The sequence below is a fragment of the Streptomyces sp. NPDC054796 genome, assembly GCF_053611545.1.
Window position 1 is genome coordinate 1 of sequence record NZ_JBSHAO010000044.1, and the last position, 56,657, is coordinate 56,657.

Consider the following 56,657-nt stretch of genomic DNA (forward strand, 5'->3'; position numbering starts at 1 on the left):
CTCCTCGGGCGGCGACAAGTGCGGGTCTCGTTGTCGGGTTTCCTCCGGCACTCGTCGCCACCACTTGCGGGGACACCCCACCACGTCCCCTCCCGGTCGCGGCCAACTAACGGTCGGTGCCCCCTGAGCTTGTTGCCATGCTGTGTGCCCGCACCTGGCGGTACGGGCCCAGCTCTGTCACGGGAATCCGACGGCGGCGGCCCACCACCCTTGTTGTGGGCAGGCGTTCCGCATGGCGAGCGGGCACCCCGTGAGGCGGTCAACCTTGACCCCGTGAAGGGGGAACCCTGCGTTTCAATTGGCGAGGAGTTTCAGGATGCGGGGCCAGCTGGATTCGCGGGCGTGTTGGTCCGCCTTGGCGGTGGAGGTGACCTGGCCGTCCTGGCCGCCCTCCTGGCCGGGCTGGCCGTAGGGGAACCAGTTCACGTGGTGGCCCGCGCCCTTGTAGGTGACCTGCTGGTGGGGTTCGCCCGAGGCGTTGTGCTGGGAGGCGATGTCGCGGGCCGAGGCGGCCGAGCCCCACATCTTGTCGTTGTCGCCCGCCACCGCGAGCACCGTGCCCCGCACCCGGTCCAGCGGAATCGGCCCGGCCGGGATCTTCTCCCCGTCGTCGAGCCACGCCGCATACGCGTCCGCGCCCGCCAGATAGGGCCCGTTGACCTTGGACGAGGGCGCGTACGCGATGACGTCCCGCACCAGTTCGGGACGTCGCTGCCCGAGCAACTGGGCGACCTCGCTGCCGCGCGAGTTGCCCATCACGGCCAGCTTGTCGGGGTCGGCGGAGGGCTGCTTGTTCAGCGTCTTCATGGCGCGGGTGAAGTAGTCGAGGTCGATCTTGTTGAGCGCGTCGGGGCGCCCCGAGTCCTCGCCGCAGCGGAAGTAGCAGAGGGACAGCGTCGGATGGCCGTGCGCGGCCAGCAGCGCCGCCGCGTATTCGCCCGCGTTGCCGCCCTCGGAGCCGCCGAAGACGAGCACGGGCGCCTTCCGCTTCTCGCCCTTGCCGCGCGCGGGCGAGTACAGCTCGCCGTCGACACCGTCCTCGTCGACGGTCAGCTTCCGGTGCTCGACGTCGCCGTGCAGCCACTGCCGGGTGAGCACCCTGGTGGCCAGCTTCTTGCCCTCGCCGCCGTTCTTGCCGCGCTCGGCGACGGTCAGCCGGACCTGGTAGCCGGACTGCTTGTCGGGGGTGGCGGGGTGGTAGGAGAACGCCTTGCCGCTGCCGATCATCTTCTTCACGGTGCCGTTCCGCGGCAGCATGCTGCTCAGCAGGCCCATGCTGTCCGCGCCCTCGTACGGCTTGCCGCCCTGCGGCGCCCGCTCGCCGAGGTCGAGTACGCCGTCGCCGTCGGCCGTATAGGCACCGCGTGCCGCCCAGGACGCGTCGCGCTGGTCCTTCGCGTCGGCGGCGACGGTGACCCGCTGGCCGGGTTCCAGCCCTGTGACCTTGATCTCCACGGCCTTGTCGGCCGTCGTGACGGGGTCGCTCACCTTGACCTGCACGCCGTCCCGCGACGTCTTCTTCTGGGGTGCCGAAGCACCGTCGCCGCCGGAGCACGCCGCCGCACCGGCGAGAACGGCCAGTGCCACGGGTGCCGCGACGGCTGCCCGTACGTTCCGCTTACGTCCCATCCGCCGCACCCTACGCATGCACCGGGTGCCACCGCGAACGACCCCCGGGTGGAAATCGAACCGATTTTCCGTCACTCTGGCCTCCATGCTGCCCGCAGAGCGTGACTTCTATCTGACGCAGAGCGTCCAGGACGAGCCCGGTGCCATGGCGGACAAGCTGGCGCAACTCCCCACGGGACCGGACGAACTGGCGCTGCTCGTGCGGCGGTTGCTCATGCATCGTGAGGAGACGGGCAGCTTCGGCTGCGCCCTCCCCGACTCGCGTCACCGTGCGGAGGAGGAGGCCCGCTGCGTCGACGGCATCCTGGAGATCGTGGCCGGGCTCGGCGGCGTACGGCCGACGGCCCCGCGCCGCCCCGCCGACCGTTTCGCGGGCACCTGCCGGGACTTCGCGCTCCTGCACTGCGCCCTGCTGCGGCACTCGGGTACGCCCGCGCGCGTGCGCTGCGGCTACGCCACCTACTTCGCGCCCGGCTTCCACGACGACCACTGGGTCACCGAGTACGCGCACCCGGAGCACGGCTGGACCCTCTGCGATCCGCAGGTGGTCCCGGACCGCGCGGAGAAGGGGTACGAGCTGGACTTTGACCCGCTGGACGTGCCCCGTGACCGCTTCCTCGTCGCGGGCGAGGCCTGGCGCCTGTGCCGTACGGGGGCGGCCGATCCGGCCACGTTCGGGGTCAGCGTCCTCGGGCTCACCGGACTGTGGACGGTGCGCGCCAACGTCGTACGGGATCTCGCGGCGCTCAACAGGGCCGAGGTGCTGCCCTGGGACACGTGGGGCGTGGGTGACAGCGAGCCCGCCTCCGCGCCCGACGACGAGGAGCTGACGGTGCTCGACGAGGCGGCCCGGATCATGGCCGATGGCGGCTTCGCCGATCTGCGCGAGCTGTACCTCACCACTCCGTCCCTGCGCGTCCCGCGCACCCTCACAGCGCACGCGGCCTTCGCGGGCGACGCGGGCCCCGGCTCCCGCGAGAACGCCGGAGCGTGACGGCCCGGCGCCCTGATTCTCCGATTCCCCGATCTCCTTCCCTGACGCCGTGTGCGGGTCATGTCCCGCTCGGCGACGGCGACTTGGGCACCGTGAAGCGCCGCACCCCGGGAACGGCGGCCGTCGCGAGACAGGCCGCCCCCACCAGCGCCGCCGAGGCCGCGAGCGGGGTGCCCGTGCCCCAGGCGTCGGCGGCGAGCGGGGCGAGGGCGTATCCGAGCGGCATGGCGCCCAGGGAGACGAGCCAGTCGTAGGACGTGACGCGGGCCAGGACGCGCTCGGGCACGGCGTTCTGCACCGTCGTGCGCCAGAGCGGGTTGAGGAAGCCGAGCCCGGCCATGGCCAGCGCGTACGCGCCCACCACCACGGGCGCCGGGGCCGGGACGGCGAAGAGCGCGAGCGGGAGGACGTAGAGCAGCCCGGCCAGGTTGGCTGCCAGCACCGGGCGGCGCGGGTGCGCACGGGCCGCGATCAGCGAGCCGACGAGCAGGCCGACGGCCCCCGCCTGGAGCACCGCGATCCAGACGCCCTCCCCGCCCAGCTCCTCGACGGCGAGCGCCGGGCCGAGGGTCATCAGCACGCTGGCGGTGAAGTTCCATATGGCGTGGACGACGAGGCTGCTCCAGTACCAGTCGCGTCCGCGCACCTCGGCCCAGCCCTCGGCCAGGTCGGCGCGCAGCGACCGCTTCGGCAGCGCCACCTGGCGCACGCGGACGAGCAGCAGCGTGACCGCACTGACGGCGAAGGTGGCCGCGTCCAGGAGGAACGCCCAGCCGGGGCCCGCTGCCCAGATGGTCAGCCCCGCCAGCGCGGGGCCGCCCAGCCGCGCGGCGCTCTCCGCCGTGCCCAGCAGCCCGTTGGCGCGCGCCCTGCCCTCCTTGGCGACGGTTCCGGTGATCAGCGGCGAGAGGGTGGGGACGGAGAAGGCCGAGGCCGCGCCGCCCGCCGCCTCGGCGCCCGCGATGAGGGCGAGCGAGGGGTCCCCGCCCAGTAACTGGACGCCGACGAAGAGCTGAGACGCGCAGCGCACCACGTCGGTGACGAGCGCGACCCGGCGGGCGCCGACCCGGTCGGCGACCACCCCGCCGAGCGGCAGCAGCACCAGCTTCGGCACCATCGCGCAGGCCAGGACGAGGGCGAGCGCGGACGCCGAACCCGTGGCGCGCAGCACGGCGAGGGCGAGCGCGGCCGGGATGACGGCGTCGCCGAGCAGGGTGAGGGAGCGGCCGAGGAAGAGCAGCCGGAAGTCGCGGGTGCGCAAAGGGTGTCGGGGGCGCTGGAGGCTCTGGGTGTGTTCGGGGTGCGGCATGGCCGGAATGTATTTCGGCACCGAAGTATTCGTCAACGAAGTATCACGGTGGGCGGACGTACGATCGGCGCATGGGTGCCACGCGCAAGCCGGACGACGACAGCCTTGACCGGAGGGAGACGGATCCCGCGGTGCGGGACTGGACGGACGGGCACATCGCGCGCTGGTCGCCCGTCCTCCCCCTCGACCCCGACATCGAGGGCGCGGCCACCCGCATGTACCGCTTCACCAAGCATCTGCGCCGCGTCAAGGAGCGCGGGCTCTCCGACTACGGGCTCCAGCAGTACGAGTACGACACGCTCCAGGCGCTCGCGGGCCGCGAGGGCCGGGCCACCCCCTCGGCGCTGGCCGCCGATCTCGACATGGCCCCCGCCTCCATCACGGGCCGCCTCGACGCGCTGGAACGGCGCGGCTATGTGCGCCGTACGCCCTCGTCCACGGACCGCCGCCGGGTCGACGTCGAGCTGACGGAGGAGGGGCGCGCCGCCTGGCTGGGTGCCATGGGCACCGTCGGGCACGAGGAGTACCGGCTGCTGGGCGCCCTCAGCGAGGAGGAACGGCGCACGCTGTCCGGTCTGCTGCGCCGCGTCATGTACGAGGCCGAGGCGGGCGGGGAGGGATGACGGCGGGCCGGGACGGGACGGACGGGCCCGGCGCGCGTCGCATCGCGCCGGAGCCCGGCGACGGGCGTGGCCGTCGCCGGGCTCTGTGGGGGGTGGGGCTGTGCGGCGGCAGTCGGCCTAACCCGGCTGCGTCGTCTGCGCCGTCTCGTAGAGGTTCTGCGCGTCGGCGCCGAAGTAGGGGCCGAACATCGTGCCGGGGAGGAACGTGTAGCCGAAGCTGTTGACGGAGGACTGGAGCCCCGTGCCCGCCGTCTCGTCGAACTCCGTGAACCACGGGCCGCCGCTGGAGCCGCCCGTCATGTCGCAGCCGAGGCCGTGGTCGTCCGAGAGCAGGAAGTCGCGGAAGGCCGTGCCGGAGCAGTAGATCAACTGCTCACCGTCGTACGGCGCCGCTGCGGGGAAGCCGAACGCGTACATGTCCTTGTTGTAGCCGGTGTTGAACGCCAGGCCCTGGGCGCCGACGACGTCGGTCAGCCGCTGCCCGTCCAGGGGTGCGACGACGGCCGCGCCCACGTCGTAGTTGATGTCCTCACTGGCCTCCCACTGCGGGGTGGTCAGCGTCTCGGCGGCCGTCCACTTGCCGTAGGGGGCCTGTCCGTCGTGGTAGCCGGGGACGAACACCCAGTCGGTGTGCCAGGCGCCGTCCAGCTTGACGCAGTGGCCCGCGGTGATCACCGTGCTGTCGTTCTCGCTGGTCACCGCGTTGCCCGAGCAGGAGGCCGTGCGGCCCTGGTAGGTGAAGAAGACGCGGCCCGAGGTCTGCTCCACCGCGCCGCCGCCCGTCCACGGGCCGCCGCCCTCGGGGAAGGCCAGGGGGCCTGCCGCGCGTCGCTCGGCGCGCTCGCCGGGGACCTTCAGCTCCGGGCCCCTGGGGACGGCCCTCTCCGGAGAGCCCGTACCCGTCCCGGAACCGGAGCCGCCGCCGGGCCCGAGCAGGTCCAGGGGCTCGGCCTCCCGCATCCGCTCCGGGGTCCAGAAGCGTGCCGTGTCCTCGCGCGCCGTGCTCCCGGAGCCGACGGGGCCCGCGCCGCCCGTCTCGGCGCCCGCCGGAACGGTCTGCACGACGAGCCCGAGCAGGGCGCCGACGGCGACCAGGGCCCCGGCTGCCGCACGGCGGTGATGTCCTGTGTGTCTCACGCGTACTCCTTCTGCGGTGGGGTGGCAGATGAGTGGTGCGAGGTGCACCGGGCAGGGCGTCGGTGTCGCCCGGCGCGTAGAGAGGGTGCCCTCAATTCGCGCGCCGCGAACGGGAGTTGACGCCTCACGGTGTGAACAGGGCGCGCATTGTGCGACGACGGAGACGGGTACGGGCCCGGACACGCGCGAGGCCCCTCCCGCGAAGGTGCGGGAGGGGCCTCGCCGGGCCTCGTCGAGAGGTGCGTGCCCAGCTCCGGCCGTCGGTCCGGCCGGGCGCGGGGCTCAGAAGCGCCGGGTGATCAGCGCCTTCTTGACCTCCTGGATCGCCTTGGTGACCTCGATGCCGCGCGGGCAGGCGTCCGTGCAGTTGAAGGTGGTGCGGCAGCGCCACACACCGTCACGGTCGTTGAGGATCTCCAGCCGCTGCTCCCCGGCCTCGTCGCGCGAGTCGAAGATGAAGCGGTGCGCGTTGACGATCGCCGCCGGGCCGAAGTACTGCCCGTCGTTCCAGAACACCGGGCACGAGGACGTGCACGCGGCGCACAGGATGCACTTGGTGGTGTCGTCGAAGCGCTCGCGGTCCTCGGCGGACTGGAGGCGCTCGCGCGTCGGCTCGTTCCCCGTGGTGACCAGGAACGGCATGACGTCCCGGTACGCCTGGAAGAACGGGTCCATGTCGACCACGAGGTCCTTGAGGACCGTGAGGCCCTTGATGGCCTCGATCGTGATCGGCTTCTCGGGGTTGATGTCCTTGATCAGCGTCTTGCACGCCAGCCGGTTACGGCCGTTGATGCGCATGGCGTCCGAACCGCAGATGCCGTGCGCGCAGGAGCGGCGGAACGTGAGCGTCCCGTCGATCTCCCACTTGATCTTGTGCAGGACGTCGAGGACACGGTCCTTCGGGTCCACGTCCACGGCGAAGTCTTCCCACCGGGACTCGTCCGAGACCTCCGAGTTGAACCGGCGGATCCGGAAGGTGACCGTGATCAGGTGCGAGGCGACGGCCTTGTCGTCCGCCTCGGCCTTGTCCATGACAGCGGTGCTCATCAGTACTTACGCTCCATCGGCTGGTAGCGGGTCTGCACGACCGGCTTGTAGTCCAGCCGGATCGACTCGGTGCCGTCGTCGCCCACCTCGCGGTACGCCATCGTGTGGCGCATGAAGTTGACGTCGTCACGGTTCGGGTAGTCCTCGCGGTAGTGACCGCCGCGGGACTCCTTGCGGGCCAGCGCGGACGTCGCCGTGACCTCGGCCAGATCGAGCAGGTTGCCCAGCTCAAGGGCCTCCAGCAGGTCGGTGTTGAACCGCTTGCCCTTGTCCTGGACGCTGATGTTGCGGTAGCGCTTGCGCAGCGCCGCGATCTCCTCGACCGCTTCCTTCAGCGTCTGCTCCGTGCGGAAGACCATGACGTTCTTGTCCATGCACTCCTGGAGCGCCTTGCGGATCTCGGTGACCCGCTCGTTGCCGGTCGCGTCCCGCAGGTTCTCGACCTCGCCCTCGACGAACGCCGTCGGGTTCTCCGGCAGCTCGACGAAGTCCGCCGTCGCCGCGTACTCGGCGGCCGCGATACCGGCCCGCCGCCCGAAGACGTTGATGTCCAGCAGCGAGTTGGTGCCCAGGCGGTTCGCGCCGTGCACGGACACGCAGGCGACCTCGCCCGCCGCGTACAGGCCCGGCACCACCGTGGTGTTGTCGAGCAGCGCCTCGCCCTGGACGTTCGTCGGGATGCCGCCCATCGCGTAGTGCGCGGTCGGCTGGATCGGCACCGGGTCGGTGTACGGCTCGATGCCCAGGTACGTCCGCGCGAACTCGGTGATGTCCGGGAGCTTGGCGTCGAGCTGCTCCGGCGGCAGGTGGGTGAGGTCCAGGTAGACGTGGTCGGCGTCGGGGCCGCAGCCGCGTCCCTCCCGGATCTCGGTGTAGATCGAGCGGGAGACGACATCGCGCGAGGCGAGGTCCTTCATGACCGGCGCGTACTTCTCCATGAAGCGCTCGCCGTCCTTGTTGCGGAGGATGCCGCCCTCACCGCGGGCGCCCTCCGTGAGCAGGATGCCCATCTTGTAGATGCCGGTCGGGTGGAACTGGAAGAACTCCATGTCCTCCAGCGGCAGCCCGCGCCGGAAGGCCGCCGCCTGCCCGTCACCGGTGAGGGTGTGGGCGTTGGAGGTGACCTTGAAGAACTTGCCGTTGCCGCCCGAGGCGAAGACGACCGCCTTGGCCTGGAAGACGTGGATCTCGCCGGTGGCCAGCTCGTACGCGACGACGCCCGCGGTCTTCTTGACCCCGTCGACATCGTTGAGCAGCAGGTCCAGGACGTAGAACTCGTTGTAGAACTCCACGCCCTCCTTCACGCAGTTCTGGTACAGCGTCTGAAGGATCATGTGCCCTGTGCGGTCGGCGGCGTAGCAGGACCGGCGCACCGGGGCCTCGCCGTGGTTGCGCGAGTGCCCGCCGAACCGCCGCTGGTCGATCTTGCCCTGCGGGGTGCGGTTGAAGGGCAGGCCCATCTTCTCCAGGTCGAGGACCGAGTCGATGGCCTCCTTCGCCAGGATCTCGGCGGCGTCCTGGTCGACCAGGTAGTCGCCGCCCTTGATCGTGTCGAAGGTGTGCCACTCCCAGTTGTCCTCCTCGACGTTGGCCAGGGCAGCGGCCATGCCGCCCTGCGCCGCGCCGGTGTGGGAGCGGGTCGGGTAGAGCTTCGTCAGCACGGCGGTGCGGCTGCGCTTGGTCGACTCGATGGCCGCGCGCATGCCCGCGCCGCCGGCGCCGACGATGACGGTGTCGTACTTGTGAATCTTCATGGGGGTTACCTCAGCCTCAGCCCGTTACGTCTGCCCGTTACGTCAGCCACGTCAGCGAATGTTCGGGTCGAAGGTGAAGATCACCAGCGTGCCCAGCAGGACGGTGAACACCGTGGCGGTGTACAGCAGCATCTTCAGCCAGAAGCGGGTGTTGTCCCGCTCCGCGTAGTCGTTGATGACGGTGCGCAGGCCGTTCGCGCCGTGCAGCATGGCGAGCCACAGCATGGCCAGGTCCCAGATCTGCCAGAACGGGGAGGCCCAGCGGCCCGCGACGAACGCGAAGCCGATCTTGCTGACGCCGCCGTCCAGCACGAGCTGGATCAGCAGGTGCCCGATGACCAGCACCACGAGCACGATCCCGGACAGCCGCATGAACAGCCATCCGTACATCTCGAAGTTGGTCTTCGACGCCTTGGGCGTCTTCGCGGTACGGGCGCGAGGGGGCTCGATGTAGGGAGCCGGGTTGTCCACGTCGTAGAGGCGGACACCCTCGGTGCCCTGGCCCTCTCCGGTGGCCTCGGCGGTGGCCTTGGCGTTGGCGGTCTCGGTCGACATCATGCATCAGCTCCCGAACAGCGAACGCAGCGTGTGCTGAAGGACGGGGTAGAAGGCGCCGACCATGAGGACGAGCCAGATCCCCATCACGGTCCACAGCATCTGCTTCTGGTACCTCGCGCCCTTCGACCAGAAGTCCACGGCGATGACCCGCAGGCCGTTGAGCGCGTGGAAGAGGATGGCGGCCACGAGGCCGTACTCCATCAGATTGACGAGCGGAGTCTTGTAGATCGCGACAGTGTCGTCGTACGCCTCTGGCGAGACGCGGACGAGCGCGGTGTCCAGGACGTGCACGAACAGGAAGAAGAAGATGAGGACGCCGGTGACTCGATGAGCCACCCATGACCACATTCCTTCCCGGCCGCGGTACAGCGTTCCAGCCGGCACGGAAAAACCCTCCGGGAGCGGATATCGGGGCCTGCCGGCTTCGGTGTCGGTCGGCCCGGCCGGGTACGGTCCACCGGCCGCGGCCATCGTAGCGACGCTTTGTCGGCACGCTGGTGCCGGGTGCGGTGGTGTGATCAATCAGGCACGGACGGCCCAGTCCGTGTGGCTCCCCTTCACGGGGTTGGAGGTGAAGGTCACACGGGGTTCTTCCCTCCTGCAAGGGTGCGCCTGCCCTGGTGCCTCTTGGGGGTTCGTTCGCGTGTTGGGGGCCGGTGGCACGGGTTGTGCCCACCCGTCCCGCCTTGCGGGACGTTTGCCCACAACATTTGGCGTGCCGTCGCCCTGCGGTGCGGGGCCGGGTGCGGGTGGGTGGCTTCGGCGCGGCGTGTGGTTGCGGTGCGTTGCGGCTGGCGCCGCGTGATTCCGGGTTCCCGTTGGGGTTGTGGGCGCGTGGGTGCGGGGTGTCCGGTGCCGCGGTGGGGTGTCTCCTCGGCGTGAAGGTCTCGCTTTCGGCTTTCGGCCGGTGACTTTCTCGACCTGCGGGGACACCCCACCGCGTCCCCGTCCCGCCGGTGGCCCACTGCCGCCCGACTGGGCTTCTCTCGTGCACACCCGCTCCCGGCTTCTGTCGTGACCGGGAGCGGCCTTCGGCCGAGGGTTGGCCACCGGGCGGGAGGTGGTGTGGCGGGGTGTCCCCGCAGGGCGAGCAAGTCACCGGCGGAAAGTCGAGGAACATACCTTTACGCCCGAGGAGACGCCCCGGCGCGGCGCCGTCCCCCACCACACACGGGCCCCATATCCACGGTCCGAGCCATGAATCACGCGGCGCCAGCCGCGTACTACCGGTCCATATGCCGCGCCGTAGCCACCGGCCAGGCAGCCGAACACGGCGCCAAGCCACATCGCCGCCCGCGCCGGGCAGGGGCACAAAAATTGGCGCGGGACCCTACAGTGCGCACCACACCGGCGAACCGTCCCGCGCAACACCCCCGTGAAATGTCGAACCGCACAGCGCAGCGACCGTCAGGCGAGGAGGTGGGTGAGGCGGGCGCGGGTGAGGGCGCGGAGTTCGTCCGCTGTCACGTCCCACTCCCGCTCCACCTCGTTCCCCAGCCGCACCCGCACCGAGGCCAGCGCCTGGTCCATCCGCTCCTCGGCCGCGTACCCGTCGAGGCACACGAGGAACGCGTGTCCGAACCTGCTCTCGTACGCCGCGTGCGCGGCGCGCAGGGCCATGTGCGCGGCCAGCGTCCCGGGCTGGTCGCTGAGCGGATGGTGCGCCGTCTCCTCGGCCAGCGCCTCGGCGAGGTCGGCGAAGGTGAGGTCGTAGCACGCCTCGTCGGAGGCGGCGAGCAGCGCCTCGTGGTCCGGGTACGGGCGGTGCGCCGCGACACGTGCCGCCCACCTGCGGCTGCCGCAGCAGCGCAGCAGCACCTCCTCCGCCTCGGCCGCGGGGACCGTGTTGAGCCATGCCAGCTTCGGCCCGGCGGACCGGGGCTCGTGCTCGCTTCGCTCGGGCGTCAGGCGCATGGCTCCTCGTAACGGGGCGGGACGGGGTGGTGCGGGGACACCATGGTCCACGCATCCGGGGTGGCTCGGATGTGACGTCGGATACAGCAGTGGTGGGAGATTGGCCGTCACCGTAGCGACGAGTGTGATCAACGGTCCGACGGATGCGCGAATTTCACCCGTACGGGACCGGATTGTCACGCATGACTGACGACGACAGGCAGGAAAGGGGCCATACCGTATCGGTATGGGACGTATGTGGCCAAAAAAGCTGGCTGTTTCGAGAGCGTCGAAGGCGCCGAGGGCGCCGAGGGCTTCGCGGGCTTCACGGGCCGTGCTCGGCGCGAGCGCCTGCGCCGTGCTCACGCTGAGCGCCTGCTCCGGCGGCGGTGACGAGCCGGGCGGCTCCGCGAGCAGTGCGGGGGACCATCGGACATCGTCGTCGTCGCCCACGTCCGACGCCCCCTCGCCCACGGCTCCCGCCAAGATCGGCCCGGCGCCCTCCGCCGTTCCGGCCGTGCGCGAGTGGAAGGCCGTGCGCGGCCCCGGCTGGGAGCCGGCCGACGGCACCCGGGTCGTGGCCCGCGACGAAACCGTCGCCGACGAGGCCAGGCTGCTGGCCGGTGAGATGAAGGTGCCCTACGGGAAGGGCTACGGCAAGGGCGGGGAGAAGGCCCGCACCGGGGACATCGAGCTGGGCCTGGACAAGGGCTCGGAGGCGAAGAAGGCCGGGCGCGAGGCGTATGTCCTCAACAGTCGCGACGGCAAGGTGACCATCACGGGCGCCTCGGACGCCGGGGTCTTCTACGGGACCCGCACGCTGCTCCAGACCGTCCGCGACAAGGGGCGTTTCTCGGACGGCGTGGTCAAGGACCGGCCCGACCGCGCCCAGCGCGGCTTCATGCTCGACATCGCCCGCAAGCACTTCGACGCGGAGTGGATCGAGCGGCGGATCAAGGAGATGGGCGACTTCAAGCTCAACCAGCTCCAGCTCCACCTCTCGGACGACCAGGCGTTCCGCGTCGAGAGCGAGTCCCACCCCGAGGTGGTCTCCGAGCCGCATCTGACCAAGGACCAGCTCCGCCGCATCATCGAGCTGGCCAAGGCCCGGCACATCGAGGTCGTCCCCGAGATCGACTCGCCGGGCCACCTCGGCGCGGTCATCAAGGCGCACCCTGGCCTCCAGCTCAAGAACGCCTCCGGCCAGGCGACCAGGGGCGCCGTGGACATCTCGGACCCGAAGGCGGCGAAGATCGTCGACGATCTGCTGCGCGAGTACGCCAAGCTCTTCCCCGGCACGTACGCGCACCTCGGCGGCGACGAGTACCGCGCCCTGACGGTGAAGGACCCGGCCGCCTCGTACCCCCGGCTGGCCTCGGCCGCGCGCAAGAAGTACGGACGCGACGCCGACGTCCAGGACCTGGCGACGGCCTGGCTGAACGACCGCGCCGACACCCTGCGCAAGGCGGGGAAGACCCCGCAGGTGTGGAACGACGGCATCCACAAGGGCGGCAGCGTGCACGCGGACAAGGACCGCCAGGTGACGTACTGGACGGGCAAGGAGATCGGCGCCCGCGAGCCCGTGGAGTACCTGAAGGAGGGCTGGAAGCTCGTCAACCTCAACGACGAGTACCTCTACTACGTCCTGGGCGAGCCGAACGACTTCACGTATCCGACGGGCGAGCGGATCTACGAGGAGTGGACGCCCGCCGTGCTGCGCGGCAAGAAGGCGGTGCCCTCGTCGCTGGCGGGCCCCGACCGGATTCTGGGCGGGCGCTTCGCCGTGTGGTGCGACATCGCCGACGCGCAGTCGACGGACCAGATCGCCAAGGCCGTCAAGGCGCCGCTGGCGGCGACGTCGCAGAAGCTGTGGAACCCGGAGAAGCCGAAGCTGAGCTGGGCGGAGTTCAAGGCGCTCTCGGAGCGGGTGGCTAGCTGACGGGTGTGACGGTGGGGGTCACCGTGGACGTGGAGGCGGGCGCGGCCGGGATCAGCCGGTACGCGCCCGCCTCGCGTCGCACGTGTCCCGCGGTCGGCGCCGCGAAGTGGCTGCCGAGCAGGAGCGTCGGCGTACCGGCGAGCGAGCCGAGCAGTTCGTTCCGGGTCCTGACGGCGACGTCGGGCGCGATGTCCACGCAGCTGCACAGCGCCGGGTGCGACATCTGGACCGGGTGGTGGATGCTGTCCCCTGTGATCAGCGCGCTCTCGCCCCGGCTGCTGAGGCGGACGGCCACCTGGCCCGGTGTGTGCCCCGGCGTGGGCAGCAGGCGGACGCCCGGGGCGATGTCCGTGCCCCCGCCCATGCCCCCGTCCGCGACGTCGACGAGGTCGAACAGGCCCGCTTCCCGTACCGGGTGCACCGAGTCGCGGAACATCTGGCGGCGCGCCTCCTCCATCTCGACACCGGCCCAGTAGTCCCATTCGGTACGGGTGGTGACGTAGCGCGCGTTCGGGAAGGTGGGCACCCAGTCGCCGCCTTCGGCCCGCGTGTTCCAACCGACGTGGTCGGCGTGGAGGTGGGTCAGGACGACGAGGTCCACGCTCTCCGGCGCGAAGCCCGTGGCGCGGAGCCGAGACGTGTAGTCGCTGTCCAGGTTGTGCCAGGCGGGGTTGGCGCGCCGCTTCCCGTTGCCGATGCCCGTGTCGACCAGCACGCGCATGCCGTCCGTCTCGAAGGCGAAGCTGTGGCTCGCAAGGCGCAGGACGCCCTGTTCGTCGGCGAAGTCGGGGTGCAGCCAGGGGGTTCCGGTCACGAGGTCGGCGGTCGCTTCCGGGAGCAGCCACGGGCCGGTCTGCGGGGGCAGGGCGACCTCGTCGACGCGGTGGACGGTGAGGTCGCCCACGGTCCAGGCGGGGGCGGGGGGTGTCGTGTGCATGGAGGGTTCCTCCTGGGTCGAGGTGGCTAAAAGCTATTGGTTTGCGTTAAGCCACCGTAGGCCCTACTGTCAGCTAAAGCAAACGATTAGCTTTTGGCTTGGAAGGGGCACCATGACCAGCGAACTCACTCCCCAGGAGGCGGCCCGAGTGGCGCTCCGGGCCGGGCTCCCCCTCGGGGGCGACCGCCACGAAGGGGTGGCCATGACGGCCAACCACATCCACTCCGTCATCACCACGCTGCGCGAGCTGGACTTCGGCGACATCGCGCCCGCGGCCTCCTACCGGGCCGGACACGGACAGGAGCACGCCGATGCGACCGTTTGAGCTGTCGCTCACCGAAGCGTCCAGGGCACTGCGCGCACGCGAGCTGTCCCCCGTCGAACTCACCGCGTCCGTGCTGGACCGCATCGGCGCGGTCGAAGAACGGCTCGGCGCCTACGTCACCGTCGCCGCCGACGCGGCACGCGCCGCCGCAGCCCGCGCCGAACGGGAGATCGCGCGGGGCGGCCCGCGCGGGCCGCTGCACGGGATCCCCATGGGGCTGAAGGACCTGATCGACGCCGAAGGGCTTCCCACTACGGCGAGTTCGGACGTCCGGGCCGGACATGTTGCGGAGCGCGACAGCGCGGTCGCCGAACGGCTCGCCGCCGCCGGTGCCGTCCTGCTGGGCAAGACGCACACGCACGAGTTCGCCTACGGCCTGACCACGCCGCAGACGCGCAACGCCTGGGACCACAGCCGGGTCGCGGGAGGGTCGAGCGGCGGTTCGGCGGTCGCCGTCGCCGCGGGCGGGGCCACCTTCGCCATGGGCACGGACACGGGCGGCTCCATCCGGGTCCCGGCGGCGCTGAACGGCGTGGTGGGCCTCAAGCCGACGTACGGCCTCGTCCCGCGCTCCGGCGTGACCTCGCTGTCCTGGTCCCTGGACCACGTGGGCCCGCTCACCCGCACCGTCGAGGACGCGGCACTGGTCCTCGCGGCGACGGCCGGTCACGACCCGCGCGACCCGGCGAGCGTCGTGCGGGCTCCCTCGGTGGACCTCGCCGACGGAGATGGCCTCGGCGGCCTCGACGACCTCAAGGGGCTGCGGGTCGGGGTGCCCCGCAACCACTACTTCGAGCGGGTCGCCCCCGAGGTGGAGGAAGCCGTACGCCGGGCGATCGGGCGGCTGGCGGAACTCGGGGCGACGCTCGTCGACGTCGAGATCCCGATGGCGCGCTACGTCCAGGCCGTGCAGTGGGGGCTGATGGTGCCCGAGGCCACCGCGTACCACGAGCGGTCGCTGCGGGCCGCCGCAGACCTGTACGCGCCGGACGTCCGCATCCTCCTGGAAGCAGGCGAACTCACCTCGGCGGGCGACTACCTCCGCGCGCAGCGGGCCCGCACCATGATGCGCGACGCCTGGGCGCGCATGTTCGACGGGATCGACGTCCTCGCCGCGCCGACGGTGCCGATGACCGCCGCGGCGGCGGGCCAGGAAACGGTCGAGTGGCCCGACGGCACGACCGAGGCCGTCTCCGACAGCTACGTCCGCCTCTCGGCCCCGGCCAACATCACCGGCGTACCGTCCCTCACCCTGCCGGTCGGCCACGACCGGGCCGGGCTGCCGATCGGCATGCAGCTCATGGCCCGCGCCTTCCACGACACGACGGCACTCCGGGTGGGCCGGGCCTACGAGAGGTCCTCCGTCGGCCTCGGGGCTCTGGCCCCGGTCGCGGCGTGACGGGCGCGGGCTGGTGGGTGGCGCAGCCCGCCCACCGGGCCGCACCGGGCCGCTAGACGCAATGGATTCGCATTAAGGTGGGCGCATGAGCCGCAAGTCCATGACTCGCCCCGGCGGGCGCAGCGCACGCGTGCAGGAAGCCGTCCACGCCGCGGTCCGTGAGCTTCTCGGCGAAGTGGGCCGTGACGCCCTCACCGTCCCCATGGTCGCGGCCCGCGCGGGCGTGACACCGTCCACCGTCTACCGCCGCTGGGGGGACCTTCAGGAACTCCTCTCCGACGTCGCGGTCGAGCGGTTGCGCCCTGAGACGGACCCCGCCGACCTCGGCAGCCTCCGGGACGACCTCGACGCCTGGGCGGAACAGTTCCTCGACGAGATGGCCTCCCCGTCCGGGCGCGCCTACATCAGGGACGCGCTCCTCGGAGACCCGGACGGCACCAACGCGGGCCAGTGCTCCGCCTACGCGGCCGAACAGATCGACACGGTGCTGGACCGCGCGGCCCGGCGCGGTGAGCGGGTGCCGGACACGGAGCTGATGCTGGACGACATCGTGGCCCCGATCATGTACCGCATCCTCTTCCGCCCCGACGGACTGGACGCCGCCTACGCCCGCGAACTGGTGGCCCACGCCCTGGACCGGCTCTGACCGGCGCCGCAGCGGCCCCACATCACGTTGGTGGGACGGTCCGAGTGACGAAGAGCCTGCTGGCCAAGCCGGACGACGTGGTCGGCCGGGACCGGGAGTGGGATCTGCTCGCGGAGTTCCTCACCGATCCGGACCCGGCGATGAGGCTCGGCATCGTGTCGGGGCGGTGGCGACACGGGAAGTCATGCCTTCTACGGGGTCTGTCCGAGCGGGTCGGCGGCCTGTACGTCACAGCGGTCAGGGAGGAGGGGCGGCTGCCCGCGATCCAGCGGTTCAGCGACGCGGTCGCGGCCCACACCGGCCTGCGGCCGGGGAGTCTGCGGCTGACCGACTGGCGTGAGGTCCTGTCCAGCGCCCTCGATGTGACCGCCCGCTCACCGCACCCGCTCCTGGTGATCGACGAGTTGCCGTACCTGCTCCAGCACTCGCCCGAAATTCCGGGGCTGCTGCAACAGCTCTACGACGAGCGCCAGCGGGGTGCCCGTCCCGGTGCCGGGCTCCCGCCGCGTCCATCAGCGCCGCCGTTGGCCTTCGGCCAGCACATTCAAGGTTCGTTCCAGGTTCTCCCAAACCCGGTGATACAGGGTTCGTTCTCCCCGATCGTCGCTCGACAGGCCGACGGGGAATCGCAAAGGAGCGAGCACATGAAGACGCGCATCGTGCAGGTTGGAGCCGGTATCCGCTTCGGCTTGGCGGCCCTGGCCCTGGCGCCGGTATCCGCTTCGGCGGAATCGGGCCCAGCGCCCTCGACAGAGGTCTCGGCGTTGCAGCCCTCAGGGGAGATCTCCCTGCTCCCCTCGGGGAATTCGGGAGAGATCAGCGTGGCCCCGGCGGACTTCCGGGGCGCTGACGTGAGCCCTTGCTGCTGATCCGCTGTGCCCGCGAGGGCGCGGGGAGCGGTCACACGAGCCGTCGGCGCCAGAGCGGCTGGCCTTGGCGCCGACGGACGGTGCGCGTCGGATGTCAGTAGCCGTAGATCATCTTGTAGGCGACCTCCGGCAGGAACTGCCCGGCTGTGGAGCCCGGTCCGACGCCGCAGTTGCCGTCGGATTCCCCAGGAGTCTTGATCCACAGCAGCATCTCGGCGCCGCCTCCCTGCTGGGTGGGCGTGCCGATCTTGCGGCCGCCGGGGTTGCACCATTCGCCGTTGGAGCCGTTGCCGTTGCGGCTGGTGTCCACGACGAACGGCTTGCTGTAACCGTGACGCTGGCCGAGCGCCTGGTTGACGCTGTTGGCGTAGGACACGTTCTCGGAGGTGCCGATGTAGTTCGAGACGTTGAGGGAGAAGCCCCTGGCGTTGCTGAGACCGGCGGCGTGGAGACGCTCGGCCATGGTCGCGGCACTGACCCAGCTGGGGTTGCCCGCGTCGAGATAGACCCAGGCGTTCGGCGCCGTGGACCGGAACTGCGCGAGGGCGCTGGAGAGCATGGTCTGCCGCTCGTTGATCTGTTGCGGGGTCATGCAGCTGTAGTCGCCGAGGGCGTCGGGTTCGAGCACGACGACGGCCGGACGGTTGCCGAGAGCACGGGCGAAGGCGTCGATCCACCTGTTGTACTCGGCCGGTGAGGCGGCTCCGCCGCCGGAGTGCCCGCCGCAGGCGTCGCGGCCGTACATGTTGTAGGCGACGAGGATCGGCAGCTTGTCGGCGGCCTGGGCGCCACCGGCATAGGAGTTGACGGCGGAGCCGATGTCGCCGCTCCAGGAGCCGAACCAGCGGGCCATGGGGGTGTTGGCGATGGAACCGCGGATCGCCGCGGCCCGCCCGTCGCCGGGGTTGGCGGCCGACCAGGCCGCGGGGCTGGAATTCGGGTCGACGTAGAAGCCACTGGTCATGGCGAGCGGGCTGGGCGCGGCCTGCGCGGAGGCGGAGGGCGACGAGGCCAGGAGCAGTGGCAGTGCTAAGAGCGCTGCCACTAACCCGCGTACGAGTGTGCGCATCGGTGAACCTCATTCGTGGAGGGAGGTGCCGCGGGGGTTTTCGTCCTGGGTCCGCGGCATGAGGGTGCGACGGCGCCGAGCTGCGGTGGGTGCTCCGGGCGCGGGTGGCGCGGCCGTTCCGAAGAATTTGGGAGCGCTCCCAAATCGCGGGAAGCGACTCACCGCTGGCTTAGTCAGAGTGTGTGCGCTGATGAGACCTGTCAAGGGTTGACGCGCGACCGCCCGCTACCCGGAGATGAGGGGCCGCTGAAGTCCGGAATCTGGAAGCGCTCCCAGTGTTCGACCGTCGATCTCTCCGAGCACTCGGGCTCCAGAAGGGGCCGAGGCCGGGGCAGCTCGGCTCAGGCACATCAGGCGTCTGGCCGGTTGGTCACGCATTGGTCACGGACGCCGCACATCGCCCCGGGCCAGAGCGGCCAAAATGCGAAGACGACCGGGGTCGCCACCCCCCACAGGAGAGACCCCGGCCGCCGTCGAGTACGGGCACACCACGCCAGGGTGGGCCCGTACTCTCCTCAGCGCCTCGGCCGCGCATTCTGTTACGCGGTGCCCTACCCGCTGGTCCGGCATGGACGAGGGCGCACACTTGGCCTTAGCGTGCTGCATCGCATCGACGTTGGTCGATGCACCGTAAGGACACCGGAGACACGGTGGGAGAAGCGCCCGACCAGGGGCGCGGCCAGATCCGTCGCGACATCGCGGAGTGGGGCGAGACACGAGCGTGCAGGGGGACGACGCGGAGCTGACCGCCGCCGTGCGCGCGGCACAGGAGGGCGACGAGGGCGCCTTCCGTACTGTGTACCGCGCGGTGCACCCGCGGCTGCTCGGCTATGTGCGGACGCTGGTCTCCGACCCGGACGCCGAGGACGTCGCGTCCGAGGCGTGGCTCCAGATAGCCAGGGACCTCTCCCGCTTCCGTGGCGACGCCGACCGCTTCCGCGGCTGGGCCGCGCGAATAGCCAGGAACCGCGCCCTGGACCACATCAGGATGCGGGGCCGCCGCCCCGCCGTCGGCGGGGACGAGAGCGAACTGGCCGTGCTGCCGGGCGGCGCCGACACGGCGGACGAGGCGCTGGAGGCGCTGGGCACGAACCGGACGATGGCCCTCATCTCCCGGTTGCCGCACGACCAGGCCGAGGCCGTGGTGCTGAGGGTGGTCGTGGGGCTGGACGCGAAGAGCGCGGCTGAGGTGCTGGGCAAGCGGCCCGGCGCGGTCCGTACGGCGGCGCACCGGGGCTTGCGGAAGCTCGCGGAATGGCTGGACGAGCCCTCCGAAGAACCCCAGGAGGGGCGGGGTGCGGCGCAGCGGGACATGGCGCGCGGTGTGACGCATAAAGCCTCGCGAACGCTGAGGGAAACGTGATGGCGGACGACCGGTACAAGTGGCTGGACGGAGAAGCCGCGGAGCGCCTGCTCCGTGGCATGCCGGTCGATGCGCGTAGCGCCGCGCGCGACGGAGCGGACATCGCGGGCGCTACCAGGACCGATCCGGCCTCGGCGCCCTCCGCCGAACCGGCCGACACGCTGGCGGCGGCGCTCGAAGCACTTGCCGCCGAATACGCGCCGTCCCCCGCGGCCCGGCCCGGCGAACTCCCCGGGGAGGCCGCGGCGCTGGACGCCTTCCGTTCCGCGTACGCCGGGGTGCTGCGCAGCGGCTCGGTCGGCGTGCCGGGCGCCGGGGACGGCGCCGACGGCGTCGGCGAAGGAAACGGAACCGGAGCCGGGAGCCCCGCCGCGCAGCCGCACGGCGCGCCGGGCCTGCCCGGTGGCGTCCCTGGCACCCCTGGCGCCGTGGGCGCGGCGGGCGTCGCGCCGCGCGGCAGACCCGGCAGGGGACGGGGCCGCATGGCGGCCCGCCGCACCCCGATGGGGGGCCTGGCGGGGAGACCACTGCGCGCCGGCTTCGCGGTGGCGGTGGCCGGATGCGCGCTGGGCGGGGTCGCGGTGGCGGCCGGAACGGGCGTGCTGCACATGCCGTTCGGCGACGGCGGAACCCCGGCGTCCAGCGTGTCGCCCCTGATCAGCCCGACGGGCTCCGACGGCGATGCGGCGCAGGGCGGCGAGAGCGCGGCGCCGGACGAGAGGCGGGGGCACGACCGGGACGCGGACGGCGGCCACGGTGACAAGGACCGCTCGGCCTCCCCGGGCGACGAGAGCGCGGACTCCGGCAGGAACGACGAGAGCGCGGGCCGCCACGGCTCGACGGACTCGGCGGGCCGTGAGGGCTCGCAGCGGGATCAGAAGTGGGACGGCCGGGGGCAGGGCTCCTCCGCCGACAAGAAGGCGATGGCCCGGGAACTGTGCGAGGCGTACAGCGGGAACAAGCTCCCGGCCGACGACCGCAGGACGCTGGAGCGCGCGGCCGGGGGCGCCGCGACGGTGCAGAAGTTCTGCGCGAAGTACGGGTTCGGCTCGGGCTCCAACAGCGGTTCGGGCAACTCGGGCAGCAACAGTTCGAGCAGTGGCTCGGGCAGCAGCGGTTCGAGCGGCGGCTCGAGCGGCGGCAACTCCGGCGGGGACTCCGAGGACGGCGGCTCCAGCGGTTCGGGGGGCTCGAGCGGCTCCGACGGCGACGAAGGTGACGGCTCAGGCGGGTCGGGCGGCTCCATGCCGAGCGCACCGGGCGACGACGGCTCCCTCGCGGGCCCGGACAACGGCGCGGACACCGGGAAGGAAGCGGGCTCGGAAGCGGGCTCGGGCGCCGACGAGGAAACCCCTGTGACGAGCACCACCCCCACCCCCTGAACAGGTGGTGTGACACTTTCGCGCGGCCCGGCGCAGTGAGAAGTGAGCCGACTGGTCATCGGCTGCGCGATATACCCGAGGTTCCCCCCGTACCTCAGGGTTCGCGCGAATGGCGCGGGCGGGACACGTTCCCCCGGTCCCGCCCGCGCCCCCTCTCCTTCACGCGCCCCGCCGTCACTTGTAGACGACGACCTTGTCGCCCTTGCGCACCTGCTCGAAGAGGGCCGCGATCTTCTTCTTGTCCCGGACGTTGACGCACCCGTGCGAGGCCCCGCCGTAACCGTTGGCCGCGAAGTCCGCCGAGTAGTGCACCGCTTGGCCGCCGCTGAAGAACATCGCGTACGGCATGGGCGTGTCGTAGATCGTCGAGTGGTGGTTCCGGCTCTTGAAGTCCACCTTGAACTCGCCCTCCCGCGTCGGCGTGTACGCGGACCCGAAGCGCACGTCCATCGCCGAGCGCACCTTCCCGTCCACCATCCACGCCAGCGTCCTGCTCTTCTTGCTGACGCACAGCGCCCGCCCCGTCAGACAGCGCGGGTCGGGGTCGTCCAGCGGCCTGGTGGTCGGCGGGTACAGCTCGGAGCGTGTCGGCTCGTGCGTACGGGCGCCGAGCGCCGTCCACGCCCGCTGCGTCACCGTGCCGGTGCGGTCCATGCCCTGCTGCCGCTGGAAGCCCTTGACGGAGGCGGCGGTGACGGTGCCGTAGTAGCCCGTCGGGTTGAGGTCGAAGAGGCCGAGCTGGCGCAGCCGCGCCTGGAGTTCGCGCACCTTGCGGCCCTCGGCGCCGGGGCTCAGCACGACCGGGTCTGCGGGCGCCGACGTCGCGGGCTTCGGGGCCGCGGGCGCCGGGGCCTTCGAGGTGTTGGCCGCCGGGCTCTCGCGCCCGGCGGGCGAGGAGGGCGTGGCCTTCGTCGCCTCCTCGGGCAGCTTGGAGACGCGTATGGGAGCGTCTCCCGCCGCGCCCGCGCCCCCCTTGCACCCCGTGAGGGCCGTGACGCCCATGACCAGCGACGCGGCGACGAGCGCCGCGCGCCGTGTGTTTCTCCGTACCCCCGCCATCCGAACCCCCGGACAGTCCGCGGAAATCAACTCCCCATCACTGCCCAGCGTGCCCCGCGCACGAACCTTGGTCGCCATGGGCATGCTGTGAGCAAGGTCCCAGCCCGCGGATCTCCACCGCACGCACGACGGTCGCTACAGTCCGTCGCAACTGGCCAGTAATAAAGCCGTTCTCCCGGCTGCGAGGTACGGAGGCACGACCATGGCACGCGACGAGCACGGCGCGCGGACGGACGGCGCCGCGCGCACGAACGAGAGCGGGCTGCCCGTCGAGCCGGTCTACGGCCCCGACGACCTGCGCGACTGGGACCCGGCCGAGCGGCTCGGCGAGCCCGGCGCCTACCCGTACACGCGGGGCGTCTACCCCTCGATGTACACCGGGCGCCCCTGGACGATGCGCCAGTACGCGGGCTTCGGCACCGCCACCGAGTCCAACGCGCGCTACAAGCAGCTCATCGCCAACGGCACCATGGGCCTCTCCGTCGCCTTCGACCTGCCGACGCAGATGGGCCACGACTCGGACGCCGTCATCGCCTCCGGCGAGGTCGGGAAGGTCGGCGTCGCCATCGACTCCATCGACGACATGCGGGTGCTCTTCGACGGCATCCCGCTGGAGCGGGTCTCCACGTCGATGACGATCAACGCGCCCGCCGCGCTGCTCCTGCTGCTCTACCAGCTCGTCGCCGAGGAGCAGGGCGCCGACCCCGCGAAGCTCACCGGGACCATCCAGAACGACGTGCTCAAGGAGTACATCGCGCGGGGCACGTACATCTTCCCGCCCAAGCCGTCGCTGCGGCTGATCGCGGACATCTTCAAATACTGCAAGGCCGAGATCCCGAAGTGGAACACCATCTCGATCTCCGGCTACCACATGGCCGAGGCGGGTGCGACGCCCGCGCAGGAGATCGCGTTCACGCTGGCCGACGGCATCGAGTACGTGCGCACGGCCGTCGCCGCCGGCATGGACGTGGACGACTTCGCGCCCCGGCTCTCGTTCTTCTTCGTCGCGCGCACGACGATCCTGGAGGAGGTCGCCAAGTTCCGCGCGGCACGCAGGATCTGGGCGCGCGTGATGCGTGAGGAGTTCGGCGCGAAGAACCCGAAGTCGCTGATGCTGCGCTTCCACACCCAGACGGCGGGCGTCCAGCTCACCGCGCAGCAGCCCGAGGTCAACCTCGCACGCGTCACGGTGCAGGCGCTCGGCGCGGTGCTGGGCGGCACCCAGTCGCTGCACACCAACTCCTACGACGAGGCCATCGCGCTGCCCACCGACAAGTCCGCGCGCCTGGCCCTGCGCACACAGCAGGTCCTCGCCTACGAGACGGACGTGACGGCGACCGTCGACCCGTTCGCCGGTTCCTACGCCGTTGAGGCGATGACGGACGACGTGGAGGCCGCGGCCGTCGAGCTGATGCGGCAGGTGGAGGAGCGGGGCGGAGCTGTCGAGGCGATCGAGCAGGGGTACCAGAAGGGCGAGATCGAGCGCAGCGCGTACGCCGTCGCGCGGGAGACGGACGAGGGCGAACGCGTCGTCGTCGGCGTCAACCGCTACCAGCTCGACGAGGAGGAGCCGTACGAGCCGCTGCGCGTCGACCCCGCGATCGAGCGCCAGCAGGCCGACCGCCTCGCCCGCCTGCGCGCCGAACGCGACCAGGAAGCGGTGAACTCCGCGCTGGTCACGCTGCGCAAGGCGGCCGAGGGCAGCACGGACAACGTCCTCTACCCGATGAAGGAAGCGCTGCGCGCCCGCGCGACGGTGGGCGAGGTCTGCGACACGCTCCGCGAGGTGTGGGGCGCGTACGTGCCGACGGACGCGTTCTGACGCGTCCGCGGTATGTGTGCCCTCACGCTGGCGCCGGCTTTTGCGCCGGCCCCGACTCGGGGCCCGCTTCCTGCGCCGGTTCCTGCCCCGGCCGCGGCTCGGGTCCGGCCCCGGTTCGGCTTCTGCGCCGGGTCCGACTGCGGTTCGGCTTCTGCGCCGGTTCTGGTTCGGGTCCAGCCTCCTGCGCCGGCCACGGCTGCGGTTCGGCTTCTGTGCCGGTTCGGGTTCGGGGTCTGGGCCGGTTCCGGTGCGGGCCCGGGTTCCTGTGCCGGTTCCGGTTCGGTCTCCAGGGCCGGTTCGGGTTCCTGGGGCAGCTCGGGTTCGGGCTCGGGTTCTGTGCCGGGTCCGGTGCGGGCCCGCCTCTTGCGCCGGTTCCGGTTCCTGCACTGGCCGCGGCTCGGGTCCGGCCCCGGTTCGGGTTCTGCGCCGGTTCTGGTTCGGGCCGGGCTCCTGAGCCGGTTTCGGCTCCGGTTCCGTTCCTGCGCCAGCTCGGGTTCTTGCGCCGGTTTCGGCTCCGGTTCGGGCTCACGCCCGGGTTCGGGCTCACGCCCGGGTTCGGGTCCTCGCCCCCGGTCCAGACTCACGTTCGGGTTCGGGGCACGCCCCGGGCCCCGGGGCGGCCTCGGGGGCCGACTCGGGTGAGTCGCTCCGCTCTCGCGCGGCGCGCCGTTCACGGGGCGGCCGTCCCGCGCGACGCCCATGTCGGCGGGTCGGCGCCGCGTACGCCGCCCCGTCAGGCGAGGCCGCATTGCCGGGACCGGCGTGGGCGCGGAGTATGGGGGTGTGCTTACTCGCGAGTACAGGGGGTGTTCGTGATCACCGACGACGACACGGCGGGACCGCGCGGCCTCGCGGCACAGGCCAGGGCGCTGGCCGACGGCGAGGCTACCTCGCGTGCGCTCACGGAACGCGCGCTCGCCCGGATCGAGGAGACCAGGACCACGCTGAACGCCTTCCGCCGGGTGTGCGCCGACGCCGCGCTCGCCGAGGCGGACGCGGCCGACGCGGCGCTGGCACGCGGCGAGCGGCTGCCGCTGCTCGGGGTGCCGGTCGCCGTGAAGGACGACACCGACGTGTGCGGCGAGCCCACCGCGTTCGGCTGCCCAGGCGAGTTCCCCGTCAAGGAGGCCGACGCGGAGGCCGTACGCAGACTCCGGGCGGCGGGCGCCGTGGTGGTCGGCAAGACGAACAGCCCCGAGCTGGGCCAGTGGCCCTTCACGGAGGGCCCCGCCTTCGGCGACACCCGCAACGCGTGGAGCCCGGACCACACGCCCGGCGGTTCCTCCGGGGGCTCGGCGACGGCCGTGGCCGCCGGGCTGGTCGCGGGGGCGCTGGGCTCCGACGGCGCCGGATCGATCCGTATCCCCGCCGCGTGGAGCCACCTCGTGGGCATCAAGCCGCAGCGCGGACGCGTCTCGACGTGGCCGGACGCGGAGGCGTTCAACGGGATCACGGTCATCGGCCCGCTCGCGCGCACCGTCGAGGACGCGGCGCTGCTGCTCGACGTGGCGACGGGCAACGTCGAGGGCGATCTGCACAGGCCGCCGCACGTGGACGTGCGCGGCGCTGTCGGGCGGGACCCGGGGAGGCTGCGGATCGCGCTCTCGACCCGTACCGCGTTCACGGCGACGTCCAAGCGGCTCGATCCCGTCGTCGGGTCCGCCGTGCGGGCCCTCGCGGAGCGGCTGGCAGGGCTCGGTCACGACGTGGCGGAGGCCGATCCTCCGTACGGGCCGATAGGGCTCACCTTCGTGCCACGCGCCACGGCGGGCATCGCCGCGTGGAGCGAACGCGCCCCCGACCCGGCCCTGCTGGACCCGCGCACCCGGGGCGCCGCGCGCACCGGGAAGCTGCTGGGCGGGCGGGTGCTGCGCGCGGCACGGGCAGCGGAGGCGCCGCTTCAGCGCCGAATCGGCCGGATCTTCCGGGACTACGACGTGGTGCTCGCGCCCACGACGGCCACCCCGCCCCCGCGCGTCGGCGATCTGGCCGCGCTCTCGGGCTGGCAGACGGACCGGACGATGATCGCGCACTGCCCGTACGCCTGGCCGTGGAACGTGCTGGGCTGGCCGGGCGTCAACGTGCCCGCGGGCTTCACGCCCGACGGGCTGCCGCTCGGCGCCCAGTTGCTCGGCCCGGCCAACAGCGAACCCCTTCTCGTCGCGCTCGCCTCCCAGTTGGAGGCTGACCGGCGCTGGTACGAGCACTGGCCGTCCTCGGCCCGTACGACGCCCTCGGCGCGCTGAGCGCCCCACCGGGTCCCGCTGCGGTGCTCTGAGTGAGGCGTGACGCTTTTCGTGTCCCTGGCGCAGCGGAACGTGCGCCGACTGGTCACCGTCCCGTACCGAGAACTCGCACGACGCCGAGGGGGCGCAATGGGACGGGAATTCTGGCGGACGGTCCAGTTGGCGGTGGAGAAGGACAACTGGACGGCCCGCCTCGTCGTGCTCTTCTGCGGCGCGGGCGCCGTGCTGCTGGGCACCTGCGTGAGCGGTCTCGTGCGGTGACGGTGACCTGGCGCGCCGCTCAGGCCCCCGGGGCGAGCCCGAACCGCTCCAGCACTCCGGACGGCAGCGCCGTGTCGCCCGTCGCGCCGAGGTAGCCGTCGGGGCGGATCAGGAAGAGGCCGGGGGCCGTGCCGTAGACGGCGGCGCCGTGTTCGTCCAGCTCGGTGAGGGTGTGGGCGTGGAGGCGGTGGGCGTCGGCTCCGATGCGGGGGAGCGTCGCGCCGCCGCAGGCCAGCAGGGTGAAGTGGGGTCCGCGCAGCAGGTCGAAGAGGCGCACGTGCTCGCCCCCGGCGGTCACGCACCGTGCGTCGGGCGCGCGGTCTCCCGCGCGCAGGGTGCCGTCGGGCGCGGTGCGGCCCTCGAAGGCGAGGGGGCCCTCGCGGTAGCTCAGCCCGAGCTGGTTCGTCTCCTTGCCGCGCCGCGCCTCGGCCGCGCCGCCGTGCCCGGCCCGGTGGATGCGGGTGCTGAGGCCGAGCACACCGGCGGCCACGGGGGCGCGCTCCTCCTCGTAGGAGTCGAGCAGCGCGTCGGGCGCGCCGTGCCGCAGCACCTGGCCCAGCTTCCAGCCGAGGTTGTAGGCGTCCTGGACGCTGGTGTTGAGGCCCTGGCCGCCTGCGGGGGAGTGGACGTGGGCCGCGTCGCCTGTGAGGAAGACCCGGCCCTGGCGGAAGCGGTCGGCCATGGCGGCGCGGGCGCGGAAGCCGGAGGCCCACAGGACGTCGGTGACCTGGGCGGGGGCGAGGTGGGTGCGGGCCGCGATCAGGGCGCGTACGGCCTCGGGCGAGGTGTCAGCGTCGGGGGCGTCCTGGCCGTCCTGGCCGTCGCCGCCCGTGAACCAGGCCGCGAGCTGGAAGTGGTCCGTCCCCGCGAGGGGGCACAGGGCGATCCCGCCGCCCGGCGCGTCGGGCCAGATGTGCCAGTTGTCCCGGTCCAGGCCCGTCAGCCGGACGTCGGCGACGAGCATGGGCGCCGGGTCCACCGTCTCGCCCGTCATGCCGACGCCCAGCGCGCGCCGTACGGTGCTGCGCCCGCCGTCGGCGCCGACGAGCCACCGCGCCCGCACGGCTATGGCTGCGCCGTCCGTGCCGTCCGCGCCGTCCTCGCTGGTGAGCCGGGCCGTGACGCCGTCCGTGTCCTGGTCCAGGCCGGTGAGCGCGGTACCGAAGACGACCTCGCCGCCCAGCTCGCGCAGCCGCCCGTGCAGCACCTCCTGGGTGCGCCACTGCGGCACCATCCACCCGTCGTGGTACGGCGCGCCGGGCTCGGGCCCGGTGCGCTCGGCCATGTCCCACTCCTCGCCCGGCTCGCCGTCGCGCCAGGTGCGCATGCGCGGGTACGGGCCGCCCGCTGCCTCGATCTCCTTGCCGACGCCCAGGTCGTCCAGCACCTCGCGGGTGCGCGGCTGGAGGCCCTTGCCGCGCGAGCCGGGGAAGAGCGAGGGGGAGCGCTCGACGAGCAGGACGCGTACCCCGCGCCGCAGCAGATCGAGCGCGAGGGTGAGCCCGGCGGGGCCCGCGCCCACCACGAGCACGTCGACAGTCCGTCCGTCCTTAACGCTGTTAAATTCCATGTCTGCGAGAGTGCGCTTATCGGTGTTAAGTTGTCAAGCATGGGAACGACCCGGCTGGATCGCGCACAGGTGGCCGAGGTGGCGCTGCGGCTGCTGAACGAGGTGGGCCTGGAGGCGCTGAGCCTGCGCCGTATCGCCAAGGAGCTGAATGTGCAGGCGCCCGCGCTCTACTGGCACTTCAAGAGCAAGCAGGCACTGCTCGACGAGATGGCCACCCTGATGACGGCCCGGCTCACCGAGGAGGCGCCCGCGCCCTCGCCGGGCGAGAGCTGGCAGGAGTCGCTGACCGGCGTGGCGCGGCTGCTGCGCCGGGGGCTGCTGGCCTACCGCGACGGCGCGAAGGTCTACAGCGGCACCCGGCTCACCAGTACCGGGCACGCGCGGCGCCAGGAGGAGTTCCTGCGCAAGCTCGTCGACTCGGGCTTCACGCCGAGCGCGGCGGCCCGCGCCTTCTCCATCGTGTTCACCTTCACCCTCGGCTTCGTGACCGAGGAGCAGGCGGTGCACCCCATGCCGGGCGAGCGGGCGCCGGGCTACGACGTCGAGGAGCGCAGGGCCGCGCTCGCCGCCGACCATCCGCTCGCCGCGCAGGTCAGCGCGGATCTCTTCGGCGACTACGAGGCCCGCTTCGAGGAGGGCCTGGCCGCGGTGGTGGCGGGCGTGGGGGCGACGCTGCGGTGACGGCGCCGTAGCCCGCCTCCGTAGCGGGCGTGAGCGCTACGGCTTGGGTGCGAGCACGTCCAGCTCGGCCATCGCGTCGACGGTGATGGTCCGCATGATCTCCTCCGCGCGGGCACCGTCGCCCTCGCGCACCGCCTCCGCGACCCGCACATGCAGGGTGACGGCCTCCTGGCGGGGGTCGCTGAACATCACCTCGTGTTCGGTGCGCCCGGTGAGCACCGCGGCGACGACGTCCCCGAGCCGCGCGAACATCTCGTTGCGCGAGGCCCGCAGCACCACGCGGTGGAAGTTGATGTCGTGCACCAGGTAGTTGGCGAGCTGCTGGCCGCGCGAGGTGGCGACCATCCCGAGCGCGTGCTCCGTCAGCTCGGCGCACTCCCGCGGCGTGGCGTTCTCGGCGGCGAGCCGCGCCGCGACGGGCTCGACGGAGGAGCGCAGCACCGTGAGCGAACGCAACTGGCGCGGCCGGTCGGCACCCGCGAGGCGCCAGGTGATGACCTGTGGGTCGTATACGTTCCACTCCTCGGTGGGACGGACCTTCACGCCCACCCTGCGCCGGGACTCGACCAGGTGCATGGACTCCAGGACCCGGACCGCCTCGCGGACGACGGTGCGCGAGACCTCGTAGCGCTCGGCCAGCTCGTCGGCCCGCAGCACCGTGCCCGGCGGGTACTCGCCCGCGGTGATCGCGAGGCCGAGCGCGCTGAGCAGCCGCGCGTGCAGCCCCGGCCCGCGGCTGTCCTCCGCCTGGCTGGTCATGGGTCTCCCGTTTTCGTTCTCCGCCCCCGGCGGGACCAGCCTACGTGCTGACCGTCACATCGATTAAGTATGACTTTTTAATTGCGAACCATTGAATACGTGTGACCTATGAGGTTGAGTGTGCTCGTCGCCGGGGGTCGAAGAAGACAGCGAGGTGTGCGATGAGTGCCAGTGCCGTGCGGGCCACAGACGTGGTGGTCGTCATGGGAGTGGCCGGGACGGGAAAGTCCACGGTGGGTGAACTGCTCGCGCGGGAACTGGGCGTTCCGTACGCCGAGGCCGACGCCTTCCATCCCCCCGCCAACATCGACAAGATGACCGCAGGAACCCCCCTCGACGACACCGACCGCGCCCCCTGGCTCGACGCCATCGGCGCGTGGGCCCGCCAGCGCGACGGACTCGGGGGAGTGGTCAGCTGCTCCGCGCTCAAGCGCGCCTACCGCGACCGGCTGCGGACCGCCGAGCCCGGCCTCTTCTTCCTCCACCTCACCGGTGACCGCGCCCTGATCGCGGACCGGATGGGCCGGCGGCAGGACCACTTCATGCCGCTGACCCTGCTGGACTCGCAGTTCGCCACCCTGGAACCCCTCCAGCCCGGCGAGGAAGGGCTCACGGTCCCGATCACCGAGGACCCGTCGGCCATCGTCGGCAGCGCCGTGGCCGCGCTGGGCGCGCGGCGGGCCGCGTCCGTCCACTCGTAGGACGGTCCGGGGACCACCATGGCTGTGACGCCACAGCCGTCACAGGCGTACCCCGTCCCCGTAGCGAACCCTGAACCTGAACCCCCACCCCCCACTTCCCCCTTCCCCCACCCCTCTGTACGAAGGAACAGCCGTGCGTCATCTCAGTGCCGAGATGCTGGCCGCGGGCCCGGAGCCGGTCGATCCGATCACCTCCGCGGGCAGCGCCCAGCTCGGGATCGCCGTTCTGGTCGGCATCGCCGTCATCGTCCTCCTCATCACCCGGTTCAAGCTCCACGCCTTCCTGGCGCTGACCATCGGCTCCCTGGCCCTCGGCGCCGCGGCTTCGGCGCCCCTGGACAAGGTGATCGAGAGCTTCTCCGCCGGACTCGGCGACACGGTCTCCGGCGTCGGCGTCCTCATCGCGCTCGGCGCGATCCTCGGCAAGCTGCTCGCCGACTCGGGCGGCGCCGACCAGATCGTCGACACGATCCTGGCCAGGGCGGGCAAGCGCAGCATGCCGTGGGCGATGGCGCTGATCGCGGGCATCATCGGGCTGCCGCTCTTCTTCGAGGTCGGCATCGTGCTGCTGATCCCGGTCGTCCTGCTGGTCGCCAAGCGCGGCAACTACTCGCTGATGCGCATCGGCATCCCGGCCCTCGCGGGTCTGTCCGTGATGCACGGCCTCGTGCCCCCGCACCCCGGGCCGCTCGCCGCGATCGACGCCATCGGCGCCAACCTGGGCGTCACGCTCGCCTTCGGCGTGCTCGTCGGCATCCCGACCCTGGTCATCGCGGGGCCGCTGTTCGGCCGGATCGCCGGGCGCTGGGTGGACACCGAGCCGCCCGAGGGACTGATCCCGCAGCGCCCGTCCGAGGACCTGGACAAGCGTCCCAGCTTCGGGGCCACCCTGACCACGGTGCTGCTGCCCGTCGTGCTGATGCTGGCCAAGGCGCTCTCCGACATCGTGATCGACGACGCGGACAACCACGTCCAGCGCGTCCTGGACGTCATCGGCTCCCCGATGATCGCCCTGCTGGTCGCCGTCATCGTCGGCATGTTCACGCTGGGCAGGGCCGCAGGGTTCGGCAAGGAGCGGATCACCAAGACCGTCGAGAAGTCGCTGCTGCCGATCGCGGGCATCCTGCTGATCGTCGGCGCGGGCGGCGGCTTCAAGCAGACGCTGATCGACATCGGCGTCGGCGAGATGATCCTCGACTTCTCCAAGGACTGGTCGATCCCGACGCTGCTGCTCGCCTGGCTGATCGCGGTCGCCATCCGCCTCGCGACCGGCTCCGCGACGGTGGCCACCATCTCCGCCGCCGGACTCGTCGCCCCGCTCGCCGCCGACATGGGCACCGCGCAGGCGGCGCTGCTGGTCCTGGCGGTCGGCGCCGGTTCGCTCTTCTTCAGCCACGTCAACGACGCGGGCTTCTGGCTGGTGAAGGAGTACTTCGGCATGGACGTCGGCCAGACCGTGAAGACCTGGTCGCTGATGGAGACGATCATCTCCGTCGTCTCGCTGATCTTCCTGCTGCTGCTCTCGCTGGTCGTCTAGCGACGAGGACGAGGACGCAGGTCCGGCACCCGCCGGGAGCACTTACTGCGTCTGTACGCGGTGGAGGGCCCGTGACCTGGGAGGTCACGGGCCCTTCCGCGTACCGGGAAGCCTCTGCGATCCCGGTGATCTCCGGGATGCGGTCGACCGGGGCGGGCCTGCTCCCTCCGTGGCGTCCGCAGCGTCCAGCTTCGCGAGGGCAGCAAGGGTGTCCCTTTGCAGACCTTGATATTCAGCACTGCTGCCTTTTTCTGTGAATTTCCCGAACTGCGGTTGTGGGCAACGTAGAAGCGGTACAACGGTGCGTAGGCACGCGCTGTGCGTGCCTTGGAACCGGGTCTTCCGGAGCGGTGATGGACACCAGCGGCATCGGTCGGCGGATCGCCTACTGGCGCAGCCGACGCAGAATGACTCAGGCGGACTTCGGCGTGTTGATGGGCAAGTCCCGCCGCTGGGTGCAGGACATCGAAGGCGGCCAACGCCAGACCGACCCCCGACTGTCGGTCCTGGAACGTGCCGCCGAGGTCCTGCACGTACGGCTGGAAGCGCTCCTGTCGGACCACATCTCCGGACGACCGGCAACGGAATGCGTCGACGCCGCCGAGCTGGCGCAGATCCGCGAGGCGTTGCATCAGCACGACGTGATCACAGGAACGTGCGGCGGAGGGCGCGAGCTCGTGGACCTTTCTGCGCTGCGTCGGAACGTGGCCTACGGCTGGACCGCCTTCCAAGCCACCGACTACTCGCCCCTCGGCCGAGTGCTGCCGTCGCTCCTTGTGGACGCCAACCGCGCCGCAGCCCAACAAGAAGGCGACACACAGCAAACAGCACTGTTCCTGCTGTCGCTGACCTACCAGCTCACCGCCGCAACAGCGACCAAGTTCGGTGACGAGTCCCTGGCCTGGCACGCCGCGGACCGTGGCGTGGTGGCGGCCGAACGCTCCGGCGACCCGGTCGTCATAGCGGCCGCGGCCCGCCACCTCTGCGATGCCATGTTTCACCGCGGCGATGGCTCGGCGGCCATCGACTTCGCCATAGCCACCGCGGAGCGGCTGGAGGGCGAACTCGTGGCGCGCGGCGTGGAGGGCTTGAGCGTGCTGGGCATGCTCTTCCTCAAGGCATCGCTGGCCGCGGCACATATCGAAGCGCGCGGCAGTGTCCCCGGATTGCTCGACGCTGCCGGGGAGTCGGCAGACCGCTTGGTCACCGACAGCAACGCACTGTGGACCGCGTTCGGCCCCACCAACGTACGCATCCACCGCGTCTCCGCCCTGGTCCGGCTGCACGACGGAGCCGACGCAGTAGCAGCAGCAATGCAGATCCCACCCCCTGACAGGCAGGCCCTGCCCCGCGAACGGCGGGCTCACCACCTTGTGGATGTGGCTTGCGGGCTCATCCAGTCCGGACACCGGGCAGAGGCGGTCGCCAAACTGCTGGAGGCGGAACGGGAAGCCCCCGAGGAAGTCCACTGCCGCCCCCGCAGCAAACGACTGGTCGAAGACCTCCGCCTGCTGGGCGCTGGAAGCGCCGAGGGCCAGTTGCGCGCCTTGGCAGCCCGCTGTGGACTGCCCGCATGACCTCCGCCTCTCGTACCTCCCGCGTCCTGTACCTGATCGCCTGCGCGGCACCGCCGACCCAGCACATCCGCACCGGCATTGAGAAGGCGCAGCGAGAGGGCTGGGACGTATGCCTGGTCCTGACTCCCTCCGCTGCCCGCTGGCTGGAGCCAGGACTACCCGACCTGGAGGACCTGACCGGCCACCCGGTACGCACCCACTACAAACTCCCGGCAGAGACCGACGTCCTCCCCGCCTCGGACGCCATCCTGGTGGCCCCGGCCACCTTCAACACGCTCAACAAATGGGCCCAGGGAATCTCCGACACCCTCGCTCTTGGCTTGATTACCGAAGCAATCGGCCTCGGCCTCCCCCTGGTAGCTCTCCCCTACCTGAACCGGGCCCAGGCCGCCCATCCAGCACTCGACCAGAGCGTCGATTTTCTACGCACGGCTGGAGTCACGGTTCTCCTCGGTGACGGGGGATTTGTGCCGCATGAGCCCAAGCAGGGGGATGTAAAAAAATACCCCTGGGATACGGCTATGACGGCACTCCGTCAGCAGGCGCACTAAGTGCCCTCCGGACAGTAAAAAATTAATTAACCTGACAGTGCGGACCACTTATGTCGGGTAGTCTACGAACTTTCCGAGTCGATCAACAAAAAGGCTGTTTAGCCTGCACGTCTCCCTCAAGTCATCAAACGGCGAGCTAGCTCCATATTGTTGAACTAGTTGCCCACTCGGGTCGACAAGGTTCACAGCCAAGAGACGCACAACCATCATGGCCACCTGGCTAACAAAATACGTCTCACGTTGATCCGGGAACTCGCCTCGATCATAATGTTTGATCGTGTTGTAGTTATTGGCGATAGCCCGAGCCAGCCCTACAGGAGTTTCCGCAATCCCTCGCCAGTCCAGACCAAGGGAAGCGATTCCACGGAATGTGTAAGTGGCGGTAGTTGGCTTGCCTGAACGACTATGGGTCTCCTCCTCGCCAGATGCATGACCGAGCAGGATCCCAGCAGCTTCAAGACTCATTGAAGCATTCACCACTATGTCCTCAAGCGCGGCACGAGGTCGGCTCAAGACGCTCACCGAAGGCTCAATAAAGCGCTTCCAGGTCGTATAGGATTCACTCCACCCTCTCACCCCCTCTTCACTGACTTGCGCCAGGTGGAAGATGGGGCGCCTTAGTTTCTTAGCTGAAGGCTTGGGCTGCAAAGAATCACGGAACGTTTGGCGACAAATGGCCTCGCGGAACGAATTTCCTACGTGCTCCCCACTCAGTAGCTTGTCAGGGAATCGGCTATCTCTGATTTTGTGGCGCCGAAAGTAGATAGCCTGCCCGAAGTTCAGCTTGATTAGCGAAGCTACCTTACGATGTTCAGTAAGATGTTCGGAAAGTGGCCGAGGAGAAGTAAAACGGCTACCCAATGACACCCACTCGGTGATGCGAAATTCAGGCGAGGAGACAGAGGAAGGAGAGGATGACCAGACAGCCTTGAGGTACATGGTCGCATCATTTTGATCCCAGGAAAACTCTTCCACGTTCTTGGCGGTTACAGTGACCCTCCGTAGTCGCCCATCGTCGCCTGTTTCTCGTTCATGAGTAACAGACCGAAATCGCGTCCATTCCGGCAGGCCATCCAGTTCTGAAGCGAATTCCGACACGGTAAGATCATCACTGAAATTTCCATCTCTACCGTGCATCACAACCTCGTCTGGCGTGATGTAGCCCATCGCGTATCCATGACCAAAGTTCATCGAATGTCCCGAGTATCGACACCCGAAAAGTGAAAGCGTTCCACCTCTGGTCACGAATGCAAGATTTTTGGGAGTCGCCCCTGAGTCGAACCAATTCTCCGCAACTTTGAATTGCCCTGTTTCCGAGTGGTGCAAGTACGGGACCTCAATGCGAACGCCCCGGTCTTCGCTGTATGTCAGCGTAGCAACAACAAAAGGTGTCTCATCAACGCCGTCAATGAGCAGACCTGCGAGAGAATCGCCGAACTCAAGCTTCTCCAGCGCCATCACACCTCCACGATCCAGGGTTTAAGCATACGACTGATTTCCGCAGTTGTGCCTCCCTGATCTCACGGGGAAGTGATCACAGAGGCAGGTGTCTCCGTCGTCCGGAAACGATCGGGACTGCGCAAGCCAGAACGTCGTGGCGTGGGGCAACGAGCTGCGGTACAACATCGAAGTGAATCGCTCCGTGGCTCTTGCCAGTGGGTGTCACGACATCGGCCCATGTTGGCGCTGGTTCGAGCGCGCCACACCCACCACCGCCGGCACCACCAACTCACCCCTGGCCGCATCCCGTACAGAAGCTGTTAGCCCCGCCCCGAGCGCACGGCAGGCCAGAGGCCCTTGGACACGTTCCAGGGGCCTCTGCCTATCCGGTTGCCGACACTGTTCGACGACGCTCACCGCGTACACGTCCAGCGGGCTCAGCCGGTCCCGTTCGTGGAGAGGAGTTCGGCCCAGACGGCCTTGCCGAAAGGCCCGTACTCCGAACCCCAGCAATTCGCCAGCGCATGAACGAGGAACAGCCCGCGACCGCTCTCTTCTTCGTGCCCGGTCGTACGTGGGGCCGGGGCCTCGGTGGACGCGTCGCTGACAGAGACACGGACCCGCTCAGGTGTGGTCAGGCTGATGTTGACGACGATGACGCTGCCACCACTGTGCTGTACGGCGTTACCGACCAACTCGGAGACGATCAGCAATCCGTCCTCTATGAGGTGGACCAGGCCCCACGTGTTCAGCGCGGTGTCCACCAGACGGCGGACATGGCGTGCGGACTCCGGCTCACAAGGCAACCTCTGGGTGCAGCAGGGAACGCCGGTCGCGTTCGGTCTCGTCGCGATCATGGTCACGGGTCTCCCCTCCGGGGCGGTTGAGCGTCCGGCTCTGTCGGAGGGGACAGGGGCGGACGCTTTCCTCCGCCGCCGGAGCGGTCCGGCTCGGTAGAACCCGGCGGCGACGGCGTCAACATCCGGTTGGAAAGGGCCGTTGATTCCGCGTCTTGACCGTACGGCTGGCTTCGATGCGCTAGGACTGACTACGAGTACGGGTTGAATGACGGAGCGTGGCGGAGGGCGTATGGCCGTGAGGGGAGCACCAGTCGCGCCGCGCCGTGCGGCGACGGGAGCCGTCGCCGGGTTCGTACTGAGAACCGCGAGGGAGAGTGCTCTTGGCCCCCTGGACACTCAGGCCGGTTTCGCGGAAGGGGTCGGCGTCGATCTGTGCACCGTGCAGGGGTGGGAGTCCGGCCGTCGGCCACTGGCCAACATGCGGGCCGGAGCACTCCTCGACCTGCGACGCCGTCTCGCTGTATTCGGCGCCGACCAAATGATTGTCGGGCTCCTGGACCCCGCTATGGACGCCGATCGCGTCATCGGGGCAACCCTCGCTCCGGACGAGACACGCGACCACCCGCTGGGGGAGTGGGTGCTCACTCGCGACACCGCCCACATGATCGCCTGGGCTCTGAACGGCACGACGCCACCAGCTCTTGCCGACCGGCCGACACGGCGCCGACGTGGGCCCGTAGCATCCGCGCCCTTACTCCCGCCCCATGACCGCAGCCTCTTCTTCTCGCATCTGCGGAAGGCGGCCGAGACCGCCGCGCACAAGGGCGAGAGCGGGATGCTGCTGCATCGTCAGGCGCTCTACCTCAGCAGCTACGACCGTGCCCCAGCAGCCACGTCGTGGACCGCCGCCGTCCTGCACGCGCGCCGAGATCTGGTAGCGGCGCGAGGCTGGTCGCCGCACTGGGCCGCAGCTCGCTCGACCGCGACGGCACTGGCTCGTCTCGGAGACCCTCAGCCGCTCACCGACTTCATCGAGCGGGGCGTGGTCGAGGACGACACGGCAGAGGCCGCAAACTTGAATTACTGGGCCTATTGGTTCGGCGCCATCCCGGAGCCCCAGGCGGACGACACGTTCATGCGCAACAGGCCCACGACATGGGAACCGGTCCGGCTGCTGCGGGGTCTGGTCGACGGGCTCCACCAAGCCCCCGGTTACGTCGATCTCTACGCCCACTCGGTCTGGGCGCTGTTGATGGCCCACAAGTGGCTGCCCCTCGCGTCGCCCGAAGAGATCGAGCGGCTGGCGAGCCGTACGGAACGGCTCTTGGACGATGCCAGGATCTCCCCGCGATCAAGACACGAACTCAGCACCGTGCATTACGTTCTACGCGAGAACCGCACGTGACAGACCGGAGGGCGCACGTATATGGCGGATGACGCAGAGCAGATCAAGGGCACCGCGGGATTCCTGCTGGAGATGGGGATGCTGAAGCGGGCCAAGCGCTCCGGCTGGTGGATCGCGGGGGTCAAGGACCCAGAGACCATCGCAGAGCATTCGTTCCGCGTCGGTCTGATCGGCTCGGTGCTCGCCATGATGGAAGGCGCTGACCCCGCGAAGACCGCCCTCCTCGGTCTCTGGCACGACACGCAGGAGACCCGCGTCAGCGACATCCCGCACATCGGCCGTCGCTACCTGGAAGCGGCGTCGAACGAGGCGGTTACGGCAGATCAGGTCTCCGCCGCACACCCGGCGGTACGCGCGGGAGCACAGCGGATCGTCGAGGAGTACGAGACCGGGGACTCCCTCGAAGTCATCTGCGCCCACGACGCCGACAAGCTGGAATGCTTGATCCAAGCTGTGGAGTACAGGGAGCAAGGGTGCTCCAACGTGCAGACCTGGATCGACAGCAGTCTCAGCAAGCTCAAGACCGCATCGGCGCAGTCGCTCGCCGAGGCCGCTCTGACCATGACCTCGGTGGAGTGGCAGCAGACCTACCTTCGCTGAGGCGCGGTCTTCCCTCCCGGCTCCGACGACGAGGCCGGGAGGACGCTGGACCGCCCAAGGCGGGTCACCCGCCGGCGCGTCACATCAGGCCGAGCCTGGTCACCAGCACCGCGATCAGGACGGTCAGGGCCCAGCCCGCGATCTGTTCGATCAGTTTGCGGCGCTCCTCGTCGGAGGGGCCGCCGGTGCCGGCGCGGGCCTGTGTGAGCCTCAGCGCCATGGACTGTGCGGTCGTGGTGGCGGTCATCGTGCTGCTCCGTGCGTCAGGGTGCGTGCTTCCGTAGCCGTCCGTCGGCGTCAGCCGGTCACCGGCGTACGAGGTCCCCCGCAGTCACACACTGCGGGGGACCACCCCGTTCTGGCTAGGGAGTGTGGCGCGTCCCCCATGTGGCGAAGGACCGTTTCAGCAGGGGCGTCAGAGGCCGCTCGACCAGGCGATACAGCAGCCAGGCCAGCACCAGCATCGCCCCCGTCGTGAGAAGGAACACGCTCCACGACGGCAGCCCCAGCCACCGGTGCAGCCCCCGGATGGCGACCCAGCCCAGGTGCTCGTGCACCAGGTAGAAGGGGTACGTCAGCGCCCCGGCCGTCGTCAGCCAGCGCCAGTCCGCCCAGCGCAGCGTGCCCAGGGCCACGGCCGCGACGGCGGCGAAGCCGAGCGTGACGAAGGCGATGATCCCCAGCGACGGGCGGTACGAGAAGCCCTCGCCGCCCGAGTGCCACAGCTCGGCCACCGCGTAGTGCTGCCCCAGCAGCCAGCTCACGCCGACGATCGCCCAGGCCGTCACGTCGTGCCCGAAGCGGTGCACCAGATAGAGGCCGACGCCGCCGATGAAGAACGGCGCGTACTCGGGCATCAGCACGAGATCGAGCAGCGGCTCGTCCGCCGCCTCCGCGATCACCGAGGCCAGCGTCCACCCCGCGCAGAACCGCACCACGCGCCCCCTGGTGGCACCGGGCAGGACGACGAGCAGCGCGAACAGCGCGTAGAAGCGCAGCTCCGCCCACAGCGTCCAGCACACGCCCAGCACCCGGTCGGCGCCCAGCGGCTCCTGGAGCATCGTGAGGTTGACCAGCGCGTCGCTGGGCGAGACCGCCTCGTAGACCACCCAGGGCAGCGCGAAGACGAGGGTGACCAGCAGGACCGCCGCCCAGTAGGCGGGCATCAGCCGCGAGATCCGGGAGGCGGCGAAGGCGCGCAGGGAGCGCCCCCAGCCGCTCATGCAGATCACGAAGCCGCTGATGACGAAGAAGATCTGCACGCCCAGGCAGCCGTAGGCGAACAGCGGGGAGAGGAAGGGGAACTGCTGCGCGGGGGAGGTGCCCCACGCCTGGCTGATCTCACCGTCCCGGCCGCCGTAGTGGTACGCGGCGACGAGCAGCGCGGCGAGCAGCCGCAGGCCGTCGAGGGCCCGGAGCCGGGAGCGGGGTCTCGGCGGCGCCCCCTCCGTGGTCCCCGAGGGGGAGGAGGCGGCGGCCGACGTGGGGGAAGCGGGGGGTGTGGGGTTGGACGGGGAATCGGACGGGGGGAGGAGTGCGGTGCTCACGTGCCTGCCCCGGTCAGCCGAGCGCGGCCCGCTTCAGGGCCCTGGCACGCCGGGCGACTCTTCGTACGGTCCGGTTGCGCGGGACGAACGCGAGCTGCTGCGGCACGGCGCCTGGCAGGGCCAGCGCGGTGAGGCGTCGCCGCTTGAAGTACCGCCAGGTGGAGGCGTCCAGATGGTGCCTCAGATAGCGCTCGGCGTCGGCACGCAGATTCGGGTAGATCTGCGACTGCATGCAGAAGCCCACGGCACGCACCAGCCCCGTCAGCTCCCGCTCCACCGTCTTCGCGTCCGGGGTGCTCCAGTCGCCGACGGCCACCGCGTCCTCCAGGTCGGGCAGCACGGCGTCCACGAGCGTGACCGGGACGCGGTTGCTGTTCTGGTACGGGGCGACCCGCTCCAGCAGCAGCCCCGTGCCGGTGCGCGCTACGCGCAGCCCGTAGAAGGCGGAGGCGGTCAGCAGCGCGGTGGAGAAGCAGCCGATCACGAGGGCTGGGCGCACCCGCTCGTAGAGCACCTCGGCCAGCACCGGGGCCTCCAGCACGGTCAGCTCGACGCCCAGCTCGCCCGCCTCCTTCTCCAGCGCGCGCGAGAAGCGGGCCGGGGCGACGGGGTGCGGCTTGAAGACCACGTCGCGGTGGCCGAGCGCGGCGGCGCCGCGCAGCATCCGCACGTGCAGCTGCTCCTCCTCCTCGGCGGTGAGGATGTCGAGCGCCGACATGTACTGGCCCAGCAGCAGCGCCGCCTCACGGGGCGCGGCCGACACGCTCGGCGGCACGTCCAGCGACAGCTCGGACAGCACGGAGCGGAACGCGTCCGTGGGCACGACCTCGCCCCGCACGCCGAACTCCGTGAGCAGCAGCGGCTCCAGGCCGGGCAGCAGGTCCAGGTGGAGCAGCCGCCGCACGCGCGTGCCGACCAGCGGGTCGAGCTTGTTGCGGGTGGGGCCGTAGCTCATGAGGCCGTCGGCGTAGACGTCGATCGGCGCGTCGGGGAAGAGCCGGGCGACGGCGAGTGCGGGCTCCACCTGGATCGACTCCAGGACGATCTCGACGTCGTCGTCCCCCAGGCCCCACAGCATCCGCGCGTAGCGCTCCCACATGGGCACGTCGTCCGTGCGCGGGGACCAGCCGCCGGGGTGGAAGGGGGCGATGGCCTCGTTCCACGACAGCACCCGGTCGAAGCGCGGGCGCAGCCGCTCGAAGCCCGGCATGGCGTCCAGTGAGGGCGTGGTCTCGGGGTTGGCCGCGTTGTTGCTGACCAGCAGCAGTCGACGGTCGGCCGGCTCGAAGCACCTGGCGTCCAGTGCGGCGGCGAGGGTGGCCGCGCCGTAGAGAGTGGAGGCGAAGAAGATCTGCGTACGCATCGTGCCCTGTCCTCGTCCTCGGTCTCGTCGTTCTTGGTCTGCGGCGGTGTCCGGTGTTTCGTGCGGGGTGCTCACGCCGCCTCCGCCGCTGAGACGGGGCGGCGGCGCAGCCTGCGCAGGCGGGAGGCGCGCTCGGCGTCCATGGAGTCCAGGGCCTCGTCGAGGACGCCGGAGGGCAGCCGCTTGAGCGCGGCGGCGCTGAGCGAGCGCAGCCTGCGGGCCACCTGCGGCTCGAACCTGCCGCTGGTCAGGTGGTGCGAGATGATCGCGCAGTAGGTGCGCACGGCCTTCGGCAGCAGCGTCTCCGCGTCCTTGTCCCGCGAGGTCTCCTCGACGACCTGGTCGAAGGCGCGCAGGAAGTCGAGCTGGCGCACGTCGCCGATCTGCGTCAGCGAGGAGGCGACGCCACGCCGGTAGAAGACGCCGAGCAGGCCCACGGCGGCGAAGGACTCCGCCTCGCGGTGCAGCCGCCAGATCCACGGCCGGTCCTCGGCCGTGCGCAGTCCGTGCCGGAAGTGCAGTACGCCGTCGTCCAGCAGCCTGCGGTGGTAGATACCGGCCCAGGCGTACGCGTAGTCGACGGAGGTCGTGCGGTCGGCGGGCAGGATCGCCTCCCGGGGGTCCATGACCACGCCGCGCCGCCCGTGCGGCACCCGCGAGAGTGTACGGGCCCGCGCGGTGCACTGGACGTGGTCGGTGCGGACGAAGTCGCAGCCCAGGCGCTGAATGGTCCCGAGAAGTTCCTCGTAGTAGCCGGGCGCCAGCCAGTCGTCACCGTCGAGAAAGGTGATGAATTCGCCGTTGGCCGCGTCGAGACCGGTGTTACGGGCTGTCGCCAGACCGCCATTCTGTTCGTGCCGTACGAGAACGGCACCCGGGAGTTCGCGCTCGGCGCGTTCCAGAATCTCTGGTGTCCCGTCGGTCGAGCAGTCGTCGACCAGAATGAACTCGAAATCCTCCCGCGCGTTCGCGCGGAGGCTTCTCAGGGTGTCCGGCGCATAGGACTGCACGTTGTAGAACGGCACGATGACGGAGAGCTTAACCACCCGGGTGACGTTAGGTGTCCGCCCGGCATTCGTCTTGACCTGGGGCGTACGCGGCGGTGAACGCCACATGGCGGAATGGTTAACGCGCACTCGGATCGGGCCGGTTAGCCGTTCGTCGGTGCGCTGTTAACCGTCTGTTGTATTTGAGTTGGGCCGGGAATCGGAATGCCTTCCTAGCGTCATCGACGTGCCATCACGTACTTCTGGTTCCGCTTCCGGTACCACCGATTCCGGTTCCCCGGCCCCGGCGCGGGTAGCCGTGCTCGCCGATTCCGACACGCGTTGGAAATGGGGGGCGCTGACAGCCCGCAGGCTGGCCCCCGAGGCCCGCATCGACGGGCTGCTGCTGCGTGGCCGCGCGACCCCGACCCCCCGGCAGCTCGCCGAGGTCGGCGTCACCGTGGACACGCTGCGCGAGGTCAGCGGCGTGGGGTTCGTGCGGGAGGCGGCGCACCGGGACGCGTACGACATGGTGGTGCTCGCCTGTGTGGGTGGAGCCGTACAGGCGATGCTGCACGGACTGGCCCGCGCCTCGGTATCCGGCACCCACGGCGCGGGCCCTTCCGGCTCCGACTCCGACGCTGAGACCGGTGTCGACGCGGCCGTCCAGGACCCCGCAGCGCCCGTCCGCCGCCCCGTCTACGTCACCGGCTACGTCGGCGTCGTCTACGAGAAGCTCGCCGACGGCCTCCTGCTGCGGCACGGCGCGGACGTCGTGCTGGCCAACTCCCGCTACGACGCCGAGCGCTTCCGGGCCGTCTACGCGGGCGTCGGCGCCGACGACTCCGCCGTCACCGAGTGCGCGCTCCCCTTCCTGGGCGGCGCCGCCTACGCGGGGCCGACGGCTGACCGGCCCTTCACCGTCACCTTCGCGGCCCAGCCCTCGGTGCCCGCCTCGCGGGGCGACCGCACGTACCTGCTGCGGCGCGCGGCCGAGCACGCCCGCAGGCACCCGGACCGCGAAGTCCTCATCAAGCTCCGCAGCAGACCGGGTGAGCACACCACCCACATCGAGGAGCAGCCCTACCAGAAGCTCTCGGGCCGCGTCCCCGGCGGACTGCCGGCCAACTGCCGCCTCGTCTACGGGAACATGGGCGAGGTACTGGACCGCACGGACCTGCTCGTCACCGTCAGCTCGACGGCGGCCCTGGAGTCCCTGCACCGCTCGGTGCCCACCGCGATCCTCACCGACCTCGGCGTCCGCGAGGCCCTGGGCAACCACCACTTCCTCGGCTCCGGCTGCCTCGCCTCCTGGGACGAGCTGGACGCCGGCCACCTGCCCGAGGCTGACCCCGTGTGGACGGCGCGCCAGGGCGTCTGCGCGACGGGCAAGGGCAACGGCGCCGACAGCGCCGACAGCACCGGCGGCGACTCCTACGCGCACGCCTTCGACGCGGCCCGCGACCGCGTCACCGCGCTGGCCTCCCGCGCGGGCCTCCCCCCGGTGGCGCCGTACTACACGCCCCGCACGGCCCCCGGCTACCTCCCCGGCGTCCTGGCCCGCTACGGCTTCGACCCCCACGGCACCCCCCTCCCCGGCGCGGCCACGACGGCCGCCGCCGAACCCTCGGGCCTGCGCGGAGCCGTCCGTGGAGCGGTGCGCGACGCGGCACGCGGCGCCTACCGGCACGGCGTCCAGCGCGTGGCCCCGGTCATCCGCCGCATGGGGGAGCTGTGACGGGCGGCGGCCCCCGCGAAGCGCGCACGCCGCGCCGGGCGCGCACGTCCACCTCTCCTTCCTCCACCCCTCCTCTAGGAGCCGACATGGCGAATTCGCGGCCCGACAGCGGGCAGAACGGGTCCGGGCCTTCGCAGGCTCCGGGTGCCGTGGGCAGCGCGGGGCAGCTCGCGGGGGCCCATCCGGCGGCGCGGCACGTGGTCGCGGTGATCCCCGCACGCGGGGGGTCCAAGGGTGTGCCGGCGAAGAACCTCGCCCCTGTGGGCGGCGTGCCCCTCGTGGCGCGGGCCGCACGCGAGTGCCTGGCGGCGCGCCTGGTCACCGGGGTCGTCGTCTCCACCGACGACACGGCCATCTCGGCCGCGGCGCGCGCCACGGGCGCCGAGGTCGTCGAGCGCCCCGTCGACATCGCGGGCGACACCGCCACCAGCGAGGCGGCCGTGCTGCACGCGATGGACGCGTACGAGGCCCGGCACGGGCACGCCGTGGACGTGGTCCTGCTCGTCCAGTGCACGAGCCCTTTCGTCACGGCGGCCGACGTCGACGGCGTGGCCCGCGCGGTCGTGGACGGCGCGGACAGCGCGCTCACCGTCGCCGAGTTCCACGGCTTCGTGTGGCGCGACGCCACCGAGGAACCGGCTGAGGGCGGGCACGGCGTCAACCACGACAAGTCCTTCCGCCCGCGCCGCCAGGACCGCCCGCAGGACCTGCTGGAGACCGGCGCCGCCTACGCGATGGACGCGCCCGGCTTCCGCAAGGCGGGCCACCGCTTCTTCGGCCGCACCGAACTGGTGCGCACCGACCCGGCGCGTGTGCTGGAGGTCGACGATCCGCACGACCTCGCCCGCGCCCGCGCGCTCGCGCCGCTGCTGGACGTGGCGGGCCCCGGCGCGCTGCCGACCCGTGACGACATCGACGCGGTCGTACTCGACTTCGACGGCACCCAGACGGACGACCGGGTGCTCGTCGACTCCGACGGACGGGAGACCGTCGCCGTGCACCGCGGCGACGGGCTCGGGATCGCCGCGCTCCGGCGCGCCGATCTGGAGCTGCTGATCCTGTCCACGGAACAGAACCCGGTCGTCGCCGCACGGGCCACCAAGCTCAAGGTCCCCGTGCTGCACGGCATCGACCGGAAAGACCTCGCCCTGAAGCAGTGGTGCGAGGAGCGGGGAATCGCGCCCGAGCGCGTGCTCTACGTCGGCAACGACGTCAACGACCTCCCGTGCTTCGGCCTCGTCGGCTGGCCCGTCGCGGTCGCGGGAGCCCACGACGTGGTGCGCGGCGCCGCCCGCGCCGTCACCTCCGCACCCGGCGGTGCGGGCGCGATCCGGGAGATCGCCGCGTGGATCCTCGGCCCCTCCCTGCAACCCTCCCTCTAGCAGAAAGAACACCGTCACCATGAGCACCAACCGTCTTCGCACCCTCGGCGACAAGACCGTCGGCCCCGGCCACCCCGTCTACGTGACCGGCGAGATCGGCATCAACCACAACGGCGACATCGAGAACGCCTTCGCCCTGATCGACGCCGCGGCCGACGCGGGCTGCGACGCCGTCAAGTTCCAGAAGCGCACCCCCGAGGTCTGCACCCCGCGCGACCAGTGGGAGATCGAGCGCGACACCCCCTGGGGCCGGATGACCTACATCGACTACCGCCACCGCGTGGAGTTCGACGAGGAGGGCTACCGCGCCATCTCCGAGTACTGCAAGAAGCGCGGCATCGACTGGTTCGCCTCTCCGTGGGACGTCGAGTCCGTCGCCTTCCTGGAGAAGTTCGACGTGCCCTGCTACAAGGTCGCCTCCGCCTCGCTCACCGACGACGAGCTGCTGCGCGCCATGCGCGCCACAGGCCGCACCGTCATCCTCTCGACGGGCATGTCCACCCCGAAGCAGATCCGCCACGCGGTCGAGGTCCTGGGCAGCGAGAACATCGTGCTCTGCCACGCCACCTCGACGTACCCGGCCAAGGCCGAGGAACTGAACCTGCGGATGATCCACACCCTCCAGGGCGAGTTCCCGAACGTCCCGATCGGCTACAGCGGCCACGAGACCGGCCTCCAGACCACCCTGGCCGCCGTCGCGCTCGGCGCCGTCTTCGTCGAGCGGCACATCACCCTCGACCGCGCCATGTGGGGCTCGGACCAGGCCGCCTCCGTCGAGCCGCAGGGCCTCCAGCGCCTGGTGCGCGACATCCGCACCATCGAGGAGTCGCTGGGCGACGGCGTCAAGAAGGTCTACGACAGCGAGCTGAAGCCGATGGAGAAGCTGCGCCGCGTCAAGGGCGTCGTCGCGGAGGCCGAGGAGGCCAACGACGGCGAGCCGGTCGCGGTCTGACCGCCGAAGGATCAACCGGACCATGGAGCAGCCGAGTTGAGCCACACCCACGGGCCCGTCGGCCCGACCCCGGAGACGGCGGACACTCCCATCCGCCGTCTCCGGGGCGTGCCTTGGGCGACGACGCCCTCCGGGGCGGATAAGGCGAACAAGGCGGACGGGGAAGCGGTGGAAGCGGTGGAAGCGCGCACCCTCGCCTTCGTCGAGAGCCCCGTCCAGCTCCTCAACGTCCTCGAATGGGCCCACGCGAGCGGTGCCTCGCGCCTCACCCTCGTCGTGCTGCCGCCCCACGACCCGATGACCCGGGGCCAGTTGCGCCGCATGGTGGAGCTGGCCCGCGACGAGGGCATCGCCGTCCAGTGGGAGGAGGCGCGCGAGGGAGCCTTCGCGCCCGTCAAGACCGTCGGCTCGCTGCTGGGGGAGCTGCGCAGGGCGCGCCGGGTCGTGATCGGCGACCCCTTCTCGCGCTACGTGCAGCTCCTGCTCACGCTCACCGCCGCACGCAGCGTCGTGGTGGTGGACGACGGCACCGCCACCATGGAGTTCGTCTCCCAGCTCGCCCGCGGTGAGCGCTTCGTGCGCTGGCACCGCAAGGGCGCGGGCGGCCCCCGCGCCCTGCTCTTCGCCCCCTTCGCGCACCGCGCGCGCCGCCGCCTCACCCCTTCCTCCGGTTCCTCCGGGCGCCGCGTGGAGATCTTCAGCTCCATGCCCGTCGAGGCGCCCCCCGGGGTGACCGTCACGGCCAACGACTTCGCCTGGACCCGCGCCCGCTTCGGCCCGCCCCGGCTGACCAAGGGCACCGATCTGGTGGGCACCTCGCTCGTGGAGACGGGGGTCGTGGACATGGAGCGCTATCTGGAGGCGGTCGCCTCCCTCGCCCGCACGCACGGCGCCACCCGCTACTTCGCGCACCGCCGCGAGAGCAGCGACAAGCTCCAGCGGGTCACGGCGGCCACGGGGCTGGAGATCGTGCGGCCCGACCTGCCGCTGGAACTCGTCGCCAGGCGCGGGCCGATCGGGCGCACCATCCTCAGCTTCCCCTCGACGGTCGTGCACACCCTCCCGCTCGCCCTCGCCGGTACGCCCGTGACGGTCGCGGTCTGCGAGGTGGACCCCGCGTGGCTGACGGCGAGCGCCTCGCCGCGCGCCGAGGGCTTCCTGTCCGGGGTGACGGGCAGTGCGCGAGGGGCACGGCGGCTGGATTCCGTACCCGCTACGCCAGGAGCGGGCGCGGCGGGCGCATAGGTATACCCAACAGCGTCGGCGCACAACCGCCGGAAGGGCTAGTTTCTGGTCCCCTGTGGGGCTGAACTTCGCGTGATCCATTGCCGGTTGGGGGTCCTGGGCGCGTATTCTCCGCCCCATGAACGAACTCCTGTCCCCTGAGCCGGAGGTGGGCCGACCCGGCGAACCAGCGAGGCTGGGCACGCTCTCCGAAACCCCGGAGAGGATGCCCGGCAGACTGCCCGACGCGCTCCGGCACGAGCTGATCGCCTTCCGCCGGGACCTGCACATGCACCCCGAGCTGGGCAACCAGGAGTTCCGCACCACCCAGGCCCTCAAGGCCCGTCTGGAACGGGCCGGGCTCACCCCCCGCGTCCTGCCCCTGGGAACGGGTCTGATCTGCGACGTCGTGCCGGGCGAAGGCTCCGGCGAGGCCGGGGCGGCCGAAGAACACCGTGCGGCGCGTCCGATGCTCGCGCTGCGTGCCGACATCGACGCGCTGCCCATCCCGGACACGAAGTCCGTCCCGTACCGCTCCACCGTCCCGGACCGCGCGCACGCCTGCGGGCACGACGTGCACACCGCCGTCGTCCTCGGGGCCGGGCTCGTGCTCGCCGAGCTGGCCCGCGAGGGCCAACTGCCGTTCGCCGTAAGGCTGTTGTTCCAGCCGGCGGAGGAGGTGCTGCCCGGCGGAGCGACCGACGCCATCGACGGCGGGGCGCTCGAAGGGGTCGGCAGAATCATCGCGGCGCACTGCGATCCGCGCGTGGACGCGGGCCGCGTCGGGCTCCGCTCGGGTCCCATCACCTCGGCCTGCGACCGCCTTGAGGTGGCGCTGAACGGCGCGGGCGGCCACACGGCCCGCCCCCACCTCACCACCGATCTGATCACGGCCGCGGCGCGGCTGGTGACGGACGTGCCCGCGCTGCTGGCCCGTCGCGTCGACGCCCGTTCCGGGATGGCGCTGACGTGGGGACGCATCGAGTCGGGGCACGCGCCCAACGTCATCCCCCAGCGCGCCGAGCTGTCCGGCACCCTGCGCTGCCTGGACCTCCCGGCCTGGCGGGACGCGCCCGATCTGGTCCACGCCGCCATCGACGAGGTGGCCGCGATGCACCGCGCGAAGACCGAGATCACCTATGTGCGGGGCGTCCCGCCCGTCGTCAACGAGCCGGGGACCACGGAACTGCTGCGCGAGGCGATGACAGCGCGCCGCGGCCCCGACTCCGTCGAGTCGACGGAGCAGAGCCTGGGCGGCGAGGACTTCTCCTGGTACCTGGAGCGGGTGCCGGGCGCGATGGTCCGCCTCGGCGTCCGCCCGCCAGGGGACCGCCACCCCCGCGATCTCCACCAGGGCGACTTCGACGCGGACGAGGACGCGATCGTCGTCGGCGTCGAGCTGTTCACGGCCGCGGCACTGCTGGACGCGGAGGAGCGGGCGGGGGCCTGAGCGCGTGCGGGCCTGTCCGGGGCGCTTCCCGCGCCCCGGGCGTCCCCTCGGACACCCCGCGAGCGTCCCCGGGCCACCCTTGGACGGTCCGTTCGGCTCCAGGTAGACACCGATCCGATAACAGCGATCCGGGAAGCCTTTACCTGAAATCTACGCGCGTTAATCTTTGCCGGAAGCCAGCGCCGGACGAGGCGCTTCCAAGCAGCCGAAGGGGACGTCCTCTTGCGTCGGGTAACGAAGCTTGCTGCCGCGGTCAGCACCACCGCGGTCCTCGCACTGACTGCCACCGCGTGCGGTGAGAGCTCCACCGAGTCCGCCGGTAAGAAGGACAAGGGCGTGGGCCTGGCCTTCGACGTCGGCGGGCGTGATGACCACTCCTTCAACGAGGCCGCGGCCCGTGGCGTGGACAAGGCCGAGAAGGAACTCGGCGTCAAGTCCAAGGAGATGACGGCGGGCAACGACGAGACCGAGGCCACCCGCGAGCAGCGGCTGACCTCCCTTGCCGAAGCAGGCTACAACCCCGTCATCGGGGTCGGCTTCGACTACGGCAAGTCGATCAACAAGGTCGCCAAGGACTTCCCCGACACCACCTTCGGCGTGGTCGACTCGGACTCCAAGGGCAAGAACGTGGCCGGGCTGGTCTTCGCCGAGCACGAGGCGTCCTACCTGGCCGGTGTCGCCGCCGCGAAGAAGACCAAGTCCAAGGAGGTCGGCTTCATCGGCGGGGTCAACAACGCCCTGATCCAGAAGTTCCAGGCCGGGTTCGAGCAGGGCGTCAAGGAGACCGACCCCAAGGTCAAGGTCACCTCGCAGTACCTGTACCCGACGAACACCAAGGGCTTCAACGACCCCGCCGCGGCCAAGGACAAGGCCAAGGGCATGCTCGACTCCGACATCGACGTGATCTACTCCGCCGCCGGCCAGTCCGGCGCGGGCTCGATCGAGGAGGTCAGCAAGAAGAAGGGCACCTGGGCGATCGGCGTCGACTCCGACCAGTACGAGCAGCCGGGTCTCGCCAAGTACAAGGACTCGATCCTGACGTCGGCCGTCAAGAACGTGGACGTCGCCGTCTACGACCTCATCAAGAGCGTCAAGGACGACAAGCCGATCACGGGCACCCAGGCCTTCTCCCTCAAGGAGGACGGCGTCTCGCTGGCCACCTCCGGCGGCTTCATCGACGACATCCAGGACGACATCGACAAGGCCCGCAAGGACATCATCGACGGCAAGATCAAGGTCAAGGACACCCCCTGACCCGACGTCGATGCCCCGACGTCGATGCCCCGGCGTCGGTGACCTGACGCCCAGGTGACCTGACCGCCGGTGACCTGACGGCCGGTCCGTCGTGTCCCGTCGTGCCCGAGGGGTCGCCTCCTTCCGGAGGTGACCCCTCTCCGGGTGCCCGATCAGCGGCGCCAGCCGCGCCCCGCACCGAGGAGAGTGCGCCATGACAGCCTCCAGCAGCAGTCCCCCCTCCGAGCCCGCCGCGGCATCCGGGGCGGCGGACACGGCGCGCGGCGACGCCGCGGTCGCACTCCGGGGGATCACCAAGCGGTTCCCCGGCGTCGTCGCCAACCACGACATCGACATCACCGTCCGGCGCGGCACCGTGCACGCCCTCGTGGGGGAGAACGGCGCGGGCAAGTCGACCCTCATGAAGATCCTCTACGGTATGCAGAAGCCGGACGAGGGCACCATCCACGTCGACGGCGAGCAGGTGTCCCTGCACAGTCCCGCCGACGCCATCGCGCGCGGCATCGGCATGGTGCACCAGCACTTCATGCTCGCGGACAATCTCACCGTCCTGGAGAACACCGTCCTGGGCGCGGAGAAGCTGCACGGGATCGGCGCGCGGGCCCGCACCCGGATCAGGGAGCTGTCGGACGCGTACCACCTGGGGATCAGGCCCGACGCGGTCGTGGAGGACCTCGGGGTCGCCGACCGGCAGCGCGTGGAGATCCTCAAGGTCCTCTACCGGGGCGCGCGCACCCTCATCCTCGACGAGCCCACGGCGGTCCTCGTGCCGCAGGAGGTCGACGCGCTCTTCGACAACCTGCGCGAGCTGAAGTCCGAGGGCCTGACCGTCATCTTCATCTCCCACAAGCTGGGCGAGGTCCTCTCCGTCGCGGACGACATCACCGTCGTGCGGCGCGGGACGACCGTGGCCTCCGTACGCCCGGAGGACACCACGTCGCAGCAACTGGCCGAGCTGATGGTCGGCAGCGAGCTGCCCTCGCCCGAGACCCGCGAGTCGACGGTCACCACGACGCCGATGCTGGCGGTGGAGGGGCTGAGCCTGTCCGCTACGGACACGGACGGCGTCGTACGCAGCGTCCTGGACGGCGTCTCCTTCACCATCCACAAGGGCGAGGTCCTGGGCGTGGCCGGTGTGGAGGGCAACGGGCAGGCCGAACTGGTCGAGGCCGTCATGGGCATGCGCGACCCCGACGGCGGCACCGTCACCCTCGACGGCGAGGACATCTCGCACGCACCCACGCGCCGCCGCCGCGAGGACGGCATCGGCTACATCCCCGAGGACCGGCACCGGCACGGGCTGCTGCTGGACGCGCCGCTGTGGGAGAACCGCATGCTCGGGCACGTCACGGAGCCGCCCAACAGCAAGGGCAGGCTGCTGGACCTCAAGCGCGCGCGGGCGGACACGCAGCGGATCGTCGCCGAGTACGACGTGCGCACGCCCGGCATCGAGGTGACCGCGGCCAGCCTCTCGGGCGGCAACCAGCAGAAGCTGATCGTCGGCCGCGAGATGAGCCACCACCCCAAGCTGCTGATCGCCGCGCATCCGACGCGCGGTGTGGACGTCGGCGCGCAGGCGCAGATCTGGGACCAGATACGCGAGGCGCGGCGCGAGGGTCTCGCGGTGCTGCTGATCTCCGCCGACCTGGACGAGCTGATCGGCCTCTCCGACACCCTGCGGGTGATGTACCGGGGCCGCCTGGTCGCCGACGCGGACCCCGCCACCATCACCCCCGAGGAGCTGGGCTCGGCCATGACCGGCGCCGCGACAGGGCACCTGGAGCACCAGGAGGAACCCCGGACCCCCGAGACGCCTGACGCGCCCGACGCACCGGAAGGGGGCGGCTCCCGGTGAAGAGGTTCGACAAGGACAAGCTGATCCTGGCCGTCGCCGCGCCGCTCCTCGCGGTCGTCGCCGCGCTCGTGATCACCTCGGCGGTGATCGGCGTCACCGGCAAGGACCCGCTGCACGCCTTCGCGGTGATGCTCGACTTCGGCTCCAAGAGCGACAGCCAGGTCTGGATCATCAACGAGGCGATCCCGTACTACCTGGCAGCGGTCGCGGTCGCCGTCGGGTTCCGGATGAACCTGTTCAACATCGGCGTCGACGGGCAGTACCGCGTCGCGGCGTTCGTCGCGGCCGTTGTCGGCGGGGCGCTCACGCTGCCCGGCATCATCCAGATCCCGATCGTCATCGTCGTCGCCATGCTGGTGGGCGCGGTCTGGTCCGGCATCGCCGGCCTGCTGAAGACCACGCGCGGCGTCAGCGAGGTCATCACCACGATCATGCTCAACTCGATCGCGGCCTCCGCGATCGGCTACTTCCTCCAGGAGGGCAGGCTCGCGGAGAAGGACGGCAACCTCTTCCACACGCCCAACCTCCCCGAGGCCAGCCGCTTCTTCACCATCCCGACCGAGCCCAAGCCGATCTACGGCACGATCGTCCTCGCCGTCCTCGTCGGCGTGGCCTACTGGTTCGTGCTGGGCCGCACCCGCTTCGGCTTCGACCTGCGCGCCGTGGGCCGCTCGCAGTCAGCCGCCTCGGCGAGCGGCGTCAGCGTCCGGCGCACGGTGCTCGTCTCGATGCTGCTCTCGGGCGCCGTCGCGGGCCTGGTGGGCATGTCGACGCTGCTGAACGTGTCCTACAACTACGGCACCGACTTCCCCGCAGGCATCGGCTTCACCGGCATCGCCCTCGCGCTGCTGGGCCGCAACCACCCCATCGGCATGGCCCTGGGCGCACTGCTGTGGGGCTTCCTCGAACGGACCGGCACACAGCTCGAGTTCGAGGGGTACGCGCAGGAGGTCGTCGGCGTCATGCAGGGCGTCATCGTCCTGTGCGTCGTCATCGCCTACGAGCTGGTCCGCCGCTACGGGCTGCGGACACAGCAGCGCAAGGTCGGCGAGGAGCTGGCGGCGCAGGCCCGTACGTCCGACGACAAGGCGGAGGTGTCCGCGTGAGCACGAACATCGCCGCCAGGCCAGGCAGCAAGGGCGACGGCAACGGCAAGGGCGCCGGGGCGGCGGCCAAGGGCGGGCGCCGCAAGCTCTCGTACCCCGTCGTCCTGCTGATCATCGCGGGAGCGCTCGTCCTGCTCTCCCTGCTGCGCGTCGTGACGGACGCCAACCAGCTCACCGCCTCCGGCCAGTACAGCAGCGCGCTCGCCGCCGCAGTGCCCATCGGCCTCGCGGGCCTCGGCGGCCTGTGGGCGGAGCGTGCGGGCGTCATCAACATCGGCCTCGAAGGCATGATGATGCTCGGCGCCTTCGCCGCGGGCTGGGTGGGCTGGCAGTACGGGCCGTGGGCCGCGGCGCTCGCGGGCATCATCGGCGGCGCGCTCGGCGGCCTGCTGCACGCGGTGGCCACCGTCACCTTCGGCGTCGACCACATCGTCTCCGGTGTCGCCATCAACATCCTCGCGCTGGGCGTCGTGCAGTACCTCGCCAAGCTCTGGTTCGGGGCCGAGGGCAGCGCGGCGGCCGAGGCGGGCGGCAACGACAAGCAGTCGCCGCCCATGGACGACATGCCCACCTTCACCGTGCCGGGGCTCGCCGACGGGCTCCAGAGCGTCGAGAAGCACCACTGGTTCCTGGTCTCCGACCTCGCGGGCATCCTGGGCGCCTTCGTGAACGAGGTCTCCTGGCTGACGGTGCTCGCCGTCGCCATCTTCGCCGCCAGCTTCTTCCTGCTGTGGCGCTCGCCCTTCGGGCTGCGGCTGCGCTCCTGCGGCGAGAGCCCGGTGGCGGCGGAGACGCTGGGCGTCAACGTGTACACGTACAAGTACGCGGCCGTCGTCGTCTCGGGCGCGCTGGCGGGGCTCGGCGGCGCGTTCCTCGCCATCGGCGTGCACATCTACCAGGACCAGCAGACCGGCGGACGCGGCTACATCGGCCTCGCCACCATGATCTTCGGCAACTGGCGCCCCGGCGGCGTCGCCATGGGCGCGGGCCTGTTCGGCTTCATGGACGCGCTCCAGCTGCGCGCGGGCGGCCCGACCGTGCACGCGCTCCTGCTGCTGGTCGCGGTGCTGCTGGCCGGGGTGGCGGTGTGGAAGCTGCGCGCCGGGACGCGTGCGGCGCGCGTGCAGGCGCTCGTCAGCGCGGTCGTCGCCGTCGGGCTGCTCGTGTGGTACTTCTCGACGGACACCGTCCCGCTGGAGTTCGTGGAGATGACCCCGTACGTCACCACCCTGCTGGTGCTCTCGCTGGCCGCCCAGCGGCTACGGGCGCCGAAGGCCGTCGGCAAGCCGTACCGCAGAGGCCAGGGCACATGACGCGGGCGCAGCGGCCCGACGGCGTCCGCGCGACGGCGGCCGACGTCGACTGGGAAGCGCTCAGGCGGGCGGCCCGGGACGCGATGTCCCGGGCCTACGCCCCCTACTCGCGCTTCCCCGTGGGCGTCGCCGGACTCGCCGACGACGGGCGCCTGCTGACGGGCTGCAACGTCGAGAACGCCTCCTACGGCGTGGCGCTCTGCGCCGAGTGCGGCCTGGTCTCCGCGCTGGCGGACAGCGGCGGTGGCCGCCTGACCGCCTTCACCTGCGCGGACCGCAACGGCGACATCCTGATGCCCTGCGGCCGGTGCCGCCAGCTCCTGTGGGAGCACGGCGGCCCTGAGCTGCTGATGGACACGGCGTCGGGGGTCCGCACGCTGGCCGAGCTGCTGCCCGACGCGTTCGGCCCGTCCGACCTGTCCCGCTGAACGGTCGACGGGTCGACGGGTCGACGGGGCCGGTGCGCCGGTCCCGTCGGGCGGGAGCCCCCGCCGTCCAGCGGGTGCCCCTCCCCGTCCAGCCGACCCCGTACCGTCGAGAACCCCGTACCGCCGCACACATCGTCCGTACCGTCGAGAACCGAGGAGAACCCCGCCCCATGGCCATGGACGCCATCTCCGTCATCCGCACGAAGCGTGACCGAGGCACCCTGACCCCCGAGCAGATCGACTGGGTCATCGACGCCTACACGCGTGGCGAGGTCGCCGACGAGCAGATGTCGGCGCTGGCCATGGCCGTCCTCCTCAACGGGATGTCCCGCGCCGAGATCGCGCGCTGGACCGGCGCGATGATCGCGTCGGGCGAGCGGATGGACTTCTCCTCGCTGGCCAGGCCGACGGCCGACAAGCACTCGACGGGCGGCGTCGGCGACAAGATCACCCTCCCGCTGGCCCCGCTCGTCGCCGCATGCGGAGCGGCCGTGCCGCAGCTGTCGGGGCGCGGCCTCGGCCACACCGGCGGCACCCTCGACAAGCTGGAGGCCATCCCGGGCTGGCGGGCCACCCTCACCAATCCCGAACTGCTCGGCATCCTGGACGACGTCGGCGCCGTCATCTGCGCGGCGGGCGACGGGCTGGCACCGGCCGACAAGAAGCTGTACGCGCTGCGCGACGTCACCGGCACCGTCGAGTCCATCCCGCTCATCGCCAGCTCCATCATGAGCAAGAAGATCGCCGAGGGGACGGGTTCGCTCGTCCTGGACGTGAAGGTCGGCTCGGGCGCGTTCATGAAGAACATCGACGACGCGCGCGAACTCGCCGCCACCATGGTGGAGCTGGGCAACGACCACGGCGTACGGACGACGGCGCTGTTGACGGGCATGGCCACCCCGCTGGGCCGCACGGCCGGGAACGCGCTCGAAGTCCGCGAGTCGGTGGAGGTGCTGGCCGGGGGCGGCCCGGCCGACGTGGTGGAGCTGACCCTCGCGCTGGCCCGCGAGATGCTGACCGCGGCCGGGCTGCCGGACGCCGACCCGGAGAAGGCGCTCGCCGACGGCACCGCGATGGACCACTGGCGCCGCATGATCGCGGCGCAGGGCGGCGATCCGGACGCGCCGCTCCCCGAGGCCCGCGAGCGCCAGGTGGTGACCGCGCCCTCCTCGGGGACGCTGACGCGGCTCGACGCGTACGCGGTCGGGCTGGCCGCCTGGCGCCTCGGTGCGGGACGCGCCCGCAAGGAGGACCCCGTCCAGGCGGGCGCGGGCGTGGAGCTGCACGCCAGGCCGGGGGACACGGTGGTGGCGGGACAGCCGCTGCTGACTCTGCACACGGACACCCCGGAGAAGTTCCCGTACGCGGAGGCGGCGCTGGCGGACGCGACGGAGATCGCCTCCGGCGCGGTGGACTTCGAGGCGCCGCCGATCGTGCTGGAACGGGTGGGCTGACGGCGCGCGCGTCGCCAGGGCGGCGACGCGGGGCGCGGCGCCGCGCTGCTCGCGGGATGCGCGGGGGTGGGGTCGCGCGCGGGACGCGGTCCGTGCGGGCGCTGGCCCGTGCCGTTCGCGGCGGCGCTGGGCGCTTGCGCGAGGCGTTGCCCGCGCGGTGGACGGGCCGGGGTGTCCAGCCGGTGTGTCCAGGCGGAGAGGAGCGGCCGGGGCCGGTCCCGTGCCGTTTCCCGGCCGTTCGCGGGCGGGGTCGGGTGCGATATAAGCCATTCCGCCGGGAAGGCGCTCCGCGCCCACTGTGCGGGCCGCCATGGCGGTTTGCGCGGCGCTGCGGGTGGTAGTGCTTGGGCGTGAGCTCTCTGTGCCACTAGGGGGTGTCTTCAGCGTAGCGTCGTCCGGCCGCCAGCCCAGACGGGACGCTGAAGACGCGCCCTAGGCCAAGGGCGTCCGTCACGCTCTGCCACGGCCCGGCAACCGGTTCACGTTGACGGGACGGGCGCGTGCTCCGTCCCGCCGGGGGTCGCTCTCGGCCGTCACGGGGGTCTGGTTCGCTCATGGGAAACCGCGTACTCGTCATCGAACGGAACGGCTTCGCCCCTGGCCGTCCGGCCTGGCCTTCGTATCCGGCCGACGACGAGGTCCGTATCGCGCACGACTCGCTCACGGCGTGGCGAACGGCCCGCGAGTGGTGCCCCGATGTCGCGATCGTCAGAACGGATCTCC

Annotated in this window: 49 protein-coding genes and 1 pseudogene (1 of these 50 running past the window's edge); 31 read left to right on the forward strand and 19 right to left on the reverse strand. The window is 71.1% G+C overall.

Annotated features, from left to right (window positions below):
* Positions 1 to 294: 294 nt before the first annotated feature.
* Complete coding sequence (locus ACWGJ2_RS29285) at positions 295 to 1,629, reverse strand: acyl-CoA thioesterase/bile acid-CoA:amino acid N-acyltransferase family protein (protein ID WP_453349279.1); 1,335 nt, start codon at positions 1,627 to 1,629, stop codon at positions 295 to 297.
* An 85-nt stretch (positions 1,630 to 1,714) separates the two neighbouring features.
* On the opposite strand from ACWGJ2_RS29285, the gene ACWGJ2_RS29290 reads away from it, so the two are divergent.
* Positions 1,715 to 2,623, forward strand: coding sequence for a transglutaminase-like domain-containing protein (locus ACWGJ2_RS29290; protein ID WP_453349280.1), 909 nt, complete (start codon positions 1,715 to 1,717; stop codon positions 2,621 to 2,623).
* Positions 2,624 to 2,681: 58 nt separating this feature from the next.
* Here the strand turns inward: ACWGJ2_RS29290 and ACWGJ2_RS29295 are convergent, their stop codons facing one another.
* Entirely contained in the window at positions 2,682 to 3,932 is a 1,251-nt protein-coding gene (locus ACWGJ2_RS29295) for an MFS transporter (protein WP_453349281.1), read from the reverse strand.
* 71 nt (positions 3,933 to 4,003) lie between these two features.
* On the opposite strand from ACWGJ2_RS29295, the gene ACWGJ2_RS29300 reads away from it, so the two are divergent.
* The gene (locus ACWGJ2_RS29300; protein ID WP_453349282.1) at positions 4,004 to 4,555 is read left to right on the forward strand and encodes a MarR family winged helix-turn-helix transcriptional regulator; all 552 of its coding nucleotides are present in this window, start codon (positions 4,004 to 4,006) and stop codon (positions 4,553 to 4,555) included.
* 117 nt (positions 4,556 to 4,672) lie between these two features.
* Here ACWGJ2_RS29300 and ACWGJ2_RS29305 read toward each other — a convergent pair whose 3' ends face one another.
* The 6 genes from ACWGJ2_RS29305 to ACWGJ2_RS29330 all read right to left on the reverse strand — a co-directional run bounded on the left by ACWGJ2_RS29305 (position 4,673) and on the right by ACWGJ2_RS29330 (position 10,965).
* Positions 4,673 to 5,692: a trypsin-like serine peptidase gene (locus ACWGJ2_RS29305; protein ID WP_453349283.1), complete on the reverse strand. Its 1,020-nt coding sequence runs from the start codon at positions 5,690 to 5,692 to the stop codon at positions 4,673 to 4,675.
* Positions 5,693 to 5,974: 282 nt separating this feature from the next.
* Positions 5,975 to 6,739, reverse strand: coding sequence for a succinate dehydrogenase iron-sulfur subunit (locus tag ACWGJ2_RS29310; protein ID WP_453349284.1), 765 nt, complete (start codon positions 6,737 to 6,739; stop codon positions 5,975 to 5,977).
* Positions 6,739 to 8,493 (reverse strand): succinate dehydrogenase flavoprotein subunit, encoded by a 1,755-nt coding sequence (gene sdhA, locus ACWGJ2_RS29315; protein ID WP_453349285.1) that lies wholly within the window; start codon positions 8,491 to 8,493, stop codon positions 6,739 to 6,741. Before sdhA ends, ACWGJ2_RS29310 begins: the two co-directional genes overlap by 1 nt.
* Positions 8,494 to 8,544: 51 nt before the next feature.
* Complete coding sequence (locus tag ACWGJ2_RS29320) at positions 8,545 to 9,048, reverse strand: succinate dehydrogenase hydrophobic membrane anchor subunit (RefSeq protein ID WP_453349339.1); 504 nt, start codon at positions 9,046 to 9,048, stop codon at positions 8,545 to 8,547.
* Positions 9,049 to 9,054: 6 nt separating this feature from the next.
* A complete protein-coding gene (sdhC, locus tag ACWGJ2_RS29325; protein WP_453349286.1) occupies positions 9,055 to 9,435 on the reverse strand; it encodes a succinate dehydrogenase, cytochrome b556 subunit in 381 nt (126 codons plus the stop codon).
* A 1,023-nt stretch (positions 9,436 to 10,458) separates the two neighbouring features.
* Positions 10,459 to 10,965 (reverse strand): 2-oxo-4-hydroxy-4-carboxy-5-ureidoimidazoline decarboxylase, encoded by a 507-nt coding sequence (locus tag ACWGJ2_RS29330; RefSeq protein WP_453349287.1) that lies wholly within the window; start codon positions 10,963 to 10,965, stop codon positions 10,459 to 10,461.
* 235 nt (positions 10,966 to 11,200) lie between these two features.
* Here ACWGJ2_RS29330 and ACWGJ2_RS29335 point away from each other — a divergent pair, with 235 nt between their 5' ends.
* Positions 11,201 to 12,883: a family 20 glycosylhydrolase gene (locus ACWGJ2_RS29335; protein ID WP_453349340.1), complete on the forward strand. Its 1,683-nt coding sequence runs from the start codon at positions 11,201 to 11,203 to the stop codon at positions 12,881 to 12,883.
* Here the strand turns inward: ACWGJ2_RS29335 and ACWGJ2_RS29340 are convergent.
* A complete protein-coding gene (locus ACWGJ2_RS29340) occupies positions 12,876 to 13,820 on the reverse strand; it encodes an MBL fold metallo-hydrolase (RefSeq protein WP_453349288.1) in 945 nt (314 codons plus the stop codon). The genes ACWGJ2_RS29335 and ACWGJ2_RS29340 overlap by 8 nt on opposite strands.
* A 112-nt stretch (positions 13,821 to 13,932) precedes the next feature.
* Between ACWGJ2_RS29340 and ACWGJ2_RS29345 the strand changes: the two genes are divergently transcribed.
* From ACWGJ2_RS29345 to ACWGJ2_RS29360, 4 genes and pseudogenes are all read left to right on the forward strand, one after another.
* Positions 13,933 to 14,145, forward strand: a complete 213-nt coding sequence (locus tag ACWGJ2_RS29345; protein WP_453349289.1) for a hypothetical protein — start codon at positions 13,933 to 13,935, stop codon at positions 14,143 to 14,145.
* A complete protein-coding gene (locus tag ACWGJ2_RS29350) occupies positions 14,132 to 15,544 on the forward strand; it encodes an amidase (protein WP_453349290.1) in 1,413 nt (470 codons plus the stop codon). Before ACWGJ2_RS29345 ends, ACWGJ2_RS29350 begins: the two co-directional genes overlap by 14 nt.
* An 85-nt stretch (positions 15,545 to 15,629) precedes the next feature.
* Positions 15,630 to 16,190: a TetR/AcrR family transcriptional regulator gene (locus ACWGJ2_RS29355; RefSeq protein ID WP_453349291.1), complete on the forward strand. Its 561-nt coding sequence runs from the start codon at positions 15,630 to 15,632 to the stop codon at positions 16,188 to 16,190.
* A 44-nt stretch (positions 16,191 to 16,234) separates the two neighbouring features.
* A pseudogene (locus ACWGJ2_RS29360) lies at positions 16,235 to 16,699 on the forward strand (ATP-binding protein); the annotation flags it as partial.
* A gap of 454 nt (positions 16,700 to 17,153) precedes the next feature.
* On the opposite strand, the gene ACWGJ2_RS29365 reads toward ACWGJ2_RS29360, so the two are convergent.
* Positions 17,154 to 18,128: a glycoside hydrolase family 6 protein gene (locus tag ACWGJ2_RS29365; RefSeq protein ID WP_453349292.1), complete on the reverse strand. Its 975-nt coding sequence runs from the start codon at positions 18,126 to 18,128 to the stop codon at positions 17,154 to 17,156.
* Between the two features lie 721 nt (positions 18,129 to 18,849).
* On the opposite strand from ACWGJ2_RS29365, the gene ACWGJ2_RS29370 reads away from it, so the two are divergent.
* A complete protein-coding gene (locus ACWGJ2_RS29370) occupies positions 18,850 to 19,491 on the forward strand; it encodes an RNA polymerase sigma factor (protein WP_453349341.1) in 642 nt (213 codons plus the stop codon).
* On the forward strand, positions 19,491 to 20,873 hold the full coding sequence (locus tag ACWGJ2_RS29375; protein WP_453349293.1) for a hypothetical protein: 1,383 nt from the start codon (positions 19,491 to 19,493) through the stop codon (positions 20,871 to 20,873). Before ACWGJ2_RS29370 ends, ACWGJ2_RS29375 begins: the two co-directional genes overlap by 1 nt.
* 174 nt (positions 20,874 to 21,047) lie before the next feature.
* Here ACWGJ2_RS29375 and ACWGJ2_RS29380 read toward each other — a convergent pair whose 3' ends face one another.
* Complete coding sequence (locus ACWGJ2_RS29380; protein ID WP_453349294.1) at positions 21,048 to 21,932, reverse strand: L,D-transpeptidase family protein; 885 nt, start codon at positions 21,930 to 21,932, stop codon at positions 21,048 to 21,050.
* Positions 21,933 to 22,134: 202 nt separating this feature from the next.
* On the opposite strand from ACWGJ2_RS29380, the gene ACWGJ2_RS29385 reads away from it, so the two are divergent.
* The 3 genes from ACWGJ2_RS29385 to ACWGJ2_RS29395 all read left to right on the forward strand — a co-directional run bounded on the left by ACWGJ2_RS29385 (position 22,135) and on the right by ACWGJ2_RS29395 (position 26,261).
* A complete protein-coding gene (locus ACWGJ2_RS29385) occupies positions 22,135 to 23,754 on the forward strand; it encodes an acyl-CoA mutase large subunit family protein (protein WP_453349295.1) in 1,620 nt (539 codons plus the stop codon).
* 815 nt (positions 23,755 to 24,569) lie between these two features.
* Complete coding sequence (locus tag ACWGJ2_RS29390) at positions 24,570 to 26,000, forward strand: amidase (protein ID WP_453349342.1); 1,431 nt, start codon at positions 24,570 to 24,572, stop codon at positions 25,998 to 26,000.
* A 129-nt stretch (positions 26,001 to 26,129) separates the two neighbouring features.
* The gene (locus ACWGJ2_RS29395; protein WP_453349296.1) at positions 26,130 to 26,261 is read left to right on the forward strand and encodes a hypothetical protein; all 132 of its coding nucleotides are present in this window, start codon (positions 26,130 to 26,132) and stop codon (positions 26,259 to 26,261) included.
* Between the two features lie 19 nt (positions 26,262 to 26,280).
* On the opposite strand, the gene ACWGJ2_RS29400 is transcribed toward ACWGJ2_RS29395, so the two are convergent.
* The gene (locus ACWGJ2_RS29400) at positions 26,281 to 27,831 is read right to left on the reverse strand and encodes an FAD-dependent oxidoreductase (protein WP_453349297.1); all 1,551 of its coding nucleotides are present in this window, start codon (positions 27,829 to 27,831) and stop codon (positions 26,281 to 26,283) included.
* Positions 27,832 to 27,870: 39 nt separating this feature from the next.
* On the opposite strand from ACWGJ2_RS29400, the gene ACWGJ2_RS29405 reads away from it, so the two are divergent.
* Positions 27,871 to 28,512, forward strand: coding sequence for a TetR/AcrR family transcriptional regulator C-terminal domain-containing protein (locus ACWGJ2_RS29405; RefSeq protein ID WP_453349298.1), 642 nt, complete (start codon positions 27,871 to 27,873; stop codon positions 28,510 to 28,512).
* A 36-nt stretch (positions 28,513 to 28,548) separates the two neighbouring features.
* Here ACWGJ2_RS29405 and ACWGJ2_RS29410 read toward each other — a convergent pair whose 3' ends face one another.
* A complete protein-coding gene (locus tag ACWGJ2_RS29410) occupies positions 28,549 to 29,271 on the reverse strand; it encodes a FadR/GntR family transcriptional regulator (RefSeq protein WP_453349299.1) in 723 nt (240 codons plus the stop codon).
* 161 nt (positions 29,272 to 29,432) lie between these two features.
* Between ACWGJ2_RS29410 and ACWGJ2_RS29415 the strand changes: the two genes are divergently transcribed.
* From ACWGJ2_RS29415 to ACWGJ2_RS29430, 4 genes are all read left to right on the forward strand, one after another.
* Entirely contained in the window at positions 29,433 to 29,972 is a 540-nt protein-coding gene (locus ACWGJ2_RS29415; protein WP_453349300.1) for a gluconokinase, read from the forward strand.
* A 133-nt stretch (positions 29,973 to 30,105) separates the two neighbouring features.
* A complete protein-coding gene (locus ACWGJ2_RS29420) occupies positions 30,106 to 31,509 on the forward strand; it encodes a GntP family permease (RefSeq protein ID WP_453349301.1) in 1,404 nt (467 codons plus the stop codon).
* 353 nt (positions 31,510 to 31,862) lie between these two features.
* Positions 31,863 to 33,086, forward strand: a complete 1,224-nt coding sequence (locus tag ACWGJ2_RS29425; protein ID WP_453349302.1) for a helix-turn-helix domain-containing protein — start codon at positions 31,863 to 31,865, stop codon at positions 33,084 to 33,086.
* On the forward strand, positions 33,083 to 33,637 hold the full coding sequence (locus tag ACWGJ2_RS29430) for a flavoprotein (RefSeq protein WP_453349303.1): 555 nt from the start codon (positions 33,083 to 33,085) through the stop codon (positions 33,635 to 33,637). The genes ACWGJ2_RS29425 and ACWGJ2_RS29430 overlap by 4 nt, the downstream gene beginning before the upstream one ends.
* 48 nt (positions 33,638 to 33,685) lie before the next feature.
* On the opposite strand, the gene ACWGJ2_RS29435 is transcribed toward ACWGJ2_RS29430, so the two are convergent.
* The gene (locus ACWGJ2_RS29435) at positions 33,686 to 35,095 is read right to left on the reverse strand and encodes an ApeA N-terminal domain 1-containing protein (RefSeq protein WP_453349304.1); all 1,410 of its coding nucleotides are present in this window, start codon (positions 35,093 to 35,095) and stop codon (positions 33,686 to 33,688) included.
* 419 nt (positions 35,096 to 35,514) lie between these two features.
* Positions 35,515 to 35,934 (reverse strand): ATP-binding protein, encoded by a 420-nt coding sequence (locus tag ACWGJ2_RS29440; RefSeq protein WP_453349343.1) that lies wholly within the window; start codon positions 35,932 to 35,934, stop codon positions 35,515 to 35,517.
* Positions 35,935 to 36,172: 238 nt separating this feature from the next.
* Here ACWGJ2_RS29440 and ACWGJ2_RS29445 point away from each other — a divergent pair, with 238 nt between their 5' ends.
* Both ACWGJ2_RS29445 and ACWGJ2_RS29450 read left to right on the forward strand, forming a co-directional pair.
* Positions 36,173 to 37,282: an XRE family transcriptional regulator gene (locus ACWGJ2_RS29445; protein WP_453349305.1), complete on the forward strand. Its 1,110-nt coding sequence runs from the start codon at positions 36,173 to 36,175 to the stop codon at positions 37,280 to 37,282.
* A 21-nt stretch (positions 37,283 to 37,303) separates the two neighbouring features.
* Positions 37,304 to 37,882: an HD domain-containing protein gene (locus ACWGJ2_RS29450; RefSeq protein WP_453349306.1), complete on the forward strand. Its 579-nt coding sequence runs from the start codon at positions 37,304 to 37,306 to the stop codon at positions 37,880 to 37,882.
* A gap of 79 nt (positions 37,883 to 37,961) precedes the next feature.
* Here the strand turns inward: ACWGJ2_RS29450 and ACWGJ2_RS29455 are convergent, their stop codons facing one another.
* From ACWGJ2_RS29455 to ACWGJ2_RS29470, 4 genes are all read right to left on the reverse strand, one after another.
* The gene (locus tag ACWGJ2_RS29455; RefSeq protein ID WP_453349307.1) at positions 37,962 to 38,129 is read right to left on the reverse strand and encodes an SCO1431 family membrane protein; all 168 of its coding nucleotides are present in this window, start codon (positions 38,127 to 38,129) and stop codon (positions 37,962 to 37,964) included.
* 115 nt (positions 38,130 to 38,244) lie between these two features.
* Positions 38,245 to 39,429: an acyltransferase family protein gene (locus tag ACWGJ2_RS29460; RefSeq protein ID WP_453349308.1), complete on the reverse strand. Its 1,185-nt coding sequence runs from the start codon at positions 39,427 to 39,429 to the stop codon at positions 38,245 to 38,247.
* A 13-nt stretch (positions 39,430 to 39,442) separates the two neighbouring features.
* On the reverse strand, positions 39,443 to 40,792 hold the full coding sequence (locus ACWGJ2_RS29465; RefSeq protein WP_453349309.1) for a polysialyltransferase family glycosyltransferase: 1,350 nt from the start codon (positions 40,790 to 40,792) through the stop codon (positions 39,443 to 39,445).
* A 71-nt stretch (positions 40,793 to 40,863) separates the two neighbouring features.
* Positions 40,864 to 41,838, reverse strand: a complete 975-nt coding sequence (locus tag ACWGJ2_RS29470; protein ID WP_453349310.1) for a glycosyltransferase family 2 protein — start codon at positions 41,836 to 41,838, stop codon at positions 40,864 to 40,866.
* A 187-nt stretch (positions 41,839 to 42,025) separates the two neighbouring features.
* Here ACWGJ2_RS29470 and ACWGJ2_RS29475 point away from each other — a divergent pair, with 187 nt between their 5' ends.
* The 12 genes from ACWGJ2_RS29475 to ACWGJ2_RS29530 all read left to right on the forward strand — a co-directional run.
* Positions 42,026 to 43,516 carry a DUF6716 putative glycosyltransferase gene (locus tag ACWGJ2_RS29475; protein ID WP_453349311.1) on the forward strand — a complete coding sequence of 497 codons (1,491 nt, stop codon included), beginning with the start codon at positions 42,026 to 42,028 and terminating at the stop codon, positions 43,514 to 43,516.
* A gap of 86 nt (positions 43,517 to 43,602) precedes the next feature.
* Entirely contained in the window at positions 43,603 to 44,898 is a 1,296-nt protein-coding gene (locus tag ACWGJ2_RS29480) for a cytidylyltransferase domain-containing protein (RefSeq protein WP_453349312.1), read from the forward strand.
* Positions 44,899 to 44,917: 19 nt separating this feature from the next.
* Positions 44,918 to 45,850: an N-acetylneuraminate synthase family protein gene (locus ACWGJ2_RS29485; protein ID WP_453349313.1), complete on the forward strand. Its 933-nt coding sequence runs from the start codon at positions 44,918 to 44,920 to the stop codon at positions 45,848 to 45,850.
* A 168-nt stretch (positions 45,851 to 46,018) separates the two neighbouring features.
* Positions 46,019 to 47,095, forward strand: a complete 1,077-nt coding sequence (locus ACWGJ2_RS29490) for a hypothetical protein (protein WP_453349344.1) — start codon at positions 46,019 to 46,021, stop codon at positions 47,093 to 47,095.
* A 118-nt stretch (positions 47,096 to 47,213) separates the two neighbouring features.
* A complete protein-coding gene (locus ACWGJ2_RS29495) occupies positions 47,214 to 48,524 on the forward strand; it encodes an amidohydrolase (RefSeq protein WP_453349314.1) in 1,311 nt (436 codons plus the stop codon).
* A gap of 222 nt (positions 48,525 to 48,746) precedes the next feature.
* Complete coding sequence (locus ACWGJ2_RS29500) at positions 48,747 to 49,778, forward strand: BMP family lipoprotein (protein ID WP_453349315.1); 1,032 nt, start codon at positions 48,747 to 48,749, stop codon at positions 49,776 to 49,778.
* A gap of 193 nt (positions 49,779 to 49,971) precedes the next feature.
* Positions 49,972 to 51,633 carry an ABC transporter ATP-binding protein gene (locus ACWGJ2_RS29505; RefSeq protein WP_453349316.1) on the forward strand — a complete coding sequence of 554 codons (1,662 nt, stop codon included), beginning with the start codon at positions 49,972 to 49,974 and terminating at the stop codon, positions 51,631 to 51,633.
* On the forward strand, positions 51,630 to 52,739 hold the full coding sequence (locus ACWGJ2_RS29510; RefSeq protein ID WP_453349317.1) for an ABC transporter permease: 1,110 nt from the start codon (positions 51,630 to 51,632) through the stop codon (positions 52,737 to 52,739). The genes ACWGJ2_RS29505 and ACWGJ2_RS29510 overlap by 4 nt, the downstream gene beginning before the upstream one ends.
* Positions 52,736 to 54,052, forward strand: a complete 1,317-nt coding sequence (locus tag ACWGJ2_RS29515) for an ABC transporter permease (RefSeq protein ID WP_453349318.1) — start codon at positions 52,736 to 52,738, stop codon at positions 54,050 to 54,052. The genes ACWGJ2_RS29510 and ACWGJ2_RS29515 overlap by 4 nt, the downstream gene beginning before the upstream one ends.
* Positions 54,049 to 54,480: a cytidine deaminase gene (locus ACWGJ2_RS29520; RefSeq protein WP_453349319.1), complete on the forward strand. Its 432-nt coding sequence runs from the start codon at positions 54,049 to 54,051 to the stop codon at positions 54,478 to 54,480. The genes ACWGJ2_RS29515 and ACWGJ2_RS29520 overlap by 4 nt, the downstream gene beginning before the upstream one ends.
* A gap of 176 nt (positions 54,481 to 54,656) precedes the next feature.
* Entirely contained in the window at positions 54,657 to 55,934 is a 1,278-nt protein-coding gene (locus ACWGJ2_RS29525; protein WP_453349345.1) for a thymidine phosphorylase, read from the forward strand.
* Between the two features lie 554 nt (positions 55,935 to 56,488).
* On the forward strand, positions 56,489 to 56,657 hold the 5' end (the start) of the coding sequence (locus ACWGJ2_RS29530; protein WP_453349320.1) for a helix-turn-helix domain-containing protein. It continues 1,196 nt past the right edge of the window; 169 of the gene's 1,365 nt are visible here — the first part of the coding sequence; its start codon is at positions 56,489 to 56,491; the stop codon falls past the right edge of the window.

Bases quoted from the DNA above. Each gene is read 5' to 3' on its own strand.
- ACWGJ2_RS29285 (WP_453349279.1), bottom strand. From the start codon at position 1,629: ATGGGACGTAAGCGGAACGTACGGGCAGCCGTCGCGGCACCCGTGGCA.
- ACWGJ2_RS29290 (WP_453349280.1), top strand. From the start codon at position 1,715: ATGCTGCCCGCAGAGCGTGACTTCTATCTGACGCAGAGCGTCCAGGAC.
- ACWGJ2_RS29295 (WP_453349281.1), bottom strand. From the start codon at position 3,932: ATGCCGCACCCCGAACACACCCAGAGCCTCCAGCGCCCCCGACACCCT.
- ACWGJ2_RS29300 (WP_453349282.1), top strand. From the start codon at position 4,004: ATGGGTGCCACGCGCAAGCCGGACGACGACAGCCTTGACCGGAGGGAG.
- ACWGJ2_RS29310 (WP_453349284.1), bottom strand. From the start codon at position 6,739: ATGAGCACCGCTGTCATGGACAAGGCCGAGGCGGACGACAAGGCCGTC.
- sdhA (WP_453349285.1), bottom strand. From the start codon at position 8,493: ATGAAGATTCACAAGTACGACACCGTCATCGTCGGCGCCGGCGGCGCG.
- ACWGJ2_RS29320 (WP_453349339.1), bottom strand. From the start codon at position 9,048: ATGTCGACCGAGACCGCCAACGCCAAGGCCACCGCCGAGGCCACCGGA.
- ACWGJ2_RS29330 (WP_453349287.1), bottom strand. From the start codon at position 10,965: ATGCGCCTGACGCCCGAGCGAAGCGAGCACGAGCCCCGGTCCGCCGGG.
- ACWGJ2_RS29335 (WP_453349340.1), top strand. From the start codon at position 11,201: ATGTGGCCAAAAAAGCTGGCTGTTTCGAGAGCGTCGAAGGCGCCGAGG.
- ACWGJ2_RS29340 (WP_453349288.1), bottom strand. From the start codon at position 13,820: ATGCACACGACACCCCCCGCCCCCGCCTGGACCGTGGGCGACCTCACC.
- ACWGJ2_RS29345 (WP_453349289.1), top strand. From the start codon at position 13,933: ATGACCAGCGAACTCACTCCCCAGGAGGCGGCCCGAGTGGCGCTCCGG.
- ACWGJ2_RS29350 (WP_453349290.1), top strand. From the start codon at position 14,132: ATGCGACCGTTTGAGCTGTCGCTCACCGAAGCGTCCAGGGCACTGCGC.
- ACWGJ2_RS29355 (WP_453349291.1), top strand. From the start codon at position 15,630: ATGAGCCGCAAGTCCATGACTCGCCCCGGCGGGCGCAGCGCACGCGTG.
- ACWGJ2_RS29365 (WP_453349292.1), bottom strand. From the start codon at position 18,128: ATGCGCACACTCGTACGCGGGTTAGTGGCAGCGCTCTTAGCACTGCCA.
- ACWGJ2_RS29375 (WP_453349293.1), top strand. From the start codon at position 19,491: ATGGCGGACGACCGGTACAAGTGGCTGGACGGAGAAGCCGCGGAGCGC.
- ACWGJ2_RS29380 (WP_453349294.1), bottom strand. From the start codon at position 21,932: ATGGCGGGGGTACGGAGAAACACACGGCGCGCGGCGCTCGTCGCCGCG.
- ACWGJ2_RS29385 (WP_453349295.1), top strand. From the start codon at position 22,135: ATGGCACGCGACGAGCACGGCGCGCGGACGGACGGCGCCGCGCGCACG.
- ACWGJ2_RS29395 (WP_453349296.1), top strand. From the start codon at position 26,130: ATGGGACGGGAATTCTGGCGGACGGTCCAGTTGGCGGTGGAGAAGGAC.
- ACWGJ2_RS29400 (WP_453349297.1), bottom strand. From the start codon at position 27,831: ATGGAATTTAACAGCGTTAAGGACGGACGGACTGTCGACGTGCTCGTG.
- ACWGJ2_RS29405 (WP_453349298.1), top strand. From the start codon at position 27,871: ATGGGAACGACCCGGCTGGATCGCGCACAGGTGGCCGAGGTGGCGCTG.
- ACWGJ2_RS29410 (WP_453349299.1), bottom strand. From the start codon at position 29,271: ATGACCAGCCAGGCGGAGGACAGCCGCGGGCCGGGGCTGCACGCGCGG.
- ACWGJ2_RS29415 (WP_453349300.1), top strand. From the start codon at position 29,433: ATGAGTGCCAGTGCCGTGCGGGCCACAGACGTGGTGGTCGTCATGGGA.
- ACWGJ2_RS29425 (WP_453349302.1), top strand. From the start codon at position 31,863: ATGGACACCAGCGGCATCGGTCGGCGGATCGCCTACTGGCGCAGCCGA.
- ACWGJ2_RS29430 (WP_453349303.1), top strand. From the start codon at position 33,083: ATGACCTCCGCCTCTCGTACCTCCCGCGTCCTGTACCTGATCGCCTGC.
- ACWGJ2_RS29435 (WP_453349304.1), bottom strand. From the start codon at position 35,095: ATGGCGCTGGAGAAGCTTGAGTTCGGCGATTCTCTCGCAGGTCTGCTC.
- ACWGJ2_RS29440 (WP_453349343.1), bottom strand. From the start codon at position 35,934: ATGATCGCGACGAGACCGAACGCGACCGGCGTTCCCTGCTGCACCCAG.
- ACWGJ2_RS29450 (WP_453349306.1), top strand. From the start codon at position 37,304: ATGGCGGATGACGCAGAGCAGATCAAGGGCACCGCGGGATTCCTGCTG.
- ACWGJ2_RS29455 (WP_453349307.1), bottom strand. From the start codon at position 38,129: ATGACCGCCACCACGACCGCACAGTCCATGGCGCTGAGGCTCACACAG.
- ACWGJ2_RS29465 (WP_453349309.1), bottom strand. From the start codon at position 40,792: ATGCGTACGCAGATCTTCTTCGCCTCCACTCTCTACGGCGCGGCCACC.
- ACWGJ2_RS29480 (WP_453349312.1), top strand. From the start codon at position 43,603: ATGGCGAATTCGCGGCCCGACAGCGGGCAGAACGGGTCCGGGCCTTCG.
- ACWGJ2_RS29485 (WP_453349313.1), top strand. From the start codon at position 44,918: ATGAGCACCAACCGTCTTCGCACCCTCGGCGACAAGACCGTCGGCCCC.
- ACWGJ2_RS29495 (WP_453349314.1), top strand. From the start codon at position 47,214: ATGAACGAACTCCTGTCCCCTGAGCCGGAGGTGGGCCGACCCGGCGAA.
- ACWGJ2_RS29505 (WP_453349316.1), top strand. From the start codon at position 49,972: ATGACAGCCTCCAGCAGCAGTCCCCCCTCCGAGCCCGCCGCGGCATCC.
- ACWGJ2_RS29520 (WP_453349319.1), top strand. From the start codon at position 54,049: ATGACGCGGGCGCAGCGGCCCGACGGCGTCCGCGCGACGGCGGCCGAC.
- ACWGJ2_RS29525 (WP_453349345.1), top strand. From the start codon at position 54,657: ATGGACGCCATCTCCGTCATCCGCACGAAGCGTGACCGAGGCACCCTG.